The sequence below is a fragment of the Lysinibacillus sp. NPDC097279 genome (assembly GCF_044761745.1).
Classification (GTDB): Bacteria; Bacillota; Bacilli; order Bacillales_A; family Planococcaceae; genus Lysinibacillus.
Map to the genome: position 1 here is coordinate 970,724 of NZ_JBIWDA010000001.1, position 56,333 is coordinate 1,027,056.

Here is a 56,333-nt window from a genome sequence, read left to right on the forward strand (position 1 = left end):
TAATAAGAGGAATCGGAGGTGGGTCCATAAAATGTCGAAATGGAATCCATTTCATACTTAATAAAACCCCGAGTAAATATAAAATAATTAATACCGATATGGTAATCATGGAACCTTTTAATCCTAATCCTTCATCAGACAATGGATGAGCAATGATATTACCAAGAGTTATTGCCATTATAAAATCGAGTAACCCCAACTGAGCCATTGACCGTCGCCCCATAATTTTTGTCGCAAAAAGTAAAAAGAAAAAAGTAACAAACGCTCTTAGAACCCATTGTATAGCGGTAAGAGATTCTTGCCCATGAAAGAAATCCAAAATGAAACATCCCCTCGCATTAAATCTTGATTTATTATCTCCTTTTACACTATTATTATGTGTTTGTCACGGTAATGGGTGTTTGAAAAAAATGTGAGAAAAGTTAAATAAAAAAAGTTTAGTTTCCTAAAGCGAAGATCTAGCTTTTTACTCCAATACCTCTATTTTGACACACTACGTGTAGAAAATGATTTAGTTTTTAACTTATAAAAAACCTGTCGTCATTTTAACCGTGGGGATGGTATAATTTTACGTATATTTAATTAGGAAGGAAGTGAATTCATGAGTAATTTAGAACAAATTAAACTCGTGAAGCCACCATTTCCCAAGCTACGATGTTTTTCTTTCAAACCTATAATTATTTAGGAGAGGATTATTTTGAAGAAAAACATCGGAAACAAAACACCTAGCTTATTATTATTAATTGTATTAGTAGGCTTTCCACAAATTAGTGAAACTATTTTTAGCCCATCATTACCTTCTATCGCAGAAGTATTGAACACTTCTATGAGTGAAGCACAGCTTACTATGAGCGTATACTTTATCGCTTTTGCCTTCGGAGTATTTTTCTTTGGACGACTATCTGATAAAATCGGACGTCGTAAGGCAATGCTTTATGGGTTATTTTTATATTTTGTTGGTAATGTACTTTGTTTAGTAGCAAATGAAATGGCAGTTTTATTAGTCGCACGCTTTATTCAAGCGTTTGGTGCAAGTGTTGGCTCTGTCGTGACACAAACGATTTTACGTGAAAGCTTTACTGGTGTTGTGCGTCATAAATTGTTTGCTCAAATTTCAGCAGCCCTTGCATTTACACCTGCACTTGGTCCCTTAATCGGAGGTTTTACTGATTATTATTTTGGCTTTAAAGCTGTATTTTTAGTGTTAGTCACTATGAGCATTATTGTATTTTGCTATGCGTCTTTACGCTTACCTGAAACAGCGCTAGCAACATATGAGATGAAGCCAATATTACCAATAGTAAAACGCATGATTACAAATCCGCGACTATGGCGTTACGGCGTATTAATTGGTGGTATTAATGGTGTTTTATTTAGTTACTATACCGAAGCACCTTTTATTTTTACGCAATACTTTACACTAACAAGTGCGGTATATGGCTATTTAGGCATTATCGTTGCACTCGCTTCTATTGCAGGGGCGATGCTATCTAAACGACTCGTTAGTCACACAAAACCTGAGAAAATTATCGTCCGTGGTTTAGTCATAATGTTCATCGGCACATTTTTCGCTACAGCAGTCCATTTTTTACCGACTGTATTACAGATGCCTACGATGATTATGAGTGTGTTCATTATTCTATTTGGTACAGGTACCGCTTTACCAAACTGTTTAAGCTTAGCGCTCATCGATTTTCAAGACGTTATCGGTACTGCTAGTGCATTATTTAGCTTAGGCTATTATTTACTCGTCAGCGCTACAATCTTTGGCATGAGCCTTTTCCATAATGGAACAGTCCTTGCGATGCCTTTATATTTTTTAGCGTTAGCAATTGTAATGCTTTTAATAAGCTTACCGTTACTTCATAAACAAGATTCGTAAATTTGAAAAAAGTATCCTCTTTTGAGGATGCTTTTTCTTTTGCATGAGTATGGAAAAGGATTATATCCGATCATAGAGGCTTTATAAGTGCTGAAAGGTTGAGCATACAAAAGTATCGGACATTATGGAGAGTACCATCGTTATTGAAAGAAAGTGTGCAGTAACTAAAACAAATGAACACCAGTACAAAGCACTGGTATTCATTTTATGTTGTAAGTAGCAGGTGACAAATTATTATTTAAGTTAATTATTAGAAGAAGTGACTGTTTGTTTTGTAACAATTTTGCTAAATAAGGAGGCTAAAACTTGTTGAAACAACATTCCAAATACAACGGGCATTGCTACTTTACTTGGGAAATATGTTGTTGCAACAATGACACCAATTGCAATATTTCTCATTCCGCCTGTAAATACTAAGGTCGTCATTTGCGGATAGTCTTTAATAATATATCGACCAATGATTAAAGCAAACACATAGCCCGAGACAGCAATTAGCAAGACTAAAAGTAAAACGGAAATTAGATGTAAGTTGAAATTTTTTAAATATGGAGAAATGGCGCTACTATTAATCATTATCACTGCAAATAAACACAGTTTTGAAAAAGGAGCAAGTTTCTTCCCAAATTTCTTTGGTATTTCTCCTTTGGAAAGTTCGTTCACTAATATACCTAGAATAGTAGGCAACACAATCATCAATATTAAATTAAGTATAAGGGAAGCAATATCTAATTGAATTTTTTCACCTGAAACTATATAGAGCATGAACGGCATGATAAACGGAGAAAGTAGTGTATCAATTAAAATAATAGATAAGCCTAACGGCAAGTTGCCCTTACAGATATTTATCCAAATAACACTTGTTACGCCTGTAGGTACTGCAACCGATAATACAAAGCCGACAGTTAATAAATGATCATCGAAAATGATAGTCGATAAAAAATAAGCCCATAAAGGCATCAATAGGTGAAGAAAGATAATGGAGAATAAGATGAGAGCTGGATGCTTTGTAAAAATTTTTACATCTTTAAATTTCATGTTTAAACTTCCAATGAATGTCATAAAAGCAAATAGCCAAGATACGAGGAATAATAGACTGTGTCCAACGCTTTCTAATAAAACACCTACAACTAAACTTAATGGTGTTAAAATGGCAATGTATTTTTGGAGAAATACATTTAGTTTTTCTAACATAAACAAGACCTTCTTTTTGATATATTATTTAAATAACTTTAACATATGTTTTTAGTAAAAAGTAAAATATTAATCCGCTACAAGTTGATTTTATCTTTTCTAATTTAATGAAAATTACTATAATGTACTTTCAAGCTAAAATGGCTAGGTGAAATATAAAGTCAACCATCATGAGCTACGAGGTTTGGAGAAACTAAGATAGTGTAACATAAGTTTTGCTTAAGCTATTTTTGTGCAATACTTTAATATATGTTAAAATAAACCATATTGATATGTTAAAAGACACAGAAATCATTTAAGAGGAGGGTGAGCGTATGAGCGCAAAGAAGAAAAATGGAAAATTACAAATATTAACGATAATTTTAATAATATCACTATTTGTTGTGGCATTTGTTTCTTTTTTCTTAGGTCATTTCATGGTGGGTTCAGTTTTATTTGTAATCTTTATCGTTATTTTGAATGCTATTAGTAGTTGGACGAGAGTCAAAAATACAGAGTACATTCATTTTAAAAATCACAAAAACAATGAGAAGTGGTGATTTACCCCCATTTGCATATTGGCCATTCACTTGAGTGGCTTTTTATATTTGTTTTTCTTTTATAGGAAATTTGATAGAGAAGGGTAGAAAGCAAAAGGCATTATTCCTCTTGCTTCTTTTCTATAAATAAAGAGAAACTGAAAAAATAATTGAAGGAGTGGATTTATATATTAATGAAGCAATCAAAAACTTAAGTAAAATCTCTCTGAACGAATGGAGATTGCATGCACTGGACTTCCTAGACGGCAGTGCTATTTGAGGAACATCTTATGTTGCCAAATGAAAAGCGACAAAATAAAAAAAGTCCTATGTTTGTACAAAATCCATACAAACATAGAAACTCACTTATTATTTGGACGCTATTTGTTATAGTTATAGTAAGTGATTTAGCGACTTTTTGCTTAAATCACAGCATGTTAATTACCAAAGTAGAGACTTTTCAATTCTTCCTCACGCATTGTGATGCAGTAAAACTAGGATTTTACCATCTTCAGCGTCATTCGAATAGCGTTCAGCTTCATCATCTGGGACTCCAATTTCCATAAGTGCATGCTTTAAGCCACCAGCTCCAGAGCTTGCCCCTACGACTGCTCCTCCAATTGTTGTAATGATAGGGCCTGCAGCCAATACAGCACCAAATCCTGGTATTAATATACTGGACAATCCTGCTATCACGCCTGCTATGCCAATGGCAGCACCAGTCGCAGCTCCAGCAAGGGCACCATCCATAGTGGAGGGTTTTACTTCCTGTGTGTTTACTGATAATTCTTTTGCTTTTTTAGCAATAACTGAAATTTCCTCCGTTGTATAGCCGCTCTCTTTTAAATCTTTAACTACCTCAGCTGCTTTTTGTTCATTATCGTATACGCCAATAACTTGATTCTTCATTTCAAATTACCTCCTGTTTGTTTCTTCAACTATGTATTCTTTACCCGTGTTTTAGTATTTCTAGACACAAATCACCTTTGGATTGTTGATTAGATGTTTTTATAAGATTGATTGTATTTTAATTCTTGTAATCAAAAATCAACTAGTATATAATTTAGTTTACTTAACTAAATCAGGGGGTTTGAAATTGGAAAGAGAGATTGTTACAGATGAAGCTAAGAAAAAAAAACCATTTCTATTTAAACTTGGAATAGGGCTTCTAATCCTTTATCCTATCTTATGGGGAGCGGCTGCAATCGTACCATTTACGCCATTTCCGACTCATATAAAGGCAACTTTTATGACATTATTTATAGTTTTGGGAGAAATACTTTGTTTGTTAGGTATTGCGCTTGTTGGGAAAGAAGTGGTGACTAAATATAAAAATAAGTTAAATCCTAAAAATTGGAGAAGAGGAGGTGATTAACAAAATGATGAATAATGAAAACTTACCTGAGGAAATAAATAAAACTTTAGAAGAGCTTTGGCTGTTACTTGAAACAAAAGAACGAGCTTATACAAATTTCCAATTAAATAATCAACAATATTCGTTATTAACATTAATTATTCGCCATCCTTCATCCACTCCTACAGAGTTAGCAGAGAAAATGAATATTACCAAAAGCGCTATTAGCCAACAGTTAGTAAAACTTGAAGCGGAAGGTTATATTTATAGAAAGCAACACGTAGATGATAAGCGTGCATTTTCTGTTGAATTAGCCGAAAAAGGACTGCTATATAAAACAGAAATGAATAGATTTATGCAGCAGGTTTCCGAAAAATATTATGCGATTTTATCACCCCAAGAGTTAACAAGCTTTTTATCCGCACTTCAAAAACTAACTAAAGTAATAGAAGGGTTATAGCCTGAATTTAGTTTCTTATATTGTTTATGAGCATTCAAAAAACTATTCTACCATTTTAAATCTGGATATATTTCAGAGATCTTCATACCTTCTATTGTTCCATTTTCAAGGAGTTCTTCATATCCATTAAATTCTTGAGAAAATTGATCTTTAACTCTTGTTAAATAGGATTTCTCACGACTATGACTTATCCAATATTCCTCACCTTTATAATAAAAATTTAGTTCATCGTTCATCTCGAGATGGCTTTTGAACTCTAAATATTCTTTTTCTGTCATATAATATCCTCCTTTATACAGGGACAGGGCCTCTTTTGCTTAACTAATATAAGAGACGAATGTATGGAAATTACAACCATATTACTTTTTATATTGTATAATCAAAATACAATATTTAAAAGGTGATGGTAATTTTGCTAACAATATTACAAATTCTTTTTTCAATCATAGTAATATCACTCTCGACTTACTCAATTATCACAAGTGATTATCAGTTGAGTTTCCTAGTGATATTCTTCTTAGGATTATTGATATGTATTGTTGGAATAAAAGAATTTCAAAGAGAGAGAAAAGTTTCTGGTTGGTTCCATATAGGGGTATTTTTATTTTCAGTATATGTTTCAATTAAAATCTTTTTTTGATTCAAGATAAATGGCTTTCCGCTTTTTATAAAACTCATTAAATGTCACGGAAATCAACGAACATATTTCAAATGATGTAGCTCTGCCGCGATACTAGAAGTAAGGTAACCTACTTGTTAATTTATCACAATAGACTAATAGAAGTAATGCAAGGCCTTAATCCAGTGCAGGGATGGGGGCTTTTCTTATGCTTTAGAAACTATATCAAACATCCAAAATACTTTTGTGATAGGAGGGTTGAGTTTAGTGTAGTTTTGAGTGTGTGAATTATAGAAGAAGATTCCATTTTTTTGACTCATACATTATGATTAAGTATGTAGAGATTGTAAAATCCTTGCTATCATATTTAACAACGGAGGACTAAAATGACACCAGAACAAATTGTTAAGAAATTTTTTGAGGAAGTACGTTCAGGGGAAAATCCTGATTACGCAACTGAATTAATGGCAGACAAAGTGATGGCACACCAAGTTATTTCTGAAGAAGAAATAACGGTTATAAGAACGCCGAAAGATTATTCAGATCATGTAAAAGAAATGGTAGATGCGTATGGCACTTTTTCGTTAGAAATCCAAGAATTTATGGTACAAGATAATAAAGTATATGTACGCTGGAAACAAGTTGGTACGCATGTTGGAGAGGTTGATGGATATCAGCCTACAAGTCTTCCAGTTATTGAAATAGCAAGCGCAGTTTATCGAATAGAAGATGAAAAAATAGCAGAATATTGGATACAAATCGATAGAGCTGGTATTGAAATCCAACTAAATCGCAATAAAAGTAGTTAACATCCTTCGGGGTGTTTTTCTTTTGCTTTGAAACGGGAGTTTTGGGAATCCATAACTGAATTGTTGGAAGTGGTATTTATATAAATCTTATAAGGCGTCAATCAATTTAGTTTTGAAATGGGGGAAAATTAAGACTTTACAAAGAATTCTAACTCCTGTATATTTATTTTCTATTAACGACATATATCGACAATGTTGTTAAATGTTTAAATCTTTGAAAGGTGTGTTATTTAATGGAAAATGAACAGAGAGAAAAGAAGAGGAGTTGGCTCAAAGTACCTCATACATATACGATTATTTTTGCTATTATTTTTTTAGCAGGTATTTTAAGTTATATTATTCCAGCAGGTGAGTTTGATCGTGTAGAAGATGATGAAGGGCGTATGCTCGTTGTAGATGGAAGCTATCATCATATTGAGAGTGATCCAGTTTCATTTTTCGAAATGTTTACAGCGATTCCAATGGGGCTTGAAAAAGGAGCTCAAATTATATTTTACATTTTCTTAGTTAGTGGTGTATTTGGCATTATTCATAAAACAGGTGCGATTGAAGCTGGTGTTTATAAAGGGGTAAAAGCTTTAGAAGGCAGAGAAAAATTACTTATTCCTTTATCGATGATTTTATTCTCTGTTGGTGGTTTTACAATGGGGATGGCGGAAGAAACAATTATTTTCGTACCCATTGGTGTGGCCATTGCACGGGCGATGGGCTTTGATGCTGTAACAGGAACTGCCATGATCACACTTGGTGCTGCTAGTGGATTTTTCGGAGGCATGCTTAATCCCTTTACAGTAGGTGTTGCGCAATCCTTAGCAGATGTACCATTATTCTCAGGGATCGGTTTCCGTGCAGTAGTCTATGTTTTTGTATTAGGTTTTGCTATTTTCTATGTATCTCGCTATGCTTTTAAGGTGAAAAAGAACCCACAGGCAAGCGTTATTTATGATATTGAACAAAAAGCTAAATCCAATGTATCAGTGATTGACATTCCTACATTAACTGGAAAGCATAAATTTGTATTTATTGTCATGGCTTGTGGAATTGGCTTTAATATTTATGGTGTCTTTAATTGGGGTTGGTTCTTAACACAGCTAACTGCATCTTTCTTAATAATGGGATTAGTTGCAGGAATAATAGGCGGTTTAAAACCTGCCACTATCTTTGATTCCTTTATTGAAGGAGCGAAGGCTGTAACGTTTGGTGCTTTAATTGTAGGCTTTGCCCGTGCCATTACGGTTGTTTTAGAACAAGGGAAGATTATTGATACAATTGTGTATGCAGCATCTGAAACAATTGGACATTTACCACATGCTATTAGTGCAATCGGCATGTTAATTATTCAAGCACTTTTAAATTTATTTATTTCATCAGGCAGTGGACAGGCTGCAGCAACAATGCCGATTATGATTCCGATTACTGATTTATTAGGATTAGAACGACAAGTGGCTGTTTTAGCATTCCAATATGGGGATTCCCTCACAAACTCTATTATCCCAACTTCATCTGCATTAATGGCTTATTTAGCTGTTGCAGGTATCCCATATGAAAAGTGGATTAAATTTATTTGGAAGATGATACTTGGTTGGGTAGTCATTGCTTGTATAGCGCTAATTGCAGCAGTTGCCTTAGGTATCAGTTAAAACATGAAGTAATCAAGTTAGACATAATATAAGCAACTTCTAAGAGCTGAGTCCGATATTGTATTGGGCTCAGGTTTTTTAATTTAGCTTGTATATGTTGGTGATTATTGTAATGACATAACTTACACAATTGAATGAAAATACATCAAATGGAAGACAACTATTTTCAGTATTTAACGGTATCTCTTCGGAAGCTGTTGACGCTAATGGAAGTTGGACACAACTAGGTTATGAGGAGTCTTTAATTGAGGGTAAAACTGTATATAAAATCGCGGTTGGAGGAAACTACTCGCAAAGTGGTATTATTTCTTCACATATCATAGAGATGGAATTTCATTGTGATATATACGGAGGAATTAGTTAGAAACCCTAAGCTGCTACAATGGTAGACACATGAATTTGAGTCATACTAATATACAATTAATCCGTAAAAATATTATAAGTTAGATTGGAAAGGCACTCGTGAAAATAGCGAGTGCCTTTACTTAACATTTTTTATAAATTTTTTTCACTTTGCATATGATGAAAATTGCTTTTAATTTCTTTCCTAAGGTAATTAATGACCATGTAATTATAAGAAAATACACTGTTAGAAGAATTCTAATAGTAAATATACATTTATCTCTAAACTTATCTCTTTTTTCGTCATTAATAACTCTTTGCAATCTTTTTATAACATAAAGTATTTTTTCCAAACTTGCCATACTTTCAAAATTAGTAATATTAAAACAATAATGTAAACTTGGAGGTAGGTAAGGTACACGACATACAAGGCCTGCCTAGTTACTTAGAATGATTAGGTTCTTAATAAGTAACGTTAAAAATAAAAAATTGGAGTGATTTGATTTGACAAAATTTACACCCTTGCAAGAAGCTCAAGCCTTTGCAGAAGCGTTTCTATTACCTATTGAGCAGTTATCTATAAAACATCCTTATAAGAAGGATAAAGGTCGATATCCTCGAGTCAGAAAATTTATCCAAAACTATTTATTAAATGGTTCAAGTGAAACATTCAATTCTTCTCCAATTCAACAAGGTGTTGGACAACTAATGATGTTCTGTGCTCAGTTCGCCCAACAAAAGGCTCAAGCTGGAGAACATGATGCAGTTTACAAAGAAATTGTTAATACTGTTATTCCAAAACTTATCGATAAAGCTTTTAATTTTCCGACGAATCCAATTGATCAACTAGCAGGTTTAATTTATCTTGGGGCAGCAATGCTTAAGAAATTAGATGATTCTCAGAGCGATGTTTCATTTTCTAATGTAGATACATTGTTAGAGCAATACCGAGAGCATTTTGCTAATGAAGTATTAAGTTCCAGAGAATACAATATTTTAAAGTATTATCGTACTCCGTCAGCTTGGACATACGATGATTCAGAAAAATCATATCGTTTTGCTGCTGGGCCATATGAGGGACAAATCGGATATTGGATCACTACAGCGGATTTATCAACTGATCCTCAGAAAGATTACTTAGATAACCCAACTGTTCTTGATGATTCGGGAAAGGTTACGTTCGCAGGAATTCAACCAGGTACAAGCGGTAAAGATTATATTAATCATCATGCATATTTTAAAACTAAAAACGAACGATTTATTCTTAATTCTTCACTAAATGCTGTTGCTTGTTGGATGGCAGCGCATGTATATGATGTAAAGGTTAATGAGACTGGCGCTTCATTAGATCCTGCACATAACCTGAAAAATGCAATCCGAGATGTTCTTAGTTATACTCTATGGGGTTCCAATACTTCAGTGGCTAATGCTTCTAAAGGTTGTTTCCAGCAAGAGCCCTATAACAATTCATTATCTGCAAAAAGAGTTCTTCCTGTTCACGGGTTTTCTGATGTCAACCTGACAAATAATATGCTACGTGCTCGGTTCGATTCTCCTGCATATAATGCTTTTGCAATAACATTCTTGCAAATTTATGCAAGCTTAATAGAAAACCCAACAGCCTCATCATGGCACAGTCTTGTTCCGAATATAGATTCGGATTCTGGAGTTATGGTTACTCAGCTAATTAATACCTACAAGGAGATTTTTGATAACTATTCAACTATCAAAAATAACTTAGTTAGTAATTCGTTTAGCCAAGCGAAATATTGGGGAATGTACATTCCTGAAAATGCCATGTTAGGTTCATCCGAGTTGATTAAAAATCCGTGGCAAATGCCTAATAAAGGCGAGGGAATCAATCAAGCTATGGTTGGATTATTTAATGTTTATCCTGGAATTACAGGACAAGGAATAGCAAGTATGGAAAACAAAGTTTCAATAGCAATTAAACATCAACTTGATGTTGGTCAAGCATTACACGGTCAAAGTAAGTTTCCATCGCACGGTCGTTCAGGCCTTTGGGATTTGGCTCGCTTAGATATATTAGCCGATACTTCAAATACAAGTGGAACTGTTGATGCTGCTACAGACCTTACTACCACCGATAAAGAATCTCCGAACTGTGCTGGAGCTCGTCGAGCATTCTACGCTTTAGCTATGGCATTAGCAGTTGATGGTTCTAGTAGTTTTACATTAGATTAATAGGAACTTAGGGTTTCTTCTTCCAAACTACTACGACCTGAAGAGCGAGCTTTCAACATTTATTACAATAACTAATTAGACGAATGCAAACCCCTTGAGTGGATTCGAGGGGTTTTTATTTTGTTTTGAGAGTGCGTCCATCACCTATCATACTTAATAAAAACTAAGGGCGATAGAGGTAATCCCAACCCAATACCAAGTTTCCAAATTGAGCTAATGGAGTATAACACTTAAACTTGATTGACAGGTTAGTATAAAATATATTTAGGGAATATTTTACATATAATATATGCACAATGTTAAAATAAAAGAGAATAGTTTGTCTGGGGGGAGAAAGCCTTGTTTTGGGTCGCAATCACCATCTATATTCTTTTAATAGTTAGTTCTATAATTCTCGAAAAGTTGTTGAAACGGAAATTTAAACTGGAAAAGGATTTTAAATTTAGTAAAAGGTTCACTAAAAATCAAAATTTAATAGAAATTATAATGTTAATTATATTTGTTATTGGTGTATTTATGTCGAGTATTACTGTACTTGAAAACAATATTTATCGTCCATTAAATCCAATCCCTAGTTATATGTCGCTTTCACTATATTTTTTTGTATTATTTGGATTTAGAGGTTGTATGGCAAAAAGAATTGATAAAGAATCAAGAGTATTTTACATCCATTTCGCCTTCTCTGTGTGGTTCCCAATAGTAATCATAATAGCCTTTCATACTACGAAAATTTTTCTATAACCTTTTTCCTTTTTATTAATTAAACAGCAGGGACATTTGTTGAAGATATCGAAAGAATGCAGCAAATAGAAACTTCTTTAGTATTAAACATTCGGGAGCGATTCTGTAATAAGTAGCAATGTTAGGTTTCATTTAAGGGCCCTTAAAAAAACTAGGAAAGTATCTTTATCTTTACAGGAAATAGTGTTATTGAACGCTGAATTCATTAGGAGGTGTTATTGTTATGGAAATATTCTGGGTAAACGGACAATATCAAGAAGATGAACGGATTTTTGATTCTCAGTTTGAAGTTTATGAATGGACGGACTCATTATATCAAGATTTCTCAAATGGCTTTTTAAGAAAAGAAAATATCGGTTATGCAACTCCTGATGCAAAGGTAATTGATTGTTTAACGGAACTAATACCACAATGGGCGGGATACACAAATGTAAATGTTACATTGCATAAAGATATGATTGAGATAGACGGTAATGATTTGTATAGAATTTGGATTACTTATTGTAGATAAAGTTATTCCATAATCGGGTGGTATTGTGAAATAACAATTATGAAAGATAACCAAACAATGCTTTGGAAGGGTTTGTGTTAGGCTACTGAACAAACTTAATAAAATAGGTAATTGACACAAAAATAAGGGAGAAAATATGAACACTATTATCAAACAATTAACTGAAATGAAAGATGAATTAAGACAGCCATTTCCTACTGAAGATATAAATAAAATAAGTGAAGATTTTCGAACAGAATTTTTGAACTTATCGAATGAGGATGAGGTGGATTTCTATGAGGATTTTCGATTCTACTGTTCAAACATAGCGGGAACGTTAAGTTATGTTTTAGAAGGAAAGATTAATCAAATTCCTGAAGGACAAATTGACATGCTATATAAGTCTTTTTTTGAATACTATAATCAATATGAATTTCTTGAAGACAAGATAGCAAACTATAATCATTTCTTTCAAGAATTTAAAATCAATGAGCAAGCAAGAAAATGGTTATTACAGCTGTTGTCAAATAACCATTATCCATTAAAACAACAGAGTCTTTACACTAAAATAAATCTGAATTATGAGAAATGAACTTTACATGTATACAAAAAAAATTTAATTCGATAGAAAAAATGGTAAGAAAGCTAGTAAACAATAGAAGTGGAGAAAAGTTAAATGAGATTATCGAGCACTACGGTTAAAAGAGTTAGAAAAACATATTGAGTCAGATGAAGAAGTAGCCAATGAGCTACTTCTTTTTAACAACATTTGCTCAACAATCGAGTCAGAATGTGGAATAACTATTTTAAAATGTTACCTAACAACGCTTTTGCAAAAATAATATAGTTGTTTAGTTTGAATACATTTTTAAAAAATAGTTTTATTAAAAAAGACACCGTAGTGTCTGATGTTTTTTAAATTAAGCATACCGATAAATTGAAATTCAATTACTTATAATTATCCTTATCAAGGGAGCGAGATATTTTATCGGCGAGTGTATACAAACCATGTAATACTTGCTGTTAATAATGCAGACGAAATCAAAGCTGTAAAAACGCTATATGTTTGCCAAATAAGTATCGTTGACCAATCGAAAGCAAAGCACAGTATACCCAGGGCGAACGTAGCAATCAGGAAAATAACTGTTACGATTGTTCTCTTTTTTGTCATTCGATGTCGCTCATTCGTTTTCCTTCTGCTGCGTAATCCTAAGAGAAATAGCAAAACTGCCAATAGGGAAAGAATAATGGTGAAAGACGATAAAATAATATCCAAAAGCTGTGTGCCGCTTATTTCATATGACTGAGTTAAATTGCCATCTAATATATCTTTAACTTTTAGTACCAGGTTTATATTGGTATTCGCACCGTTACTCAGCAAGCAAATGGCTGTGCGTTCATTTGGCAAGATGACTACTTCGGTTCTGAAATTTGGGTTGCCCCCAGTGTGTTCTATAATCGTTTGGTCGGCGTTTACCAACCAGCCTGCCGCATAATACATATCGTTGACAGACGAAACTGACATATTACCCTTATGTGATTTTTCGATAACCTTTTGAAATATTTCGGGTACGTTCTGCACGATACCCATTTGTATGCCCATCCACCGCGCCATATCTTTTGTATTCGAAATGATATAGCCTGCAGGTTTATTCCCAGCATAATCTGGAGCTTTAAATGGAGTTGTCATAAAAAAGGAAGAACGGTAACCTTGTGCCAACTGTCCAGTGGCTTGAGCGTCTTCTTTATAAACATACGTCTGGTGAAGACCTAACGGCTGAAATACCTGTTTTTTCATAAAGTCTTCATAGCTTTGTCCCGACACCATCTCAATAACCAAACCCAATACGTCATAATTAACGGTTCCATAGTTATACTGTTCACCGGGAGGGAACTCCAATTCTGCATCAGCGAGCATTTCCACAGTCTTTTGCAACATATCCGGTGTATTACCTTGTGGAATAATTTGAGTATGTCTAATATTTGTTAGACCACTGGTATGATGAAGAAAGTTATTTAATGTAAGACTTTGCATATCAACAAGTCTCCCTTGATACTTTAACGTAAACCAAGGTAAATATTTTTGGACAGGGTCAGTCATTGAGAGCAACCCTTGCTCCTCCAACAGCAAAATACCCAAACCAGTAAAAGCTTTACTGACTGAAGCTAACTCATAGAGTGTATTTTCACTTGCAGACAACTCCTTTTCACGGTCTGCATACCCTGAAGAAAAGTAGAGCACTTCATTATCAACAAGAATTGAGATTGACATTCCTGGAACACCTGATATATGACGCGCATCATCTAGCAACGCTTGTATTGCCGCAGATTTCGAATCTGACAAGGCATAACTTTGTGTTGAGAATCCTGAGAATAATATAAATATCATTAATATAAAAATAAAAATCTTTTTCATAAACCCTGCTTTTCTGTCGAACCAAAAACTTCATCAACCTCTTTTGAAAAAACTCGGAAAATATAGTTTTTCTCTTGTTCTTCCGAAGCAATACCTGTCCCTAAACCTTCAGGTGTTTTCCCACCTTGAATAAACATTAAAATATTATGGTCATCGTCAACTGTTGAAAAATCACCTTTTTTCCAACGTTTTAATATATCTAGATATATTTCATAAGGTGCATATTTATCAGACATTTTATGACGTTCATATTTATCTTTGTTTTCTTCTACCATCTGTATTAAAGTGTCGATTCTTTCTGGTGTAATCATAATAGAACCTTCTTTCGATTCAGCGATAATCTTCTGGTGTGCCATCTCTTGAATCACTTCTTCTACTAGATTGCCAACAAAGGGTTCATCTCCACTTTTCCATTCATCAATTTTCTTGGAGAAAATAGGATTTTCCCACCCCATACCACTCACATCAACCGTCGATACAAATTTTTCTTTTTCCTCTTCTTTTGAATTGTTCTTTAATTCTTTCACATCTTGTTCTGACTCTTCTTTCTCATAGATCATTTCTGTGATTAAAAGAGTACCTCCTACACTCAATAACGCAGTTAAAACAACAATACCTAAAACATATGTCCACTTCATTATTCCACCACCATAAATAACATTTTAAACCAAATTATCATATATAATCCTTTATGTAAACAACGATCACATTTTCCCATCCCTCTAACAATTCACTTAAAAAATCATATTCAAATTCACACTTTTGAGTCTGTACTATTCCATTATTCACTAGTTATATAGAATCTTTCAGATACAAATTAGACCAAAATTGGTTCATTGGGCTATTGGTCTTTTTTTTACCAGGAGAAGCCCATTCATACAAAAACATTAAACCTCAGTAATATTAATATCGCAGCGATATTCAATGTATCACTTCAAGCAATTTTAAAAAGTCGTAACCATATCATTTCAAAGGTAAGAAAAGTTTATTAAGAGAGACATTACAGTGAAGACTAAAAATTTTTTAGAAAGAGATAGAAGAAAATATTAAAATCATTGAATCGATGATTACTAAAGTTACATTAAAAAAAGTCTATTTATGGACTAGGTGGATAGATATTTATTCTTAAAAAAATATATTTTATAATAAATTTAGACAATTATTTTTCCCAGTTAAGGAGAGATTAGTGTTGAAAACTAAAGGCGTTTTAAAAGGAATTACTATAGGCATAGTTGGCTCACTTATTATCCCTTACTTTTTTTATAGGATAGCTTACGGTTTAGCAGGAGGTTATGTAAGCTTAAGCTATTGGGGAGACAGTCAGTTATATATAGCCTTGTCTCTTTCTATGATCTTATCCATGGCCATAATGGGATACTATCTATCTAGTCAAAATAATGTCCAAAATAAAAAAATGTGGTGGATTAGCTTTTTTGTAACTTTTATTGTCAGTCTATTTACTGGCACGTTGGGTATTTTAATTAGGGAAATGATAAGTGGTAATTTAAATGCTTTTAATCTTGAGGAATCGATGATATGGGGTGTCATTTACAGTATTGTACTTCTACCGTTAACTGTACCTTTATGCAAGTTTATTCTAAGTTCATTGTATATGTGGATTCAAAAAATAAAGTAATTTTAAAGATTATATGTGTGTCACTTCTTTCCAATTTTCATATTTCTAGTCCTAGTTTATTATTTTCAAATTTCTTCAGGTTGCCGCTCCCCTTAGAAGGATGTTGTGAAAATAAATAACTAGGGCTATTTTGTTGTTTATTGGACAAGAGAACGTATAGATAAACATTGCTCAAAAGTTGCTGTTAAAAAAGGTTGAGCTAGTCCATGGAAAACTAACTATGACGCAATGGCCAAAAAGACTGTATAGAAAGAAGTGTTGAAAAACGCTCCGAAACTACCTAGCTTCAAAAGGTTATAGAAGCGGATAAAACAATTAAAACGAAATTTGCAGAAAATATGAGGGAAGTTATGCAGTTTTTGAAGAAGAACCGATGCAACACATGGATGTGTCAATGAACAGTAAAACTTGTCATTTCTTGCGCTTACCCGGGAAATTATTATTTATTTCCTAACTGAAATATCACATATCAAATAGCATTTTGCAGGAACAAGCCTTGATCAGATGGTGTTACACATAGGCCTCTAAAAAAAATATCAGTACAAAGAAAATGAGATAGTGTTTTATCAGAACCTTGAAACATTACGCGTGCTGAAAGGTTTGAGCACACAGGACGAAGCTTTAGATTATGCCATTACAATGAAAGAAAGAGTGAGGGCTTCATGAGACTGTGAAACGGTATGCAAATTGAAATTATTAGTGCGTGTAAGCTAAAAGTTAGAAAAAACGGCTTTCAGTTGTTATATCAGCAGACTTGAAGAATTTGAGAGTAACTAGTATCGATTATTAAGGGGGTTTTGAATAGTTAATTAAACATGTGTTTTTCTTTTTGTGATAAGGGAAGCTGAAAGTAGCACAATCCCAAAGATCAAATACCATACCTTTCCTTCATAAGAAATCATAAGTATAAGCTCCCACAAATTTGAAGGACCTGAATTAGGACTATCACTGAATGGATAATAAAATAAAAAAGGGGTAAAGCCAAAGAGAGTAACAATTAATCCAGAAATCAGAAATAACATCGCAAGTTTTTTCATAAAAATTCCCCAGTCTTTTAATTTCATTTTAACATGAAATATAGGGGTAATGAGTAACTGGATTTACTGAGAAATTTAAAGATGAAGCGAAAAAATGTGCAAATTGAAAATTTAGATGCAGTAACTCTGATACGTCGTTATAACAAAGCAGATTGTTTGATATACAGTGATCCACCGATCTATTGAGCACACGTTCAAAAAGAAACTTTGCTCATGAAATTATTGCATAATTGAAAGATATTGTGCAGTAAAAAAAGATGGGAGATCCCATCCGATTACATTACCTATCAAGCTTGTCAGATATATTTCTTAAGATTTCATTCTGCTCATGCTCCAAATAATAGAAACGGCAAGTGCAGATATTCCCGATATAACTAGAATATAAAAAAATAAAAAGAAAACAAATTCACCAAAATCCTCCAAGGTTTTTAAAGGATTTTGAGTTATATATGGCTCTGAAATTATACCAATTATGAAAATGGGAATAAATAAAATAAGGAACCCTTTCCAAAAGAACGATTTATTATTTTTGTTTAAGTTTGGGATCAATCTGACTATCTCCTTTTACAATAAGATAATACCAGAATAATATAAAATATTAATTTTCAGTAGTAAAAATATGTAATAATTTAAGGATTTAGCGTAGGTAGCTGATATAGAATCAGCGAAAGAAACAATCAGACCAGAAGATTACTACTGAACACTTTGAGGAATTTAAGAAGAAAAAGTGATTATAGTATCGCTCTAAAGAATTCGTAAAATCCTGTTTTCATAGGAACAGCCCAAATATAAAAACCTATAAGTACAACAAATCCTTAAAAAGAAATTATATATTTTGCGAGGAAGAACCTTTTTGAACAAAACAACATAGATTCCCATACAGGCGCTCATAGCAACCACTAATAGCATCATCGGTGGTATGAAAATCCACAAGCTAGTACCAATTGATAAATCAGGAAATATGTCCATGGCATTACCTCATTATGTATTTTGTGTAAATTGTAAAAAGCTGCATCGTCGTCACACGCTACAGCTCGACCTCTTAATCCTTATTCGTTTCAGCATTATAACACAAGGAGGGCGAAACTATGTGAAAAGAGAAAACACAACTAAATCGCTACCAACTTAACAAGGCTGAAGGAGTCGGTTGAATCATTAAAGGCGACTGCATCTACAGGGAAATATGGTATGGAGGCAATAATGCCAAAAACCAGTTGGTGGCATTGTTCAAATTAGAGCTTCGCCTGAGGAACGTTTAAACAAGATTAAAGACGTACTACTTATGGTTCAAAATTTAACAAGCAAGGTTGCTGGCGATATAGAGCAAGAAGTATTTTATTGGTTGCTAGAGGGCATGCCTTTCACGTTGGATTGGTGCAAAGCTTAATTTGAGCCATACAAGCTTACAACGAGTGTGAGAACGAGTTATTGATTTGATGTTGAAGTGAGCTTCGGGTTGCTTCATTTTTACGCAGATATAAGACTTACATTTTTAGAAGATTTATTTGGAATATTTATGTATCATTTAGAGAACTACAATATTTATGAGGTGTCAAATGGATATAAAAATTGTAAAAGTTGAAGTCTTATTACCAGAAGAATACATTGAACAACTAAGGAATGAGCTAAATGAATTAGGGGTTTTAACGGTCGGTAATTATGACCATGTTGTTTCCTATACTGTTACAAAAGGATATTGGAGACCACTTAACAAAGCTGTACCCTATGATGGAGAAATTGGTGAAATTTCATTTGGGACTGAATGTAAGTTGGAATTTAGATGCCTATATTCAAAAATAGAAGAAGTGAAAAAAACAATAAATGTAATCCATCCTTATGAGGAACCTATTATAAATGTAATTCCTTTATTAAACTAGACTGTTTTCGAAAATATGTAGCTATTCAATTAACGGAGCAGTTTAGTTAAATCACGATATGGGTTTTTGTGGTAAAATAGTAGACGGTAGGTGCATCTTAATCTTTACAGGAAAGTGGGATGGGCTATCGTTTAGTTAGGAGGTAGAGGTTTTGATTTATGGGATGTTTTGGGTTTCATGTCTTATTTTGATTTTGTTAGTTGCAGTAATTTTATTTTGGTCGGCTGGATTACCGAAGATTAAAAGTAAAAAATTATCATTTGTTATGTTTAGTCTGGGATTCAATGTAATCTTAATCCCAATGTCTTTTTGGGTTGGTGGAATGGCAACAGCTTCTCCGACCAGTACTATGAAAGATTTTTGGATAGGGTTTCTCATAGGGCAGGCAACACCACTTTTAGTACTAATAATTGCAATCTTAAAATGGTTTATAATTGACATAAGAAATATAAAGAAGCGTGTGAACAGTATAAATTAATTAATTAAAAATACAAGTTTGTGAAGAAATCTACTTAAACTTTAGGGTGCTTTAGTTGAAGAAGATAGCCAAACCAGAAGCAACAATCTTTGAGAAAACAGCCTTAAACTAAGAGGTCCGATGTAGTTAAATTTATGAAATGTTACAGATGTAAGGGAGGACTACTTAAGCCGATGCGATTTGTTGTCCTCGTTTTAAATTTATAAAATGATATTTTACTTTAGATAATTAGATAAAAAGGGAATAAAAAGAAGATATTAATAGAATGCTAAAAATTGCTGTAACTAAAATTTAATGAATAATAGAGTATATATTTGATGGAGTGAATTAGATTTGATTAATATTATTCGAACTTTATTGTTATTCATTTGTCTTTATTTACTAATTTTTTCAATTGTGTTAATCCTTATTCCTAATATAGATGTTTTAATAAAGTTTGCCCTTATAATAATTTTATTTGTGATATGGAAGGCAAACGAAAAACTAATGAATTTCATTTACTTTTTTAGTACAACGTGGAAAATATTAGCTTTGTCGATGCTCTCAGTAATTTTAGGGTTGGGCGAAATTTACTTGATACTTAAAATATTTGATTTTATTGCATTGAATTCTAAATATTTAGAGAATATAGAAATGACTAACGAAAATACTGCTACATTTTTGTTAGTAATATTAATACTGTGGTACTACTTATCTTATATTAGTTTCAAAATTTGTATATCAAGTCTAGAAAAAATAACAATAAAGCAAATTAAAATACTAGAATTGAATAGCACTCATTTTAAGCTATTAGAAGCTTGAGCAGTCCTCGCAGGATTTGTGTCTGTCCTAGCAAGTGTAATATTAACAACGGAAATAAATAGTATCATGAATAGTTTAATAGCTGGTGCGTATTTATTTTTTCTGATACCATATATGTATTTTCATTTTAATGAACAGAAATATTAAATAAGCTTTTACAGCTGAAGTGTTATATAAAACTTAATTTATGAAGAAGTTTTCTTTAAGATAGGATGTTTTCAGGAAACAAAGGTATGTAATCATAAAGAAGTTCTACCAGCTCTCTGGAGGACAACAAATGCTGCCATCATTTGTTGTCCTCTTTTTATTTTAACCAAAGGAGTGGATATAGTGGATATCTTAAAAAAACATCGATGGAAAAGCTACTCAAAAAGGTCTTACGACAATTAAACTAAATAAAAAAGAAGTGAGAACGCTTATTTTACAATCCGTTGCTCATTACCAAATCGAGCCACCAAGCGGATCTGCAAAGGGCGTTTTATTGTTTATTGAACGTGATAAGGAGCTCATGATAAAGGTGAAATAGTCCATGACGGTAATGGGTGAGCCAGAGCAATACACAGAGTTAACACCAGTAAATACAGCACCAATTACAGCCAAACAAGGTGTAGTGGAAGATACTTTCGAGCATAAAGAAATGGAAGCCAAACAACGAATTGCTTTAAAAATTACGCCAACACTTGGCATCTAATCAAAAAATACATCTTATAACAGGGGCGGTGGTCTAATGGCATTTCAATATAAGTACTTAACCCAGATGGCACAATGGGTAAAATGAAAAAGTTCGGTGACGAGGACACAGCAGAAGAAAAGGCTACACGTTTAGTACAAGCAAACCAACTACTCTTCAGGAGTATGGGGGAGATGTCAACATATATAGCAAAGCAAGAGCAACGATTGGCAGAGCAAGAAAAGGCGATTATGGAGCTTTCAACGTTGATAGCCGATGGTTTGAAAGGAGGAAATCAAAATGTTTAATGAGCATAGTGGAATATATCTACCTGGTATAACTATGTGCTAGCAAGACCCGAAAAGCGGAATCAAGTGCCAAGATTATTGAATCTGCGTCAAGTGGTGTATAGCAAACTAGAACAAGAAATTGATAGTGAAATTTATGAATTTCAGTCAAAAGAATGAAGAAAAATAACCAATATTATAAATATAATAGATTTAATTGTTATATTGTTTTCTATCTTAAGTAATCAAAAGATAGTTATTGGAGAGGAAGATTGGATGTGTAAAGACTTTATTATTTTTGGAGCAAGTCAAGGGCTTGGCGACGCCTTTGTAAAGGGTCTACCCAGAGAGGGTGATACAGTTTGGATGGTGTCAAGAACACGACCAGAAAGTTTGGATATTAATGATGGTGTAAATCGCAAATGGCTCTCAATAGATTTATCAAGTCAACAACAAATCTCTGCTTTAAAGGAAACCTTAAAAGACATTGCAATAGATGTATTAATATATAATGTTGGAGTATGGGAAAAGCGTGGTTTCGAAGATGACTATACATTTGATAATGATGGAATTGAAGATATTTCTAAATTAATCAATATAAATCTAACTTCTACTATTACCTATATTCAAGCGCTTCTACCAAACTTAAGAAAAGCTAAAAATGGAAAAGTCATTTTAATTGGTTCAACGGCAGGCTTAGAACATACAAATAATTCACAGGTTTCATTCGTTGCATCTAAATTCGGCTTACGAGGCATTACAAATGCTCTACGTGAACATTTGAGAGGAGACAAAATTCCTGTCACTTGTATTAATCCAGGGGAGCTAGCAGCAGAAGTACCTTATGAAGAAGGTGCAGAAAAGGCAATTGATTTATATGAAGGTACACGTATACCTGTACAAGATATTGTATCTATTGTGCAATGTGTGATTAATTTATCACCAATTTCATGTGTTAAGGAAATTACTATCCCTTCAATAACAGACTTAAATGCTTGATCGTTTCAAAATAAGTAAAATTACAATAGATTTTAAGCCTTCTACAATCATCAGTGGAGGGCTTTTACTATGCAAAAAGGAAGATGTCCAATGAAAACAGACACATGATATACATCACTCGTCGGCTCCATGGCAGGGATCGCTTATTTTGTTGGTGGCATTGACCATTTAATTAAAGCACTCACTATTTTTATGTCCATTGATTACATTTTAGGGATTATGGTTGCTTATGTTGTGAAAAACGTAGAAAGTAGAAAAGCCTTAATAGGACTATTTCAAAAAGTAGCCATGATTTTGATGGTCATTGCTGCAGTGCAACTGGATTTAATCTGAGTGTGGGCTTTTTTAGATTGGCTATTTTATTTAAGAGTGTTGCTATTCGAATAACGGAGCAGGTAATGGAAGATGGTAGCGGTTAAAAGAAACGATCCAGCATTTGTTTTGTATGATGGACGAATTTATTCCCTTCAAAAGAACATCCTATGATAAGGAGGTGGGGGATTAATGGCAATCAGGGTTTTATTATTAATACTATTGATTAGTTTTAATTTTTCAATAGGTGTTTCTGCTGAAGGCCCACTTATAGCTGCTTTCATACGAGACCACCAGCTTTGGATAAAAGAAGGTGATAAGGAACTACAGCTTACGACAGGTCAGTATGTATCCTCTCCAAAGTGGTCAAAAGACGGTCAATTTATTGCCTATTTAGCAGGTAAGGTGGAGGGTGGAAAAACGAATTTATATATTTATGATGTAAAGAAAAAGGAAAGTTATAAGCCGTATCCTATAATTGAAGCAAATGAAATCAAATGGTCGCCAACATCCAATCAACTAGCTTACAATTCGGGAGGTATCCTAAACGTTACAAAAACCGAAAATGGGCGACCACAAGGTTTTGAAAATGTATCTCTAGGTGTTAGTGATTTTGAATGGTTCCCCGATGGAAAAGCGTTTATCGTTTCATCACAATCTAATTTACTTCCTACGGGATGGGAACCTGTTCGTCTTTTTAAAGTGCCCGTAGATGCCAATCTTGATACGAATAAAATAAAGCCCTTTTACACCATTCAAACAAATACAACGGACTTATTCGCCATTGATGCTGACTATTTAACGTTTAGTCCTGATGGAAGCTGGATTAGTTTTCTATTAACACCCACAGCGTCTTGGTCCAATGATAGTAATACATTATCAGTACTTTCATCAGAAGGTGATCAATTTCAAGTGATAGGGAAAATGCTTGGGTATGAAAATTGGATAAAGTGGGCTCCATCAAAAAATCAACTAGCCTACATATCGGGTGAAGGAAGATTTTTTGTTGAAAACAAAGATACAACCGTTACCGAGATCCCTACAGCGAATAAACAAAAGGACTATACACCTAAAGGATATGTAGACCTAGATTTGGAATGGCTTTCTCTAGATGAAATAATTGTTGCTCGGGCAAAAGAAAACAAAGCATGGAAATTGGGACCAGTTCCAACTATGTATACAGCGCTATATGTAATTAATCTTGAATCAGGAGAACAAAGGCAGATTACATTTCCAAAGAACAATAAAATAGATAATACTCCTCAAGTAGTTGGTTCAAGGATTACTTGGTATCGAACAGCTAAAAAAGAAAACAAAGGAGATGTCTGGATTAAAGATAGAATAGATGGTCTAGAATATCGGTGGTTAAAAAATGTAGACACTGCCCCAACTTTTTTCTATAGCAAGTAACTGAAACATCCGCAGATTCTACACTATTCGGCCCAAAAGGCAGATTTAATCTACAAAACGTGTAGAAAAAATTCTGTCTTTTTGTTCTGATATTTCATGAAACGAAAATTGAATTAAAGTACTTCGTTAGCTTAATAAGAAACTTCCTTCTTTCTATTATTAAACAGAAATATACCCCACCAAACAAGTAAATATAAGTAAGCGATGATTACATAAATAGACCAGAAATAACCTTGTTGTAATTGAATTAATAAATGCTCAAACTCGTTCATTCCTTTTTCTCTCCCGATGCTGTTTACAAAACTAATTATCGGAACGTTTACTGTAAGAGCGAAGGTAATAACGGACAAACTTACCGATTGAATCATTTGCAGCCTTGAAGGGTGAATTAAATGCGTTAGAAAGAGCAAGAGTGTTCCTAGTACGTTGTTGGATGGCTCGCGGAGGAAAGACAAGTGATCGTACTGGATGGCGTCACAATGTTGATTCAACAACAATTAGTGCATTACCTGATTGGCGTAAGTTACCAGCTGTAGTTGTAGAAGCGGCTGAGCGATTACAAAATGTACAAATTGAAAATTTAGATGCTGCAACATTGATAGGCCGTTACAACAAAGAGGATTGTTTGATTTACAGCGATCCACCGTATTTATTGAGTACACGTACAAAACGACACTATGCTTTTGAAATGACGAATGAACAACATGAAACGTTATTGCGAGCTTTAAATAAACATCGGGGTTTTGCCATGATTAGTGGCTACAACAACGATATGTATAACGATATTTTACGTGGTTGGACAAGCATTTCGAATATGGCAACAACCGAAGCTGCAAAAGAAAAATGCGAACGCTTGTGGATCAATCCTCAAATAATTGAGCGTGGGTATATACAACAAACGCTTTTTGAAATGGTGTAGGAGGGCGCAAATATGATGTGTGAAAAAGTTTGTAGGACGTGCGGTCATTTTGCTTTTGGTTGCTTTGTAACAGGTGAATACAACAATACAGTTAAAGTAGACGACACATGCGATAAATGGTTACGAAATGGAAAAAAATGAAGAGTGGCTAAAAGATGATATGTCATGTCTAATCTTTAGTTAAAGCAGAATAAAAAATTGTTCATTAGTTATTTACTACTTCATTAAGTATAAATAAATTGCTATTAAATAAATGACTATGTATATCAATGCCCAAATTTTATAAATAAACATTAAGCAACCTTTTTCACTTTTAAAGATAAGTAATACTAGTAGAGCTATAATAACTTGCAAGATAAATAAAGGGCTGTAGGTTAATTGAGCTATTAAACTAGTCAAAGGTTGTCCTGCTAAATCAGTCATATTGCCTCCAAATAAAGATAATGAAATCAATTAATTTTATCTTTATTCTAAATAAGAACCCATGGAAAGTGTTGGAGATAAAATGAGGCTCTGTTAGTTAAAAAGAAAAGAGTCTAATAAACAATATGAGGAAAATAAGAAGAAAGAGCGACTATAATATCGCCCTAAAAAATTCATAAAACCCCATATTCATAGGGATTGCCCATATAAAGAAACCAAGTAGGGCAATTGGTCCAATAAAGAAATTATAAATCTTTGTCGGCAAGGCAAGATTTTTCCGAATAAAGTTTGGTAGATTGCTACACAAATTACCATTACAAGCGGTAGTAATATAATTGGCGGTATAAAAAATAAAAGATTTCCACCAAGTGATATTCCTGAAAATAGAGATGGGGTTGCTGCAGAAATCGTACTTAATAGTAGTGCGCTACTAACTACACTAGTTATTCCTTTTAAATATTTTTTGTTCATAATAATCGCTCCAATATTACATTTTTGTTATTAATTACTAACATTGTATATTATTTAATTATACAATTTTCTTCTCAAGTAACTTTTTTACTATCTGACAAAATGTTACTTTAGTATAATAATAGAGGGATTAAAAATTTCTATTTGTCGAGTAGTTTAAATATATTTTGATTGGTATGGCTATAAATTGATTGTTTATGGTTATGTTAAAATTTATTGCTAATAGAATATATATTTAGTTTGTTCAAACTAAATATAACAAAACAATAAACAATATGAGGATATGTTACAGATGTGAAAGATGTTACAAACGTTACATTCGTTATACATTAGATATTTAAAAATTTATCTTGTAAAATCGGTGGTAGGTTCGGTGCGGTAAAGGTTTCCTCCCTTGGTATTTATAAAAACCTAAATATTAGGGAAAGACAGACCGACGACCGACCTGCGCCTCATGAACTTGTTCGAGGCAAGATATACATGGCCGGCCTATATTTTTTAAGAGATTAGGTATCTTAATTAATATAATAGGCTAAAAATCGGAATAAGGAGTGGTTATCATGTGAACTTTGTTCACTTTCCATTTTATTCAGTCAAACTTACTAAACGTGCACCGAAATGCTCGAACACAATTCGATTACAATAATAACGTGTGTGTAGCTCTACCACGGTGCTAGAAGTGAGCTAACTCAACAGTCTTACCACAATAGAATGTAGACGAATGAAAGACCCTTTGAGCGGATTCGAGGGGTTTTTTATATCAAATTTTTGTTACATAGTTTTACGCATCTCGCTTATGATTGGTCAGAGGTGATTTGTGATAATGAAATTAATTAACTTTTTTAAGAAGTATCCTTTAGCAATTATAGTGGTTATTTTATTAATACCACTTTCTATTTCTGCCTTTATGTATGTCCCATGGTTTTCAAAGTCAAAAGGAAATGTAGACGGATGGCTAGGTTTCTGGGGGAGTTATCTTGGAGGAACGATTGGGACATTGGGTGTAATTGCTACAACATATTTTATAATAGAAGCGAACAAGGTTGCTACAAAAAATGCAGCTGAATTAAATGATCTAATTGAAAGAAATAGAATACACACAACCTTTTTACTGAAAAAGAATGAAGTAATAGTAAATATAATAATGGAATTATTTGAATTAAATAGTACACGTTTTAATCTACTTCGTAAATACGTTGCCTACTCAAAAAATATGAAAACTTTGAAAGATAATAATAAATTTTTAGAAAGAAAAAAACTCATCGATAACACTGATGTTAGTGAAAAAATCGATAAAATGAGTAATTCGTATCAACAATATTCAACAAATAGAAATATTGCACTGGACGAGGAAACAAAGATAAGAGGACAAATAATTACACTTTCAGCTCAATTAAAAACAGAAAGTATGTATTTTCCTAATTTAGAACTGGATATCGATGCTTTTAGAAAGGAAATTACAAAATCTTTAGATACTCTCTTTAAGGCAATTGAAGAAACTACTGACAATTTAATTGAGTTGGACAGAATAAACAATCTAATAGAACAAGATAGTGAACATGGGAAAAACAGTTCAAACATATTAATTAGGAAATGTAGAAGTAACATTGACACATTGTTTAATGAATTTTTATTAAGAAAATAGTTAAAAAACCCTGTCTTTACAGGGTTTTTTCTTTTGACAAAAATAAGCAACTAGCATAATGGGGTGATTACAAAACAAACAAATGACGATGGAGGTGGTGGATATGAGTAATGGCTAGACTGAGAAATCCGAAACGTTCTGAAGCGTTTCAAATGTGGCTCGATAGCAAAGGGCAAATGATATTGAAGGATATTGCTAAACAACTACCATTATCCGATTCTCAAATTCGAAAGTGGAAGAACCAAGATAAATGGAATGACCATTTGAAAGGTAACGTAACTAAATCCAATGGTAACGTTACTAAATGAAGTCGAGGGGCTCCTGCTGGTAATTCCAACGCTAAAGGCCATGGTGCACCAAAGCAAAATCAGAATGCAACAACGCACGGTTTCTTTGCGAAGTACCTACCTGAAGAAACACTCGAATTCAATGATCGATCGTTCTCCAGCCGATTTAATCTGGGATCAAATACAGATTCAGTATGCCGCTATCATTCGAGCTCAACGGATTATGCATGTCGAATCAAAAGACGAAATCATAAAAGAGCTAAAACGAGAGAAGGTGCAAGAGGGTAAAAATCCTTCGTACGAAACTGAATACAACTTCCAATTCGCATGGGGACGACAGGCGCAACTACTCACTGCTCAATCGAGAGCAATCGGGGAGTTGCGTTCTTCAATTCGTCAGTTTGTGGAGATGGCAGATCAGCATGATGAACGTCGATTAAAGTTAGAGCAGATGCAATTGAATATTGATAAGACGAAGTTGGAGATTGAAAAGCTTGGTTCTGATCAACAAAATGAACCTATAGAAATTCAAATTGTCAACAAAAAAAAGCAACCTTAATTGGCTGCTTTTTTGTCGTTTTGTTCAATACCAAGAGCTTCTTTAAGGGAAGCCTGAAGAATATGAGAGAAGTTTAAACCGGCATCTTCAGCTGCATCTCGTAACCAGCGAGGTAGCGTACAGTTTTTTGTTACTGCTTTATTTACAGACTCATTACGAAATGGGGGCATGTAAACGTCAATAAAGATAATTCGATCTGATTCTGCATGCAAAACGATATCTGCAGGATTTGATGGATTGGGCAGAGATGTTGCATTTTCTTCTAATTCAAGGATACGAAAAGCTAACATATCTTTCGCTTCTTGGATACCTTCTTTAATATCGTCAGCTAAAATAGCTGTTCCAGCAAAGTCAGGGAAATACATTCCTAAACCACCATCAGCTGCTGTTTCAACAACGACTGGGTAAATAAAATGATTGGCGTAACTCAATGTTATTACCTCCTTTCTATTCAATTTTATTATGTTACTTTTGGACATTGAGGTAAGGCAATATAAAGAAAGGCAAGTTAAGGCAAGGCAATAGATGTAAGCAGAGAGGGGTTAGAATTTAACCCCTGAAGTCTTCTCAATACTTTTAAGTGTGCCTACCGGAATCAATCGACCATCAGCTTTTACGCTTATATCAGCAAATCTTGTTGGGTCATCTTTATGTATGTATCTTTGATGACTGCCAGGACCCTTATGAGTAGGAGATTTGATGAATCCTTCTTTTTTGAGTGTTTTTAGTGCTTCTCTTATGGTCACTTGCTTTCCCATTACCTTACCTCCTTTCTTATATCATTTTAACACGCATAAATAACGCGTGTCTATTTCGGGTGTGATAATACGCGTGTTTTTTATGCGTGTAATTTTAAAGGAGTTGAGTACAATGACACTATTAATTGAAAATGAAGTAAAACCACAACGAATTGAATGCTGAAGGTGAAAAGGAGAAATCGAGCAGCTGGTATTTTACGATGCAACAACTGAAAAGGTCTACACTCGTGTAGATAAAGATTCACCATTTGTAATGAAAGATGAGCGCAAACTTTTATTCGACTACTGTCCTTTATTTGGGATTTCAAATAATGAGGAGCTGCAGGGCGATGCGGACAAAGTGTATAACTTGATTGATGCGTACGACCGCACTCTATCTGATGCATCTAATGAGATTGAACAGTGTCGTTTAGCGTATTTGGTGCTGAAGGGTATGGGGTGGATAAAGAAGAAAGCCATCCTTGTTGCACGTACAGAAGGTGGACGCGTAAGATTGCAAGCAGATTTAGCTGTAGAAGAACAGACGAGTAAAACCGTTCGTCTTACAAAGGTATGGATGTCGTCACTTGATACGAGAGTTCGCAAATCACATAGAAAGCTAGACGGGCAGAAAGCTGATAAAGACGGCTATTATCACTATGGAAAGTGGAAATCAAAAGCGCCAAGGCTATGTGGCGTTGCATCCATGGATATAAAGTGCCGGTGTCATTCGAATTACTTGGTAAACGGTAAATTTCCTGAATATAGACGTGGTAAAGATTAAATGGATGATGGGTATCAAAAGAGATCAGCTCGTATAGACGCTTACATGGAGGATTTAGGACTGACGTATAGAAAAGCGTTTAACAAAGCATACAAGGAAGTTAAGCCACCTAGTGTGACGATACCTTATGTCAGTTATAACGAGTGGAGAAAGAAGTTTAGTGGAGAAGGATAGTCTTTTGCACACGTAGTGCTAGAAGCAGATGCAATATAAAAATCAAAAAATTAAAGGAGCAGAAAAATGAATATAAATCAATAAATGAAATGTCAGTAGAAGATATACTCCGCCAACAACTAGTATTGTTAGCGGAGCGATCTCAATCAGCGCTTGAAGAGGAACTAGCGCGATTGACAAATTCAAAAATAGAAATAGCAAATTACTTAGAATGAGAATTTTTTCCCTTTTTTAATTTAGTATACGAGATTTATGTAATATATTTGTTTGTATGTGCATAACTAATTTAGTTCTCAAATTAAGTTTGATAAATCACCTCGTTAGTTTTGCATAGAGGTGATTTTATTGTTGGTTGTATATGTTAAAATTGAATTGGTTTGGAAGTCTTGTTTAAGTTTTATTCCTCATTCGGACCAGATTGAGGAATATCGGAGTTGATGAGTTATACTAAAAATCAGAAATAGATTGTTAAGAATTTTACTATATTTAAAAAGACAGAATAATCTAAGTCAAGGAAATAAGTTAAATTTAAATGTAAACTAAAGTTTATTTATTACGATTTAATAAAAATAAACTTATCTTATTGAGGTGGATTTATATGCCTAAAATGGACAATGTGTTAGCAATTCTATGGATGCTTCGTTCAGGTGAAAAAATTACTGCACAACAAATTTCAGAAAAGTTAGAGATGAATATAAGGACTGTGTATCGTTATATTGATACACTTTCAACAAGTGGCGTACCTATAATTTCAGAACCAGGACATAACGGTGGATACACTTTATTGAACAATTTTATTAAGGCTCCTCTATTTTTTGATTTTGAGGAGCAAACTTCACTTTATCATGCTGCTGTTTTTGCAGAAGAAGCTGGATATTATGGTGGCGAAGCACTAAATAGTGCTATTTCAAAGCTAAGCAAATATTCAAATCAAGAGCAGAAAATAAAGATAAACCAACATTTTACAAGTCTTGAAGTAATAAGTCGATTAAGTTCTCAGCCTATGGATTCTTTCTTGAAGGAGTTGGAGCAGGCCGTAGCTGACGGAAACTCTTTAAAAATTCTTTACCATAAAAGTGGCGAAGATCAATCAAAGTATAGATTTATTGATCCTTACAGAATTATTTATTGGAATAATAAGTGGTATGTGATTGGGTTTTGTCATCTTAGGAATGAAATCCGTAGTTTTAGAGTAGATCGAATTGAAAGTCTAACGCTAACCGAAAATAAGTTTAACCGGCCAGAAAATTTTTCAGCACGTGACTTTTTTATGAAAAACCTCCTTCCAACTATAGAAGATACGGAAGTAATTATTTCTTTGGTTATTAATGGAGATTCACTAACGTTGGATGATATTTGCCAACATTGGTTTTTAGGAAATTATTTACAAACAAGGACTTCAAATCAAGCAGTATTTCTTCTTGAAAAAGATATAATACATACATATGTACCTTATTTACTTTTACCGTACAATAAATCTATTAAAGTTATTGAGCCAATAAGTCTTAAGAAAAGAATTATTGAAGTTCTGACGGAATTAATAAAATTTCATCAAGTATGATAACTTCCCTGACGTTAACTGTCAGGGAAGTTATTTTATAATAGCTATATAAATTGTGATTGGAGTGTTATTGGATGCAAACAAAAAAAGTTTTTCTATATGTCTTTAATACAATGTCGGACTGGGAATATGGATATCTAATTGCTGAACTAAACTCAGGAAGATATTTCAAAAAAGACTTACCACCTTTAAAAGTAATTACAGTAGGAGCTAATAAAGAAATGATTACTACTATGGGAGGACTGAGCATAAAACCAGATATTTCACTTGATGAATGTATTCTTGAGAGTAAAGATCTTTTAATTTTATCAGGAGGGACTACTTGGAGTGAAGAAATTCATCAACCTATCTTGGAGAGAGTTGGCCAAGCTTTAAAGTTTGGCACTATTGTTGCTGCAATTTGTGGTGCAACTGAGGCCCTTGCGAATATGGGATACTTAGATTCTAGAAAACACACAAGCAGTGACTTAGAGTATATTAAAATGGTCTGTCCTAATTATAAAGGAGAAAAATATTATGAGATGAGACCTGCGGTATCTGGTGAGAATTTGATTACTGCATCAGGAGTAGCACCTCTAGAATTTACGATGGAAGTACTAAAAAAATTAGACGTCTTTGCACCCGACACATTACATTCATGGTATAACCTAAATAAGACTCATAAACCGGAGTACTTCTTCCAGTTAATGAATTCAATAAATAGCTGAGCTAAAAAAATTACCTTAGCAGTTTCATATTAGTTCAAATAAAAATCATGCTTTAGACAATGTCAAAGTATGGTTTTTGTATATAATTTAAATATGTTTATGGAAGTAAAAAACTTAAAAAGCACTCCTGAAGTCGATATAAATAGAATTGGTAACTAAATCTCTTCTTAATCTATTAAACAACAGTGTGCTTTTTTCTTTGGCAATAATGTCGGAACGATCTTCAATAATAGGGCGCGATTCTGTAATAAGGATCAGCGCTCGGTTTCTTTATGTGATCAGATTGTGGACTAACGGTTCTAGTCAGATTTATGCGGATTTTAACATGGTAAGAAAAGAATAGAAAAGAAAAGCCCAACCGACACTTCGGGAAGGTTATACTTCAACTAAAGACAAGGTTTAGATGAATAAAGAAACAAGATGAAATGGGTCACCATATATTTACATACGTTATATAAAGGAGGCTGTTTATGCGATTACTATCTACTGTTCTTATAATATTCTTAATACCTTTTATATTAATCGGCTGTTCAGGAAGTCCTAGTCAGAATGAATGGGGAGTGTTAAGTAAGGAATAAGTATTAAAACTAAATCCAGATGCAGACATCTTTGAATTTGATGGGAGAGTTTATAAAACGGGTATAGATTGGATTGAAGAGGAAGAATTAATAAAAGATGAACAAATAGGGGAAATATCTGAAGGGATGGCAAATAAATTACCAGCTGGTGCAAAGATATTTTCTTCAAAAGAAAGTAGAGATATTTTGATTGTTGAGTATGATGGGAAAGAAAAGAGGTACTTGCTTCAAGTTGGCGAATAGGTTTATTTTTCTTCAACTAAAGTATGCTTCGTTCAATAATGATTTATATCGTATACATAAATAAACTTAATAACGTTGCTAAATGAAAGTTTGGACGTACACCAAAAAGTCACGAATGTTGTTAAATCAACGTTTGTGACTTTTTTATGACCATTATTTATTCAGCTGTTTATACAGAGAGCAGTTTGACTGACTTAGAAAAAATGGTTTATAATTGATTTAATGGTAATTAAAGGGGTTGTTTGTTTTGAAGGAATCTAAGAAAAAGGAATTATTAGACTGGGTTAAGTCTACAGTAATAACGTGTGTTATTGTTATCGCTACGATGACATTTATTGTTTCCCCAACTAGAGTAGGTGGTGCTTCAATGATGCCAACATATGAAGATGGAGACTTCGTTCTAGTAAATAAAATTGGTAAGAAAATTTCTGGTATTGAAAGGTTTGACGTTATCTTATTCATAACCCCTAATGATGAGCTTTATATTAAACGTGTCATAGGATTACCCGGAGACCATATTGCTTATGAGGATGACACCCTTTATGTAAACAATGAAGCCTTGGTAGAACCATATTTAGATTTGCATAAAAAACAACTACTAGACACTGGTACACTAACAAAAAATTTCACTTTACAGTCTTTAACAGATCATTCAACGATACCAGAAGGTTACTTATTTGTTTTAGGTGATAACAGGAGAAACAGTATTGATAGTAGATATTCTAATGTTGGATTAGTACCATTGGATAAAGTATTAGGGACAGCCAACGTTAGATTTTATCCATTTGACAGTGTAGGTATTGTTAAATAATTCGTTCATCAGAGAAGTTCTTTGTAAAACTAACTGTAGTTCTGGATTGTAAGCAAAGAGAGCCTTTTAGACGAATAAAAAAAAGCGACATATTCAAGTGCTTCTAGCAGTTGTGTTCACATTTTTGATGACAATAATAGGAGCATGGATCGTACAAGATGTTGGAGCTGTCAATGACATCTTTTTCCCAGATGAATGGGGATTTGCAACTGTAACAGATGATACGGCGGAAATGTGGGAGGGTGTAAAGTTTAACGATCAAAACTATATAATATTTGATAGTATTTTTTGGAGAAAAGAAATCGTTAATCATGCAAATAATGAAAAGAACGTTTTATTAAGAGTAAAAGATGATAATGACAATATAGTCATTGATGAAGTTCAAGTACCTGCTGGAACAAGTGTGAAATTAGAGGGCTTGAAAAGAAATGAAAAAGATTATATTGAAATCAAAGCACCACAAGGTAGATTTACTATCAAGCGATATGAGAAACTTATGTGTTCAATAATGTTCATCTAGTTTTAAAAAACTTTTATAAAGCTAAACCAGCCATTCATTCTGAGTGGCTTTTTGTTTTGTCTTTTTTCTCGTAGACGCTATAAAGAACGGGAAAACAAATTAATGGATCACTTAGAACGATCTAATAAATCGCAAGAAAGAACGGCCATTGCACTCGATGGAATAAATCGATCGTTGAATGTTTTGGAAGGTCGTGTGGATCGTATTGAAAAACACACGCTCAAAAATAAAAACACAGAAAGGGAAGATGAATAATGGATTTAACGAACATTTTTACACTTGCAGCGATAATGGTTGCAATCGTTTTAGCCATTTCAGAGGTACTAAAAAAGACATTCAAAATAAATACGAAATACATGCCAATCACTTCCGTTGTGATTGGCATTTTTATTGGTCTTATTTTTTGGCCGTTATCAGAGTATCCAGTGTACGTCATGTTAATTGCTGGTTTTGTTGCAGGGCTAACAGCTTCTGGGACATTTGATTTATTGAAAGCATCCAAAAAGGTTGGTGGATAGTATGACTAGTGTCACAACAACATGCCGAGATTTAGCTGAACTATTACCAGTGGCGCAAACGGCTTGCAGATTGCTCTTTCAACAGTGTTACAAAGCAGATATTCAAAATATCTACGTTACAGAAACCTACCGTTCGCAGGCTAGGCAAAATTATCTATATGCACAAGGCAGAACAAGACCAGGGAAAGTTGTGACGTTGACACTGAAGAGTAATCATACTTCACGTTTAGCGTGGGATATTGCCGTGGCTCCCCCGAAACCCTTATAAGATGTAGATACTTTAACAAAAGTCGGGGCAATAGCTCGTAAGTTAGGTATTACGTGGGGTGGTGATTGGGTACGCAGAATTGACAGCCCACATTTTGAAGTGAAACGAAATTGGAAGATGCCTAAAGGGTACAAATTAGAAAGGCAAGTAATTGTGCCAAGCAACAGTAAAATGAAAGTCCAATTAATTGTGGAAGACAAGAAGGAGGAAATCAAAGTGAGTAATACTATTTGGGATCCTGGTTCACCAGCTATAAGAAAAGAGACCGAAAACTTTATTGCACAAGCAGTTAAGGATGGAATTATACAGGCTCTACACTTGAAGGATTTACAGAATGGAGTCATGACGACGGATCGTTTGATTGAATTGTATATTACGATTGAGCAACGTAGAAATAATAAAAATAGTTAGACATAGTACAAATACTTGTCTTGTTGACTTCAATTATAGAAATTGCAAAACCTAGGTGTTCATATGTAAAAGGCTGCCAAATGAATTTCATTTGGCGCCTTACTGTTTTGAGCATTCAAAGAACCTATTTTACCATTTTAATTCTGGATATATTTCTGCGATTTTCATACCTTCAATTGTTCCTTTTTCAAGTAGTTCTTCATAGCCATTAAATTCTTGAGAATACGGATCTTTAACTCTTGATAGATAAGATTTACCACGACTATGACTTATCCAATATTCCTCACCTTTATAATAAAAATTCAGTTCATCATTCATTTCGAGGAGGCTTTTGAACTCTAAGTATTCCTTTTCTATCATGTAATTTACTCCCTTTTAATACGGATAGCTTCTATCGGTACAGTTCCAGTCATGTCTATGAGTTACTTTAGGATGTGTTTTGGGATTTCCATGATTTGTATAGTCACTTTCTAAATCTGCATTTCCTTTTTTGTCATAATATCTTCTTGTTATAACTTTACCATTCCGAGAACCATCCTATTAACCTGATTATCATTATTCACAGGCTCATTTTTAGTATATATTGCTTGTTCTATTTGTAGTTAAAATGAATTTTTCGGATACAACAATGACCAAGGAAGCTTAATTACTTTCTTGGTCATTTTTTTCTTGTTTTTTACCAGTAGAAGCCCATTCATACAAAAATAGAAAGAAAAAAGTCATGAAGGTCTTTAAAAAGTTCATACCCCAATCAAATTTATTATATTTAAAATAATCATAAGAAGTGAAAGACAATAAAATTAAAAAGAAAAAAACGATTGTTAAAATAACTTTCCGAATATTAATTTTCATAACTCATTGCCTCCTTTCTATAAAAAATCTTATATCAATAAATTAAGTATAACATTTAATTATTTTAAAAATATCCTTTATTTTACTTTTGTTAATGATATACTTAAAAAGTAATTTATTTTACATAAAAGGGAGGATTTTCTAAATTGAAAAAGATTAAGTATTTAGTATCTATTATTGTTGCTGTCATGATGTGTGCATTTTTAGTAAGCCCTATCGGAAATGTTGCAAATGCGAAGGTAATTTCAAACATTTCTGAAGAACAACGAATTGATGAAGTCGCAGAACAATTAAAATTTATATGGGAAGAAGCATCCGTTAAAGATGAAGAAGGGAAAATCATCGGTATTGATATCGAAAAAATTGAAAATAAATATGGGGCTGCTAGTTCGATTGAAGATCAGCAAGCATTAGAAGATATAATTAATTTTAATTTAACTAAAGGTGGCAGTATAAGTGAAGGAATTGTTGACCTTGATCAATCAGGTCAAATTATGCCTCTTAATGCTGCTGTTGATGCATGTGTAAATAGTAAGGTAGCAGAATATTTTGGTACATTTCTTTCACCAGCAGCTTTTACTGTGCTTTTCCAAATGTTAAATAGAGGAGAATATACTGATGCTGCAAAACATTTAATTAAATTTGGTGTAAAAGGTAATGTTTTTGTAATTGCAGGGTCACTAACATCAATTTTATGGCACTGTCTTAATAATCAAGATGATTGGTCTTAAATCTTACTTAAATTATAAGTTTAATCATTAATTTCTTGTTATTTTGTTTATTAAAATAGGATAAAAATGAAAATAATGGATACTCATTTCATTTTGAGTCTGGTCTTTTTTACTTTATAAAATTTAGCATTTACTAAAAAGCATAATAAGTAACTAAGTATAAATAAAAATTATTTTAGATTTCTTTTTACCTCTTAAAGAGCAACCAAAGCAATAAAAAAGCAACCAAAAATCTGAATGTAGGTGAATATCTGTGAAATCGAAACATTATACAAGTGTGAAAAACCTTGCTATAATGGGCTTTGTGATTACATATGAAAGAGGGTAAAAGCATGAACGCTTACGACGAATATATGGGGTCAGGTTTCGGGAGAACCTTGAAATATCAACGTTTATAGAGGATAAATGAAGCTGATTTTGCAAAAAAGCAACCAAACAGCAACATTTATCCTTTTATTATTGTCAAACGCAATTTTGGAGGTCTAATCATTTAATAGGGCAGTGAATTTAGCATGCATTTTTTTAGAAGCGTTTTCGCGCATACCACCTGTTACATGAAGGTAAATTTTTGTCGTCGTATCGGAGTTTTTATGGCCTACACGATTCATAATGTAATTCAAGTCCACTTCAGCTTCTGCCAGCAGACTAATGTGCGTATGACGTAAAATATACGTGCGTAATGGCTTGTCAATATTCGTTCTTGAAGCAATTCGTTTAACCGCTCTATTAAGCATTTTAACGGTAGTAGGGAAACCATCTTGCTCACCAAATACATACCCATGATCTTGCCATTTGCTCAGTTTACGGAAAGCGATAAGTTCTTGAATTTTCTCGACTACAATATCATCAATGTCAATAATTCGAACACTTCCAATTGTTTTAGGGGGCGTTAATTCAAAGTCCTTTTTTCGATCACCTTTCGCATAATTAGTCTTGTTAATGCGGATTGTTTTATTGTTCAGGTCCACATCCTCAAGTTTGAGAGCAAGGGCTTCACCAGGACGCATGCCCGTAAATGCGATTGTGTAAATGATTGTACGATAAGCGATATTAGGATATTGATCTGTTTCTCTTAAAAACTCCTTTAATTCTTCAGCTTCTAAAAACAACTGGCTTACATCTTGACCACTCACTTGTTCCAACGTCATTTTCTTTTTTGGTATGAAGGCTCCATCTACTGGATTAATTTCAATAAGACCAACTTCTTTCGCATAATTGAACATCATCTTAGCGGCGTTCTGAATGCCTCTTAGAGTAAAATAAGCACAGCCCTTTTCAAATAAGTCATTAATGACATTTTGATAGCGAACAGTCGTAATATTAATTAACTTGTAATCCGCTAAATAGCGATTAAGGACAGATAAACAGTACTCTCTATATTTAACAGTGGTTTCTTTATTTCCTTTCAGACGATAGAGAGTAAGCCATTGGTTATAGAATTTGGCAAAACGTATTTCCGGATCAATCGTAAACTGATGCTTTAATGCAGCAACGCCTTGCTTTACTTTTTCCTCAGCCTCCTTTTTGGTTTTACCACGTCTAGTAACTTGCCTACGTTTGCCTGTAATAGGGTGACGAGGACCTTCTCCAATACATCGCCAAGTATGTTTGTCGATTCTCTCACAAAACATAAAATCACCTCTAAATGAAAATACGGATACTTTTATCTTCCCATAGTAAGCAGTAATTTCAACATTTCCTGCTGTTCCAATATGGAACATAGAAGCGCTTGTTTAAGTATTGTGTTAAACGCTTCATAGCAAATTCATATTCAACATTAAATAACTCTTGAAGTTTTACCACGGTTTGAGGCATATAATCATATAGCTGTAATTCATCCAACATGAAGGTAGGCATACAGGCATGATACATAAAATTATTCGCTTTATATTCTTGATATTCACGGAAGAGGGGATACATATAGAACTGATCCCCGGTATGTAGTAACACATGTGCTAACTCATGGCAAAAATCCTGCCATTGTTGTTGCTGGGTCAGAGATTCATCTAAGAATATGTAGGGTATGTCGTTGGCATATAACGCTTGACTAGTTTCTGACCAATAGAAAACTTTAATACCTAAATTTACTGCAATATCTCTGAAATCCAAAAGGGGAGGAGTGGCGATATTCATTTTAAAGTAGAATTCTTTAATGAAATCTTCTAAATGACTATAGTTCATGTAACCACCTCGGAAATAAGGAACGTATGTTCTTTTGGTTTTTCAATAAAACCCCACTTTTTTGAAGTAGGGTTAAAGTTAGATTGAAATCAAATCATCCTGAATATAACAAAAAGATTGGGGTGCTTTTAAATTTTTATGTACTTGAGATAATGATAGTGGTTTAGTATATTTTTTTACATTATCAATTTTAATAGCATATCCTTTATCTTTATCATGGAAGTAAGATTTATAAAATGAATAATTTAAACCTGATTGTGATTTTGTTGCAGTCCAAAGATCTTCAATATTTAGGTTTAATATAGATTGAATTTTAAATTCACCAACAATTTTACCAACTGGCATAGTTGAATAGACAATGACAGTATCTACATCTGGATTCTTAAAAATAATGCGACGGTATTCAAATTGCTTTTCGCCACTAAAAATTTTTTCAACAAATTCCGGTTTAATTGACAATAATACTTTCATTAACCTCACCTAATTCTAAAATTTTATCAAACTGACGTTCGGTTAAGTGTATTATACCCCAATAATTACCTCTGTCAATACCAGCTAAATTGATTAAATCTTTACGAATAGGTCGTTTAGGTAGTGCATAGCAATACAGCATTTTGATAACAAAAACCTTTTTGTTCTCTTTGTAGAATTTTCTTATTTCACCTTCTTCAAAAATGCTCGTTTTTTTACAGTATTCTATCAATTCGTCAACATCTTTAAAATCATGCTTACTTTTAATTTCAATTGCCGTACAAATACTGGTAGCAACAGCAGAGTATTCAGCAACCTTACCATTTTCAGCAGTACGGTAAATTACTATATTATCTCCTTGTTTTATATTGGAGACTCCTTCCATTCTGCAAATATAAACTTTTTCAATACTGTTTGCGTAAGAAACATCTTTAATCACTTGTTCAGAATTCTCTGTTTTTAATATAGAATCTGGAAATAGACGCGTATGAAATGATGGATAAATACTTAATAAATGTGACCTTGCATTTTTATTGATTAAAGGATAATTATGTCTGATAGGGACACTATTATCGAAAGATGTAGGATTAATTGACTTAGCCATAACATTTTCAATTCCGTTAGCTGTAGTTTTGGTAGCTACTTTAACGAATCCATAACCTTCTAATATCTCGACTAATTTTTGATGTTTAGGAAATACAGTTACATAAAGTTCGTCAGTGTTATTAAAAATGGCGAAATCAATAGCCTTCTTTATAAAACGGTCACCAAATTTAGTCCCACGTGAATTGATTTTTAAAGTACCGATTTTTATACGCTTTTTGAATGGTAAGGATGGAGAAACGCTAGAAATTTCTTCTTCTTCAATTTTCAAATACAAAAATGCTTGTACACCTTCGTCATCTTCAAATAAAAAAGCTCGTTCATCGCCTTTACGTTTGAACCAATCTTCAAATTCTGCGTAATCTTGTTTTAATGTATCAAAGAAAGGATCATCTAGGTTAATATCTTTGAAGAGTTTGGAAGAGAAAAAATCGGATCTATTCATACTAACATCTCCTTATCTAAATAATTTTCAACATCTATTGAGCTGTTTAAGGTAACGAGTTGAATGTTATAAAGGTCACAAACTTCTTTGGCATGCTTCTGTTCGTATTGTTGCATCTTATCTATTTCATCGAGTGTAAGAAATTTATTATTATCACGTTTTTTAATCCGTTGATTAATAATAATTGGTTGCTCAAGTAACAGAATGGTTTTTGAAATACCAAGTTTTTTAAATGTATCATTAGGAATTTTTTCAATCGTATTATCATTTTTTATTAATGTAAAATGTCCATCTAAAATATAAAAGTCTTCAGGTACATTTTGAATAATAGAATTAATTAAGACATCTTGGTTGTTTTCAATATCAGTAACTCGTTTATCAGCGAAAAACAATTCCGGATTGAAGTCTCTGATTAATTGACTAGCAGAGTAGTGAGCAATATTTAATTTTGATTTCAATTTATTAGAGAATGTAGTTTTACCTACACCATGAATACCTGCAACAAAAATACATTTCTTCATTACAATCACTCCCAACAAAATATACCAATCTGTCTATTAATTCTAATGATTTGTAATTAATAGATATTTATTATCGTTCACAAGCCCAACCGTCTTTATCGCGATCATGCTTAGATGCATAGGCAGGGTGGTCGGAAGGTACGCCACTTGGATAGACCTTTCTTAGCTCTGTGCAATTCTGGTAGTACTCTCTTTGAGGAGCACTTGGGGTAGTAACTGTATTTACTGTTTCTTGTTGAGTGTTACTACTAGAATCAGTTTCTGATATTCCTGTATTAGAATTTGACTCTGTTGAGTTATTTGATTCTTGGTCTGGCGTATTATTTACTACAGGTTCTTCTTTTACTTCCTCCTGCTCAACTTGTGGGGCAGGTTCTGGTTCTGGCTCCGGCTCTTTTTCTGGTGTTGAAGTAGGGGAGTCAGCTGTATCGTTAATAGGTGTTGCGTCTGCTTCTGTTTGTTCTTCATTCACAATGGCCTCTGAATCACTTTTTGACGTTTCAGCATTGTCTTTTTCTGTGTCCTTTGAAAGTGTTAATGCACAACCAGAAATAGAGAAAATAAACCCAAGAGTAATAATTGTTGGTATTAATTTTGATTTGGCTTTAAGTTGTTTGTTAATTTTATATTCATGAATTCCCCACCAAATTAAAACCACACCTAATATAAATAAAGGGTAAGTGATTAAAATGGATAGTACGATAATTACAACAATTAAAGATAAACATCCTTTCATTTCAATTCCTCCACCAGTCTAAATCCTTTAGTTTTAAGGTATTTCATATTATGTTCAAATGTTTCAATGGTATCTGAGCAATCTATGTTTTCAAAATCTAAGAGTTCTAGATTTTCTCTATTTATTCGTGTTGAAAGTATGCAGCCTTTCATTGGGGGTAAGTCTGCTTGACCATAATCGTAAACATGAATAAGTACTTTTTCGATTGGGAGGATAGCAAATACCTCTCTAGCAATCCGAATAACACAACTGCAAACGTAGTCTTGATATAGAGCTAAATAAATTGTCTTACCCATTTTTTTACGAGAAAGTTTATTTGTTGAGGTTAATGATAACGTATCAGTTGGAACAACCTCTTCATTTCCAACAGTTAAGCTTACTACCAGTTCATTGTTAATGACTTTGAAGTTTAATTGACTTCCAAAACTTTCGATATCGTCAAAAGGTGCATATTCTGTTAAAGCCATTATCCAAGCATTACTATCACCACTTAAAATTAGGGGAGCAGCATCTTTTAGTCTTTGCTTTTTTTGATAGATTTCATGATCTAGTTGTTTGGCTTCAGGTAATTTTTCTTCAATAATCATTTTTTTAGCAGTAGTTCGATTGAAAAGTTTGTCACGAAATGTTGGTTTATAGTTTGCGATTTCTTCCAAAACAGAAGATACATTTGGACCTTCTTTCAACAAATAAGTAATATCTTCTTCAGCAACCCGATGCCAATTCACGTCATTTTCAGTTTCCAAATGGACAGAAATTAACATGTTTATGTACGCATTATAATTTTCGACTTCCTGTATGTTATGCTCCAAGTCGGGTTGTACTGTCGTATTCATCGTTTCATACGCGATCCGTTGCGGTCGTTTATTTCTATTGCTAATCTGTTTAGAGTAGGAAATACCAGTGCCAGGGATTGAACTTGAAAATGTTGTTCTTTTATTTCCAAAGGTTGACCTAGCATATTTATTACCGACAGTAACACTAGTACCTCTCTTGCCAATGTTTAATTTAACTCCTGGGGCAATCTTTACGCTTTTCCTATAACGAAATCCCATTTTATGTATACCTCCTTGAATATAAGTACATTTGACTTGCGTAAATATAACTAATATTTTGGTAAAAAATTTTAATTAATGCGTATTGAGGTTATTTTAAAGGACATGCAACTGAGCATGTCCTTATTTGATTTCACCGCTATCCTTCAAAATCTCCCACATTTTACGTAATCTTTGTAAATCTTCCTCGCGATTCATAGGTAAATCCTTATACCATTTTTGTAGGGAAGGGTCGTTGGCGAAAGCTTGGAATTCAGCTTCGTCCTCTGTTTGGTTAAGTGGTATATCATAATCAGTGTTTCCGAGTAAATAATCAGTTGTAGTATTTAAGGCTTTTGCTAAAAGTACAAGCATTTCATTAGAAGGAGTGCTATAGCCATTTTCATAATTACTAATTGTACCTTTAGTGGTTTGAACTTGTATCGCAAGTTGTTCTTGTGTAAGTTTTTTTGCCTTTCTGGCTATCTTCAAGCGGTGGTCTAACATTCGATCACTCCTTTGACATATGTAAATAAACTATAGAAGTAAAAAATAAAAAAACATACCTTCTAAAAATATTTTACATACAGAAGTGTCATAACGGATATACAATTGGTGTTACTTTATTTTATCTCACCATTATCCTTCAAAATCTCCCACATTTTACGTAATCTCTGTAAATCCTCTTCACGATTCTTCGGTAAATCCTTGTACCATTTTTGTAATGAAGGATCGTTAGCGAATGCTTGGAATTCAGCTTCGTCATTTATGGATTGAGTATGAGGGTTTTTAACGTCACTTTCACATAAAATATATGCGACACTAACGCCATATTTTTCAGCTAATTTTTGTAGGCTACTTATTGAAATTTCATTGCGACCTTGTTCGTAATAACCATAGGCACTCTCAGAAATATTCAAGAATTTAGCAATATCAGCTTGTGTTAATTTGAATTCTTTTCTTAATTCCTTAAGTCTTTGTGGGACATTAGGCATGGTTACACCTCTTTCGCATATGTAAGTACATTATACAACTAATAGTTGGGTAATTAGGTAAATAAAAAACAAATACAACAAAAAATCCGATTCATTGTTGACTCACAACATTTTGTTGTGTAAAATAAAAACAACAAAATGTTGGGAGGTGATGATTTGAGCCATTCTACTTGTCGACATAGGTTAGTAGGTCTTCGTAAAGAAAAAGGTTGGTTACAAAAAGATGTTGTTGCGAATTTGCTAAAAGAATACAACATATCAATCACTGAAAGTTACTACGGAATGATCGAGCGAGGAGTTAGAACACCCTCGTTAAAAGTTGCTTTAGCGATTGCAGCATTATTTAATGTTGAACCAATTGATATTTTTTTAAATGTAAAAACAACATTTTGTTGTGTTTAGGTGAGTGAGAAAACAACTTAACGTGGAACTTATCAAGATTGGTAAGTGATTTCATTGAATGGAATTTATCATATTCAATCTACTACTAGCTTGCAGATTGGAAGACTTCAAAAATAGGAGGTTATTTATGAATCCATTACAAGTAATCGTACATGACAATCAGCGTGTATTAACAACAGCTCAAATTGCAGACAGTTATGGCGCAGAAGAAAAATTAGTACAACAAAACTTTAGTAACAATAAAGAGCGGTACAAGGTAGGGAAGCACTTCTTTTATCTACAAGGTGAAGAGTTAAAAGCATTCAAGGACCACTTCGAAATTTTAGGGTTAGTTAAGAAAAATACAGCTTCTTTGTATCTTTGGACAGAAAAGGGAGCATGGTTACACGCAAAATCTCTTAACACCGATAGAGCGTGGGATGCCTATGAAAAACTAGTAGACGAGTACTACAACATGAAAGAAAAAATTGTGCCGTTATCAAAAGACCAAGCACTTGTCACAGTTCTTCGTACTACTGCAGATTTGGTTGAAGATACGCAGGAGATTAAAAAAGAACAACACGAAATTCGTAGAGAACTGTCACTTATCAATGAAAAGGTTGAGGAGCAAATCACCCTAACTTCTGGTGAACAACGTGCTGTACAAAAGGCTGTAGCGACAAAGGTCTATGAATTTGATCTAGATCCTTCAGTTCGTCCAAAACTTTTCCGCGAATTATATCGTGAAATTAAAGATCGCTTTGCAGTAGCTAGTTACAAAGATATTCGTCGTCAAGATTTACAACTAGTACTGGGTTATATCAATTCTTGGATTCCTCGAAAAGTTACTTTGGAAGAGGCTGCTAGTCAAAGCAGCCTATAGATTGGAGGGCTGGTAATGTTTAGCGAGGATTTTAAGAAGAATATGATGCTTGAGTTTCGCACGATGATTCGCGAGGAGATGGAAGCAACTTTACAGGGGACATATGTACAAATTCAACAGTTGCCACCGTTTTTAACGAAAGAAGAGTTAAAAAAATTGCTTCGAATTGCGGATACAAAGGCTTCATCGTTACTTGCAAGAGCCGATTTTCCGGTATTGCGAGAAGCGGGTGTTTTAGTACCCTCTCACTTATTTATGCAATGGGTTGAAGCCAACACACAGTGGATTGATTTAAATACAGGGTTAGCCCCTCATTCACTAAAAGCATTAAGACCAATTAAGCCCTACGTACTTACTTAAGTGATTGGGCATACAACTTCTTGACACTATTTTACCTCAACTATCAACAACAATTGGTTCTGCTTATGCTATCCCTTGTTCCGGCTTGGAACATTGAGAGGAGGTGAGACCAATGTCATACGGAGCAATTTTAAAAGCGCTACGAGTAAAAGCCAATCTCACACAACAAGAATTAGCGGACAAACTACATCGCAGCCGTTCGTGTATTTCTAAATTTGAAAAAGAAACTAAAACCATCGATATGCCTACATTCATGCAGTGGATACAAATTACGGATGGACAAGTTGCAGCGGCTGCCATGATGTTTGGAATGGATGCATTATCAATCGTAAATCAGATATTACCGTTTATTGGAGGAGGTTTTATATGGTGGATGTATTAGCAGTAATCAAGCATCGTAAGGCAATTTACGGGGCTTTGGGTGCGGTTGAAACAAATATGGTGTTGGAAGATTACGACTTAGCTATTGAAAGAGCTTATGACATTATCAGAAGTTTAAAAGCTTTACAAGCCAATCAAAAAATAGATTTAGCAGAAATAGATAGAGTGATAGATCACATCAGGCAGTGGGAGGTTGAAGATGTTCAAGTTTAAAGGATGGAGCAAGTTAATGTGAGTGGGAACTAAAAAACCTTATGGATGAGCTTGAGGAATTCAACAAACAAAATTACAAAGCGGCTGCTATCGATATTGCTTTGGAAACTGGTAATCGCAAGGCTTTTAATAAATTGGTGGTGTGTGATACAAATGACTAAAAATTTCACATGGTATGCACCAAATGGAGAACTGCTGAAATGCCCTGTGCCTGGCTGTCATCACATTGGAACCATCATCACGAAAAAGCATTGCTGGCTAGCGCATGGCATGTCGAGAGATGAGGTTGGTAAAAAGTATGGGAAGCCTAAGCGTATTTTGATATATAGCAAGAATCAAATTAAAGCGAGGGACGAGGAATGGGTGAACAATACTTAATTGATCAGCTGGTGTTACACATAGGCCTCTACAAAAAATATCAGTACAAAGAAAACGAGATAGGGTTTTATCAGAACCTTGAAGCTTTACGCGTGCTGAAAGGGCTTAGCACACAGGACGAGACTTTGGATTATGCAATTGCAGTTACTGAAGAGGTGAAGGCTTCATGAGACTGGGTAATGTTACGAATAGATCATGTCTGAGAGAATATGAAAACTTACCGGTTAGATTCTGTCCTTTCGCTTCTTACCAGTTTCAACACCTATTTCAAAAATAAAGAGGACCATAAGAAAGAAAAATACAATTTTTATATTAGGGTTAGCCGTCCAAAAGCCTAAATAATACAGGAACACAAGGATGATTGACAATAGAGTTTTAACAATTTTTAGAGTCATTCTGAAACCACCTAACATTTGGAATTACTGATTATAAAATAATAGCATAGTTAGGATATTTATAGAACATTGTATTGATTCATTTACTGCACAATTTGAGGATTATGCGAAAAAATGTGCAATAACGGGAGGTGATTGTGTTTGAAGCGAGTTTTAAATTATGTCGGTTCTAAATGGAATCTGGCTAGATGGATAGTAAACCAAATGCCCGAGCATGAGGTGTATCTTGAGCCATTCTTCGGTAGTGGTGCTGTCTTATTCAATAAGCCACCTGCACGTATCGAAACAATAAATGATTTAGATGGCAATATCGTCAATCTATTCAAAGTCATACGCGACCAGCCTGAACAACTGGCTCAACAAATTCAACTAACACCCTATTCAAGGCAAGAATACAACGAATCATTTACAGCATTGAAGGATGAATTAAATGCGTTAGAAAGAGCAAGGGTATTCTTAGTTCGTTGTTGGATGTCTAGGGGAGGAAAAACAAGTGTTCGTACAGGGTGGCGTCACAATGTAGACTCGAAAACATTTAGTGCCTTACCTGATTGGCGTAAGCTACCAGCTATCGTTTTAGAAGCAACGGAGCGATTACAGCATGTCCAAATTGAAAATTTAGATGCTGCAACTCTGATACGCAGATATAACAAAGAGGATTGTTTGATATACAGTGATCCACCGTATTTATTAACCACACGTACAAAACGACACTATGCTTATGAAATGACGAATGAACAACATGAAACATTATTACTGGCTCTGAATCAACATAGGGGATTTGCCATGATTAGTGGCTACAACAACGATATGTACAATGATATTTTACAAGGTTGGACAAGGATTTCAAAGATGGCCACAACCGAAGCCACGAAAGAAAAATGTGAAAGTTTGTGGATCAATCCTCGAATAATTGAGCGTGGGTATATACAACTATCGTTTTTTTGAGAAGGTGTAGGAGGGCAGATATGAATGATCTGAAGAATGTTAAGATTATTGAATAATTTATAAAAAATGTGAGTAAATAAAAGTTTCGGCAGTTTGTAACTGTTTAATGGATTTTAAGTCTAATCTATTAAACAAATATTGAGAGGTCTGGGATCTAATGAAAAAAATGTTTATAATATTCGTTTTGTTGTTTCTTGTCGGTTGTAATAATGAAGAGATGAAAACTTTTGAGTTTGCAGATGAAATTCAAAAAATAATTGTGATTGGACAAGGAACAAATGCTAAGTTAGATAAACAAGAAGTTGAAAATGCCACTCAAATAAAACTTTTTGAAGATGCAATGCAAGATGCCACTATATCATCCCAACCTCATACAGATGAAGGTCCTTTATATAAGCTTGAAGTGATGTACGGTGATAACTCGAAAGAAATCATTGATATATGGTATTACGCGACTGCAAATACAGGAAGCTTTTATATGAATGATAGGTATTCTTTGAATGAAGAAGCCGTTCCAGCATTAATTGAACTTTTGGAGTCTTATAAAGAGGAAAAATGATTTACTGAACAAAATGAGGAAATTAAGAAGAAAGAGCGATTATAATATCGCTCTAAAAAACTTAAAACCCCATATTCATAGGGATTGCCCATATAAAGAAACCAAGTAGGGCAATTGGTCCAATAAAGAAATTATATATCTTTGTCGGCAAGATTTTTCCGAATAACGTTTTGTAGATTGCTACGCATACTACCATTACAACCGGCAGTAAAATCATAGGCGGTATAAAAAATAAAAGACTTCCACCAAGTGATATATCTGAAAATATGTCCATTGAATTACCTCGTTATGTATTTTGTGTAAATTGTACCATAAAAAGCCGAAACGTTTGCAGACGCTACAGCTTGTACGAAACTATTTGAACTTTTGAGGTTTAGTAACTTTAATTGAAGCTACTTCTCCGCAATTACACACAGTAAAAATAAGTGGAGATCCTATAGAGAGACTATTGTTAACGGGTCTTATTTTAGCAGGTCCATCAAGTTTACCTTCGCCGAATGAATTATAGCCGCAGGACTTGCAGGTTAATTTATTATTTTCCATAACTAACATCACCTCAATATGTAATTTATGTAAATTATAACATAGGAAAAGCTGCAGCGTGGTCATACGCTACAGCATAGAATTGGTTTATGCCACTTGAGCCTTCTAGTTAGCATTATACCACAGCTTAAGGGGGGCTAACCTGATGGGCAAACAAGGGCAAATTAAAGTAACGAAAGAGAATTTACTGCAGTGGATAAAGAATTATAGATGGATGGTTGAAACCATTGAGGAAGCAAGACAACCGGTTGCGAAAATGGATAATAACAGCTATATTGGAGCTAAAATAGCTATGTATGGTATTGAGGCAACATTACCGAAGGCTAGTGGAGGTATAAGTGATCCGGTGTTTACAGAAGTACAACGCAGAGTTTATGCACTTAATTATCGCATTAAGGAATATGAGCAGAAGATTGCGGAGATACAAAAACGTATTCCGTCAGTAGAAGGCGATAGAGAAGTGGAAGTCCTTCATAGATTGCTGGATGGTGATAGTATGCGAGCTATTGGTAAACATATGGGACTTTCAAGTACGACAATTTTTAGAGTAAGAAATAATATTTTGAGTCAGATGATGAGATGAAGTAGCCGAAAGGCTGCTTCTTTTAGTTATTTCTATAAGTATTGTTTCTTCATCTAACGGAGTAGTTTAATAGAGAGAGAAGGAATTTTCTTAATTTATATAGAAATGGTTAGAGTTGAGTAATGCTTTTGAAAGGGGACAGTAATGTGAAAAAAAATATAGGGATAATTAGTTATTTGTTGATACTAGGTCTTTTTTTATTATCTATGGGGTTATCCAATTCGATAGCTGCTAAGGATGAAACCGAAGACAATAATATAGCTTGGCAATTAAATAATATTGTATCTTCTGCAAGTACAGAAGAATTTGTAGTAACTGAATATATTGATGAGCTGAAATTGGATAAAATTAAACAAAGCACAACTTCAGAATCAAAACGATTAGAAGCGAAAATTGAATATCGTCTTTTAAAATTGGATAGTAAAGGTACGTATATAGATACGGGAATATATAACGTTTTGGAAGGTTCAAAGGGGAAGAACAAATCTGACGGCAATATATATGGTTCAATTAATCCAGGTACTTATAAAATTAAAATCACCAATTTAAATGGTGAAGATTTACAAGTTCATACGGAAAGAATTTTGTAAATGTAACGTTTGGAACAAATGTAACAAACGAAACAAATGTAAAACATGTAAGATAATTTGTGTTTGAAAATATGTATTGTAAACTCGGAGGTAGGTTCGGTGCGGTAAAGGTTGCCTCCCTTGGTATTTATAAAAAACTAAATATTAGGGAAAGACAGACCGACGACCGACCAGTGCTTGGCAGATTAATCCGGAATGCGACAAACATGGACGGCCAATATTTTTTTAAGAAATTACTTTCCAATAAAGTGCACGGAAATGCACAATAGAGCTAGAAAACAATACCGCAATTAACGTGGTGTAGCTCTACCACGGTTGCTAGAAGTGAGCTAACTCGACAGTTTTACCACAATAATAGAGGAATGCGAAGCTTTATCGTTAGCACGGTAAGGCTTTTTTAGATCAAAATATTATTACAAAATTTTACCTCCCTGGATTATGATGGGGTGGGAGGTGAGAAAATGACAAACTACGAAATATTCAAAGAAATTTTATTAATTCTTTATTATATTGCAAGTATTGGTTTAGTGGTTGGGGTTTTTATAGGTATTAAACAATTAAAAGTTATGAAACGTGATGTAGAAACGAAAAATAAAAGGGCTGCAGTAGATAAGAGTATAGAGTTTTTAAACTGGTTTGCCACCGAATTTATTCCGGAAAATAGTGAGAAAGAAAAAAAGTTAGATAAAGATAAAATTATAATTATGAAAAATAAAGAATTTCAAGATTTTAATATAAATGAATTAGCTTTTTTAAGTCGCTTTAAACCCGAAAAAATTACAAGTAGTGTAAAAGAAAAATATCGATGTGAAATTGTAACTTTGACAAATCAATTGGAGTTTTTTAGTGCAGCCATGAATACTGGATTAGCCGATGAACAAATGGCCTTTAATCCCTTAGCGTCTACTTTTTGCAAATTCGTAGAAGATAATTATGATCTATATTGTTACATGAGAAACGGAAACGAAGAGACATTATTCAATAATACAATAGACTTATATCTCATGTGGAAGTCTAGACTAAATACTATAGAACTAGTAAGGAAAAAGGTTGAAATTGAGGAACAACTTTCAAAAGTAACTGTAAAAAGTATCCCGATTTTAGGGAAAGAATAATAATAGGAGTTGAAAGAATGATTATTAAATCTAAAAATAAATCTACTTCTAAATTATTGAAAGAAGCTTTTGATGCGCTAGAAAAAAATCTTAAATCTAAAGATAATTGATACATACTAGTCATGTTCATTCGAGCGTGGCTTTTTATTTTGAATTTCGGAGGTGGTGTTATGAGAAGTGGCTAACTGGCATGAAATTAAACATGAGTGGCAAACCACAAAGATTACACTAGCTGGTCTTGCTGAAAAGCATGGAATAAAGCTTGGTACATTAAAGAGTCGAAAGAGCCGTGAAAATTGGTCGAGGGATGCAACTGAAAAAGATGCAACCAAAACAGCCAAGGCTGCAAGTATTTCGAGTAAGGTTGCAACCGACAACGAGATAGAGACAGAAAGTAGAAACCGCGGTGCACCAATAGGAAACAACAATGCAAAAGGGAATAAAGGTAATACAAACGCTTCGCCTCCGAAACGAAACACAAATGCACTAAAGCATGGCTTCTTTCAAAAGTTCCTACCCGAAGAAACACTCGAAATCATGGAGGCAATGAATGAACGTTCTCCAGCAGATCTAATCTGGGATCAAATACAGATACAGTATGCTGCTATTATTCGAGCTCAACGTATTATGCAAGTCGAATCAAAAGACGAAATCATAAAAGAGCTTAAACGAGAGAAGGTGCAAGGTGGTAAAAATCCTTCACATGAAACTGAATACAACTTCCAATTTGCATGGGAACGACAGGCGCAACTACTCACTGCTCAATCGAGAGCAATCGGGGAGTTGCGTTCTTCAATTCGTCATTTTGTAGAGATGGCTGATGCTGATGATGAGCGTAGACTTAAACTAGAGCACTTCCAGTTGAATATTGATAAGACTAAATTGGAGATTGAAAAGCTTGGTTCTGGTAAACAAAATGATCCTATAGAAATTCAAATTGTCAGCAAAAAAAAGCAACCTTAATTGGCTGCTTTTTTGTCGTTTTGTTCAATATCTAGAGCCTCTTTAAGGGAAGCCTGAAGTATCTGTGAGAAGTTTAAACCTGCATCTTCAGCGTGTAGTATTAAAGGAGTTGAGTAAAATGACACTTTTAATTGAAAAAGAAGTAAACCCACATTTCGAAACTTTCCTATTCGACTGGCGTTGTAAGACACAACTCCTCGTTGGTGGTTATGGTTCATCGAAATCCTATCATGCTGCATTAAAGATAATCTTTAAATTACTTAAGGAAAAACGTACAGCTCTAGTCGTTCGTGAAGTTTACGATACGCACAGGGAAAGTACGTTTTCTTTATTTAGTGAAATCATTGAAGATTTAGGACTAGGAGGCATTGTGAAGACAAGTTCTTCGCCTATGCGGGTTAAATTCCCTATCGGTTCAAAAATCATTTTCCGAGGCATGGATAAGCCCGAAAAGCTAAAATCAATCAACAACATTTCACTCATTTGGTTAGAGGAATGCAGCGAGATTAAGTACGCAGGTTTTAAAGAGTTACTTGGGCGCTTACGGCACCCAACACTTGAGCTGTATATCATTCTGTCAACCAATCCTGTGTCTAAGGGAAATTGGGTATATAAGCATTTCTTCAAAAATGAGATGGAAGAATACTTTGTTCTCGAAGATGAAGAGTTGTATCGGCAACGAACGATGATAGTAAACAATACGTACTATCATCACTCAACTGCTGACGATAATCTTTTCTTACCTGAAAGTTATATCGAGCAGCTAGATGAGTTGGCTCTATACGATCCCGACTTATACAGGGTTGCACGTAATGGACGCTTTGGTGTAAATGGTCAGTTAGTGCTTCCTCAATTTGAGACGAAGCCCCATGAACAGGTAATGGATGAAATAGCGCTTATACGAAAACCAATTCGAAAAAACGGGATGGACTTTGGTTTTGTTGATTCCTACAATGCTGTTTTGCGCATGGTAGTGGACCATGAAAAGAAGTGGCTATATATCTATCAGGAGTATTACAAGCGAGGTATGACGGATGATAAAACAGGAGATGAGCTTGAGGAACTTGGGCTTAAGAAGTCAATTATTAAAGCAGATAACGCTGAACCTAAAACAATTGCCTATTTCAAACAAAGAGGCTTTAGAATGTATCCATGTAAGAAGCTAACTCGTGTAGAGAACACAAAAAAGATGAAACGTTTCAAACGAATCATTTGTTCGGATGCTTGTGTCAATACAATTCGTGAATTGAAGGAACTTACCTTTAAGAAAGATCCTAAAACAGATGAAATCATTGAAGATGAATTTAATATTGACCCTCACACTTTTTCAGCCATGTGGTATGGCTTAGATGACTATGAAGTAGCAAGTGTGAAAGGTGTAAATTCAAAATAAGGAGGTAGTAGAGTGAACGAATATATTCAATACATCGATGAAAAAGGCGTTACTCCTCTATTACTTGAGAAATTAATTTCGGAAACTAAAACCGAACGAAATAAACGATTACTCAACTATAACCGCTATAAAGCTGAAGCAGTGCCCATTTTAACACGTAAACCTGCAGACTACGCCCAGGGTAATGCACATGTGCAACGTGTGGATGATAAGGTGAACAATACGCTCAATAATCCACTTGATGCTGAAATTGTGGACACGAAAGTTGGTTATATGTTTGGTAATCCAATTTCATATGTGGTAGATAAACAAGCTCAAAGCCTTAAATCATTAACAGAGGCTATTGAGCTTTTTAATTTGCGTAATTCGATTGATGACTTGGATAGTGAATCAGGGAAGAAAACAGCTATTTGTGGGTATTCTGCTCGGTTACTGTACATTGACACTGAAGGAAATGAACGTGCCATGGTAATTGATCCATGGGAGACTATCATCCTTTCAGAAACTGGAGAGGTAAGTGAACCTAAATATGGATTCCGTTATTTTAAAAGCGCGGAACTGGATGCTGAAGGTGAAAAGGTAGAAATCGAGCAGCTAGTATTTTATGATGCTACAACTGAAAAACTCTACACTCGTGCAGATAAAGATTCACCATTCGTATTGAAAGATGAACGCAAGCATTTATTCGACTACTGTCCTTTATTTGGGATTTCAAATAATGAGGAGCTGCAGGGCGATGCGGACAAAGTGTATAACTTGATTGATGCATACGATCGCACTTTATCAGATGCATCTAACGAGATTGAACAGTGGCGTTTAGCGTATTTGGTGCTGAAAGGTATGGGAATGGATGAAGAGGATGCACAGAAGGTTACACGCACTGGTATTTTTGAGCTGATGGGTGAAGATGAGGACATCAAATACCTTACCAAAGAAGTCAATGACCAAATGATTGAGAATCATCTAAATCGCTTGGAAGAGAACATTATGCGATTAGCTAAAAGTGTGAACTTTAGCGATGAAGCATTTGCCGGTAACACAAGTGGCGTGGCTATGAAATTTAAACTCATGGCACTTGAGAACAAATGCAAAACGATGGAGCGTAAGTTCACGACTGCTCTACGCTATCAATTCAAAGTATTGTGCAGTGCATGGGCAAAGAAGGGAATCTGTTCGAAAGATGATTACTTGAAACTTTGGTTCGAGTACAAGCGAAACGTTCCAATGGATTTATTATCTGAGGCACAGGCATCACAAGCATTAAAAGGGCTAGTGTCAGAGCGAACACGTCTTTCTAAGATGTCGATTGTGGATGATGTAGACTATGAGTTGAAAGAGATAGAGAAGGACACTAAGGTGTATGGCAAAGACCTAGAGGACTTGGATGACGATCCTGAAGAAGTGGATAAACAATGAATCAACAAGAGATTAATAAAATCCTAGATGAACTAGAAAAGAAGGCTGAAAAAGACATTGAAGTGGTCTTTAACAAGCGTTTAAAATCCATACTCGACCAAATGCTACAGATGCATCGTAAGTTTGGTAAGAACGGTGAAGCGACTTGGACGGACGTTAATAAATACAATCGTTTTAATCAGGAAATGAAACTAATCGCTCAAGAGCTTAATGCGGATTACAAAGCGATTATTAAGCTAATAAGAGCATCAGAGGAACGCCTATACATTGAGATGTACTTAATGATGGCTTACCTTTTGGAGCAATCTACAGGTGAAGAAATGGGCTTTGTATTGCCATCAGTTGAAACGGCACTAACTAATCCAGTTGAGTTTTTAACACTTCCGAAGATATTTGAAGCCCACAGGAACGACATTATTAGACGGTTAAACATCGAAATAGCCCAAAGCCTACAAGCAGGTGAAAGCTACACGGAAATGGCTTATCGTATAGAACAAGCGATGGGGTGGACAAAGAAGAAAGCCATCCTTGTGGCTCGAACTGAAGGTGGTAGAGTACGGTCACAAGCCGATTTAGCTGTAGAAGAACAGGCGAGTAAAACCGTTCGGCTAACGAAGGTTTGGATGTCGTCACTTGATACGAGAGTTCGCAAATCACATAGAAAGCTAGACGGTCAAAAGGCTGATAAAGACGGCTATTATCACTACGGTAAGTGGAAATCAAAAGCCCCAAGGCTATGGGGTGTTGCATCCATGGATATTCAGTGTCGATGCCATACGATTTACTTGGTAAATGGTAAATTCCCTGAATACAGACGTGGTAAAGATTATATGGATGATGGGTATCAAAAGAAATTAGCAGCTCGTATAGATG

Annotated in this window: 70 protein-coding genes and 3 pseudogenes (2 of these 73 running past the window's edge); 50 read left to right on the forward strand and 23 right to left on the reverse strand. The window is 34.2% G+C overall.

Features of this window, described 5'->3' with window-relative positions; all coding sequences use genetic code 11:
• Positions 1-319, reverse strand: partial view of a DUF421 domain-containing protein gene (locus tag ACIQ1H_RS04790; protein ID WP_402886912.1) — the start only. The gene continues 386 nt to the left of window position 1, outside the view; 319 of the gene's 705 nt are visible here — the first part of the coding sequence; it begins with the start codon at positions 317-319; its stop codon lies beyond the left edge, outside the window.
• A gap of 378 nt (positions 320-697) precedes the next feature.
• Between ACIQ1H_RS04790 and ACIQ1H_RS04795 the strand changes: the two genes are divergently transcribed.
• Positions 698-1,882, forward strand: coding sequence for a multidrug effflux MFS transporter (locus tag ACIQ1H_RS04795; protein WP_402886914.1), 1,185 nt, complete (start codon positions 698-700; stop codon positions 1,880-1,882).
• A 243-nt stretch (positions 1,883-2,125) separates the two neighbouring features.
• Here ACIQ1H_RS04795 and ACIQ1H_RS04800 read toward each other — a convergent pair whose 3' ends face one another.
• Positions 2,126-3,073, reverse strand: a complete 948-nt coding sequence (locus tag ACIQ1H_RS04800) for a bile acid:sodium symporter family protein (RefSeq protein ID WP_402886916.1) — start codon at positions 3,071-3,073, stop codon at positions 2,126-2,128.
• A gap of 314 nt (positions 3,074-3,387) precedes the next feature.
• Between ACIQ1H_RS04800 and ACIQ1H_RS04805 the strand changes: the two genes are divergently transcribed.
• On the forward strand, positions 3,388-3,612 hold the full coding sequence (locus tag ACIQ1H_RS04805; protein WP_402886917.1) for a hypothetical protein: 225 nt from the start codon (positions 3,388-3,390) through the stop codon (positions 3,610-3,612).
• A 450-nt stretch (positions 3,613-4,062) separates the two neighbouring features.
• Here the strand turns inward: ACIQ1H_RS04805 and ACIQ1H_RS04810 are convergent, their stop codons facing one another.
• Positions 4,063-4,500 (reverse strand): general stress protein, encoded by a 438-nt coding sequence (locus ACIQ1H_RS04810; protein WP_402886919.1) that lies wholly within the window; start codon positions 4,498-4,500, stop codon positions 4,063-4,065.
• Between the two features lie 187 nt (positions 4,501-4,687).
• Between ACIQ1H_RS04810 and ACIQ1H_RS04815 the strand changes: the two genes are divergently transcribed.
• A complete protein-coding gene (locus tag ACIQ1H_RS04815) occupies positions 4,688-4,966 on the forward strand; it encodes a transporter suffix domain-containing protein (protein WP_402886921.1) in 279 nt (92 codons plus the stop codon).
• A gap of 7 nt (positions 4,967-4,973) precedes the next feature.
• The gene (locus ACIQ1H_RS04820; RefSeq protein ID WP_402888549.1) at positions 4,974-5,405 is read left to right on the forward strand and encodes a MarR family winged helix-turn-helix transcriptional regulator; all 432 of its coding nucleotides are present in this window, start codon (positions 4,974-4,976) and stop codon (positions 5,403-5,405) included.
• A gap of 47 nt (positions 5,406-5,452) precedes the next feature.
• On the opposite strand, the gene ACIQ1H_RS04825 is transcribed toward ACIQ1H_RS04820, so the two are convergent.
• The gene (locus tag ACIQ1H_RS04825; RefSeq protein ID WP_402886923.1) at positions 5,453-5,683 is read right to left on the reverse strand and encodes a hypothetical protein; all 231 of its coding nucleotides are present in this window, start codon (positions 5,681-5,683) and stop codon (positions 5,453-5,455) included.
• A 125-nt stretch (positions 5,684-5,808) separates the two neighbouring features.
• Here ACIQ1H_RS04825 and ACIQ1H_RS04830 point away from each other — a divergent pair, with 125 nt between their 5' ends.
• The 7 genes from ACIQ1H_RS04830 to ACIQ1H_RS04865 all read left to right on the forward strand — a co-directional run bounded on the left by ACIQ1H_RS04830 (position 5,809) and on the right by ACIQ1H_RS04865 (position 12,843).
• On the forward strand, positions 5,809-6,045 hold the full coding sequence (locus ACIQ1H_RS04830; protein WP_172771961.1) for a DUF3953 domain-containing protein: 237 nt from the start codon (positions 5,809-5,811) through the stop codon (positions 6,043-6,045).
• A gap of 365 nt (positions 6,046-6,410) precedes the next feature.
• A complete protein-coding gene (locus ACIQ1H_RS04835; protein ID WP_402886925.1) occupies positions 6,411-6,833 on the forward strand; it encodes an ester cyclase in 423 nt (140 codons plus the stop codon).
• A 233-nt stretch (positions 6,834-7,066) separates the two neighbouring features.
• Positions 7,067-8,473 carry a YfcC family protein gene (locus ACIQ1H_RS04840; RefSeq protein WP_402886926.1) on the forward strand — a complete coding sequence of 469 codons (1,407 nt, stop codon included), beginning with the start codon at positions 7,067-7,069 and terminating at the stop codon, positions 8,471-8,473.
• An 846-nt stretch (positions 8,474-9,319) separates the two neighbouring features.
• Positions 9,320-11,020, forward strand: a complete 1,701-nt coding sequence (locus ACIQ1H_RS04850) for a hypothetical protein (protein ID WP_402886930.1) — start codon at positions 9,320-9,322, stop codon at positions 11,018-11,020.
• A gap of 339 nt (positions 11,021-11,359) precedes the next feature.
• Positions 11,360-11,761, forward strand: coding sequence for a DUF4181 domain-containing protein (locus ACIQ1H_RS04855; protein ID WP_402886932.1), 402 nt, complete (start codon positions 11,360-11,362; stop codon positions 11,759-11,761).
• Between the two features lie 223 nt (positions 11,762-11,984).
• On the forward strand, positions 11,985-12,272 hold the full coding sequence (locus tag ACIQ1H_RS04860; RefSeq protein WP_402886934.1) for a hypothetical protein: 288 nt from the start codon (positions 11,985-11,987) through the stop codon (positions 12,270-12,272).
• A 136-nt stretch (positions 12,273-12,408) separates the two neighbouring features.
• Entirely contained in the window at positions 12,409-12,843 is a 435-nt protein-coding gene (locus tag ACIQ1H_RS04865; RefSeq protein ID WP_402886936.1) for a YxiJ family protein, read from the forward strand.
• A gap of 393 nt (positions 12,844-13,236) precedes the next feature.
• Here ACIQ1H_RS04865 and ACIQ1H_RS04870 read toward each other — a convergent pair whose 3' ends face one another.
• Together ACIQ1H_RS04870 and ACIQ1H_RS04875 are read right to left on the reverse strand one after the other, a co-directional pair.
• Positions 13,237-14,667, reverse strand: a complete 1,431-nt coding sequence (locus ACIQ1H_RS04870; RefSeq protein ID WP_402886937.1) for a serine hydrolase domain-containing protein — start codon at positions 14,665-14,667, stop codon at positions 13,237-13,239.
• Positions 14,664-15,305 (reverse strand): DUF6241 domain-containing protein, encoded by a 642-nt coding sequence (locus ACIQ1H_RS04875; protein ID WP_402886939.1) that lies wholly within the window; start codon positions 15,303-15,305, stop codon positions 14,664-14,666. The genes ACIQ1H_RS04870 and ACIQ1H_RS04875 overlap by 4 nt, the downstream gene beginning before the upstream one ends.
• 551 nt (positions 15,306-15,856) lie before the next feature.
• On the opposite strand from ACIQ1H_RS04875, the gene ACIQ1H_RS04880 reads away from it, so the two are divergent.
• Positions 15,857-16,303, forward strand: a complete 447-nt coding sequence (locus tag ACIQ1H_RS04880; protein ID WP_402886940.1) for a hypothetical protein — start codon at positions 15,857-15,859, stop codon at positions 16,301-16,303.
• An 809-nt stretch (positions 16,304-17,112) separates the two neighbouring features.
• Here ACIQ1H_RS04880 and ACIQ1H_RS04885 read toward each other — a convergent pair.
• Complete coding sequence (locus ACIQ1H_RS04885; RefSeq protein ID WP_402886942.1) at positions 17,113-17,340, reverse strand: hypothetical protein; 228 nt, start codon at positions 17,338-17,340, stop codon at positions 17,113-17,115.
• 1,556 nt (positions 17,341-18,896) lie between these two features.
• Here ACIQ1H_RS04885 and ACIQ1H_RS04890 point away from each other — a divergent pair.
• From ACIQ1H_RS04890 to ACIQ1H_RS04920, 7 genes are all read left to right on the forward strand, one after another.
• On the forward strand, positions 18,897-19,217 hold the full coding sequence (locus ACIQ1H_RS04890; RefSeq protein WP_402886944.1) for a YqfO family protein: 321 nt from the start codon (positions 18,897-18,899) through the stop codon (positions 19,215-19,217).
• Positions 19,218-19,368: 151 nt separating this feature from the next.
• A complete protein-coding gene (locus ACIQ1H_RS04895; RefSeq protein ID WP_402886946.1) occupies positions 19,369-19,695 on the forward strand; it encodes a hypothetical protein in 327 nt (108 codons plus the stop codon).
• Between the two features lie 1,330 nt (positions 19,696-21,025).
• Positions 21,026-21,187: a hypothetical protein gene (locus tag ACIQ1H_RS04900; protein ID WP_402886948.1), complete on the forward strand. Its 162-nt coding sequence runs from the start codon at positions 21,026-21,028 to the stop codon at positions 21,185-21,187.
• A 74-nt stretch (positions 21,188-21,261) separates the two neighbouring features.
• Positions 21,262-21,474 (forward strand): hypothetical protein, encoded by a 213-nt coding sequence (locus ACIQ1H_RS04905; RefSeq protein WP_402886949.1) that lies wholly within the window; start codon positions 21,262-21,264, stop codon positions 21,472-21,474.
• Between the two features lie 255 nt (positions 21,475-21,729).
• Positions 21,730-22,452, forward strand: a complete 723-nt coding sequence (locus ACIQ1H_RS04910; RefSeq protein ID WP_402886951.1) for an SDR family oxidoreductase — start codon at positions 21,730-21,732, stop codon at positions 22,450-22,452.
• 129 nt (positions 22,453-22,581) lie between these two features.
• Positions 22,582-22,785 carry a phage holin family protein gene (locus tag ACIQ1H_RS04915; protein WP_402886952.1) on the forward strand — a complete coding sequence of 68 codons (204 nt, stop codon included), beginning with the start codon at positions 22,582-22,584 and terminating at the stop codon, positions 22,783-22,785.
• 171 nt (positions 22,786-22,956) lie between these two features.
• Positions 22,957-24,174 carry a TolB-like translocation protein gene (locus ACIQ1H_RS04920; protein ID WP_402886953.1) on the forward strand — a complete coding sequence of 406 codons (1,218 nt, stop codon included), beginning with the start codon at positions 22,957-22,959 and terminating at the stop codon, positions 24,172-24,174.
• A 131-nt stretch (positions 24,175-24,305) separates the two neighbouring features.
• Here ACIQ1H_RS04920 and ACIQ1H_RS04925 read toward each other — a convergent pair whose 3' ends face one another.
• The gene (locus ACIQ1H_RS04925; protein ID WP_402886954.1) at positions 24,306-24,446 is read right to left on the reverse strand and encodes a hypothetical protein; all 141 of its coding nucleotides are present in this window, start codon (positions 24,444-24,446) and stop codon (positions 24,306-24,308) included.
• 161 nt (positions 24,447-24,607) lie between these two features.
• On the opposite strand from ACIQ1H_RS04925, the gene ACIQ1H_RS04930 reads away from it, so the two are divergent.
• Both ACIQ1H_RS04930 and ACIQ1H_RS04935 read left to right on the forward strand, forming a co-directional pair.
• On the forward strand, positions 24,608-25,093 hold the full coding sequence (locus ACIQ1H_RS04930) for a DNA adenine methylase (protein WP_402886955.1): 486 nt from the start codon (positions 24,608-24,610) through the stop codon (positions 25,091-25,093).
• A 12-nt stretch (positions 25,094-25,105) separates the two neighbouring features.
• The gene (locus tag ACIQ1H_RS04935) at positions 25,106-25,234 is read left to right on the forward strand and encodes a hypothetical protein (protein WP_402886957.1); all 129 of its coding nucleotides are present in this window, start codon (positions 25,106-25,108) and stop codon (positions 25,232-25,234) included.
• A 471-nt stretch (positions 25,235-25,705) separates the two neighbouring features.
• Here the strand turns inward: ACIQ1H_RS04935 and ACIQ1H_RS04940 are convergent, their stop codons facing one another.
• Positions 25,706-25,987: a hypothetical protein gene (locus tag ACIQ1H_RS04940; RefSeq protein ID WP_402886959.1), complete on the reverse strand. Its 282-nt coding sequence runs from the start codon at positions 25,985-25,987 to the stop codon at positions 25,706-25,708.
• Positions 25,988-26,810: 823 nt separating this feature from the next.
• Here ACIQ1H_RS04940 and ACIQ1H_RS04945 point away from each other — a divergent pair.
• Positions 26,811-27,632: a hypothetical protein gene (locus ACIQ1H_RS04945; protein WP_402886961.1), complete on the forward strand. Its 822-nt coding sequence runs from the start codon at positions 26,811-26,813 to the stop codon at positions 27,630-27,632.
• Positions 27,633-27,742: 110 nt separating this feature from the next.
• Positions 27,743-28,478, forward strand: a pseudogene (terS, locus tag ACIQ1H_RS04950) (phage terminase small subunit).
• Here terS (ACIQ1H_RS04950) and ACIQ1H_RS04955 read toward each other — a convergent pair.
• Positions 28,475-28,909 (reverse strand): type II toxin-antitoxin system HicB family antitoxin, encoded by a 435-nt coding sequence (locus ACIQ1H_RS04955; RefSeq protein ID WP_402886962.1) that lies wholly within the window; start codon positions 28,907-28,909, stop codon positions 28,475-28,477. The pseudogene terS (ACIQ1H_RS04950) and the gene ACIQ1H_RS04955 sit on opposite strands and share 4 nt — an antisense overlap.
• A gap of 111 nt (positions 28,910-29,020) precedes the next feature.
• Positions 29,021-29,236 (reverse strand): type II toxin-antitoxin system HicA family toxin, encoded by a 216-nt coding sequence (locus tag ACIQ1H_RS04960; RefSeq protein WP_402886964.1) that lies wholly within the window; start codon positions 29,234-29,236, stop codon positions 29,021-29,023.
• Between the two features lie 178 nt (positions 29,237-29,414).
• On the opposite strand from ACIQ1H_RS04960, the pseudogene ACIQ1H_RS23015 reads away from it, so the two are divergent.
• The 10 genes and pseudogenes from ACIQ1H_RS23015 to ACIQ1H_RS05005 all read left to right on the forward strand — a co-directional run.
• Positions 29,415-29,675: pseudogene (locus tag ACIQ1H_RS23015) on the forward strand (phage portal protein); the annotation flags it as partial.
• Positions 29,676-29,678: 3 nt separating this feature from the next.
• Entirely contained in the window at positions 29,679-29,999 is a 321-nt protein-coding gene (locus ACIQ1H_RS23020; protein ID WP_483869768.1) for a phage minor head protein, read from the forward strand.
• A 772-nt stretch (positions 30,000-30,771) separates the two neighbouring features.
• Positions 30,772-31,734, forward strand: coding sequence for a helix-turn-helix transcriptional regulator (locus ACIQ1H_RS04970; protein ID WP_402886966.1), 963 nt, complete (start codon positions 30,772-30,774; stop codon positions 31,732-31,734).
• Positions 31,735-31,808: 74 nt separating this feature from the next.
• Complete coding sequence (locus tag ACIQ1H_RS04975; protein WP_402886968.1) at positions 31,809-32,441, forward strand: type 1 glutamine amidotransferase family protein; 633 nt, start codon at positions 31,809-31,811, stop codon at positions 32,439-32,441.
• A gap of 1,068 nt (positions 32,442-33,509) precedes the next feature.
• Positions 33,510-34,073: a signal peptidase I gene (gene lepB / locus ACIQ1H_RS04980; RefSeq protein ID WP_402886970.1), complete on the forward strand. Its 564-nt coding sequence runs from the start codon at positions 33,510-33,512 to the stop codon at positions 34,071-34,073.
• A gap of 124 nt (positions 34,074-34,197) precedes the next feature.
• Complete coding sequence (locus ACIQ1H_RS04985) at positions 34,198-34,593, forward strand: hypothetical protein (RefSeq protein WP_402886972.1); 396 nt, start codon at positions 34,198-34,200, stop codon at positions 34,591-34,593.
• A 102-nt stretch (positions 34,594-34,695) separates the two neighbouring features.
• Positions 34,696-34,848 carry a hypothetical protein gene (locus tag ACIQ1H_RS04990; protein WP_402886974.1) on the forward strand — a complete coding sequence of 51 codons (153 nt, stop codon included), beginning with the start codon at positions 34,696-34,698 and terminating at the stop codon, positions 34,846-34,848.
• Positions 34,848-35,111, forward strand: a complete 264-nt coding sequence (locus tag ACIQ1H_RS04995) for a hypothetical protein (protein WP_402886976.1) — start codon at positions 34,848-34,850, stop codon at positions 35,109-35,111. Before ACIQ1H_RS04990 ends, ACIQ1H_RS04995 begins: the two co-directional genes overlap by 1 nt.
• Before the next feature lie 295 nt (positions 35,112-35,406).
• Positions 35,407-35,469, forward strand: a pseudogene (locus ACIQ1H_RS05000) (hypothetical protein); the annotation flags it as partial.
• A 126-nt stretch (positions 35,470-35,595) separates the two neighbouring features.
• Positions 35,596-35,790 carry a hypothetical protein gene (locus tag ACIQ1H_RS05005; RefSeq protein WP_402886978.1) on the forward strand — a complete coding sequence of 65 codons (195 nt, stop codon included), beginning with the start codon at positions 35,596-35,598 and terminating at the stop codon, positions 35,788-35,790.
• A 129-nt stretch (positions 35,791-35,919) separates the two neighbouring features.
• Here ACIQ1H_RS05005 and ACIQ1H_RS05010 read toward each other — a convergent pair whose 3' ends face one another.
• Positions 35,920-36,150 carry a hypothetical protein gene (locus ACIQ1H_RS05010; RefSeq protein ID WP_402886979.1) on the reverse strand — a complete coding sequence of 77 codons (231 nt, stop codon included), beginning with the start codon at positions 36,148-36,150 and terminating at the stop codon, positions 35,920-35,922.
• 282 nt (positions 36,151-36,432) lie between these two features.
• Positions 36,433-36,642: a hypothetical protein gene (locus ACIQ1H_RS05015; protein WP_402886981.1), complete on the reverse strand. Its 210-nt coding sequence runs from the start codon at positions 36,640-36,642 to the stop codon at positions 36,433-36,435.
• Between the two features lie 146 nt (positions 36,643-36,788).
• Here ACIQ1H_RS05015 and ACIQ1H_RS05020 point away from each other — a divergent pair, with 146 nt between their 5' ends.
• The gene (locus tag ACIQ1H_RS05020; RefSeq protein WP_402886982.1) at positions 36,789-37,373 is read left to right on the forward strand and encodes a hypothetical protein; all 585 of its coding nucleotides are present in this window, start codon (positions 36,789-36,791) and stop codon (positions 37,371-37,373) included.
• 482 nt (positions 37,374-37,855) lie between these two features.
• On the opposite strand, the gene ACIQ1H_RS05025 is transcribed toward ACIQ1H_RS05020, so the two are convergent.
• The 9 genes from ACIQ1H_RS05025 to ACIQ1H_RS05065 all read right to left on the reverse strand — a co-directional run bounded on the left by ACIQ1H_RS05025 (position 37,856) and on the right by ACIQ1H_RS05065 (position 44,359).
• Positions 37,856-39,004 (reverse strand): site-specific integrase, encoded by a 1,149-nt coding sequence (locus ACIQ1H_RS05025; protein WP_181020896.1) that lies wholly within the window; start codon positions 39,002-39,004, stop codon positions 37,856-37,858.
• Positions 39,005-39,062: 58 nt separating this feature from the next.
• Complete coding sequence (locus ACIQ1H_RS05030; RefSeq protein WP_402886984.1) at positions 39,063-39,554, reverse strand: ImmA/IrrE family metallo-endopeptidase; 492 nt, start codon at positions 39,552-39,554, stop codon at positions 39,063-39,065.
• 78 nt (positions 39,555-39,632) lie between these two features.
• Positions 39,633-40,025, reverse strand: a complete 393-nt coding sequence (locus ACIQ1H_RS05035; RefSeq protein ID WP_402886986.1) for an ASCH domain-containing protein — start codon at positions 40,023-40,025, stop codon at positions 39,633-39,635.
• A complete protein-coding gene (locus ACIQ1H_RS05040) occupies positions 40,003-41,073 on the reverse strand; it encodes an N-acetyltransferase (RefSeq protein ID WP_402886988.1) in 1,071 nt (356 codons plus the stop codon). The genes ACIQ1H_RS05035 and ACIQ1H_RS05040 overlap by 23 nt, the downstream gene beginning before the upstream one ends.
• Entirely contained in the window at positions 41,070-41,594 is a 525-nt protein-coding gene (locus tag ACIQ1H_RS05045; protein WP_402886989.1) for an ATP-binding protein, read from the reverse strand. The genes ACIQ1H_RS05040 and ACIQ1H_RS05045 overlap by 4 nt, the downstream gene beginning before the upstream one ends.
• A 70-nt stretch (positions 41,595-41,664) precedes the next feature.
• Positions 41,665-42,330, reverse strand: a complete 666-nt coding sequence (locus ACIQ1H_RS05050) for an excalibur calcium-binding domain-containing protein (protein WP_402886991.1) — start codon at positions 42,328-42,330, stop codon at positions 41,665-41,667.
• The gene (locus ACIQ1H_RS05055) at positions 42,327-43,385 is read right to left on the reverse strand and encodes a DUF4236 domain-containing protein (RefSeq protein ID WP_402886993.1); all 1,059 of its coding nucleotides are present in this window, start codon (positions 43,383-43,385) and stop codon (positions 42,327-42,329) included. The genes ACIQ1H_RS05050 and ACIQ1H_RS05055 overlap by 4 nt, the downstream gene beginning before the upstream one ends.
• Positions 43,386-43,508: 123 nt before the next feature.
• On the reverse strand, positions 43,509-43,871 hold the full coding sequence (locus ACIQ1H_RS05060) for a helix-turn-helix domain-containing protein (protein WP_402886995.1): 363 nt from the start codon (positions 43,869-43,871) through the stop codon (positions 43,509-43,511).
• Between the two features lie 116 nt (positions 43,872-43,987).
• Positions 43,988-44,359, reverse strand: coding sequence for a helix-turn-helix domain-containing protein (locus tag ACIQ1H_RS05065; RefSeq protein ID WP_108030164.1), 372 nt, complete (start codon positions 44,357-44,359; stop codon positions 43,988-43,990).
• Positions 44,360-44,515: 156 nt separating this feature from the next.
• On the opposite strand from ACIQ1H_RS05065, the gene ACIQ1H_RS05070 reads away from it, so the two are divergent.
• The 9 genes from ACIQ1H_RS05070 (at position 44,516) to ACIQ1H_RS05110 (ending at position 48,857) form a co-directional block, all read left to right on the forward strand.
• Positions 44,516-44,761: a helix-turn-helix transcriptional regulator gene (locus ACIQ1H_RS05070; protein ID WP_402886998.1), complete on the forward strand. Its 246-nt coding sequence runs from the start codon at positions 44,516-44,518 to the stop codon at positions 44,759-44,761.
• A gap of 127 nt (positions 44,762-44,888) precedes the next feature.
• On the forward strand, positions 44,889-45,623 hold the full coding sequence (locus ACIQ1H_RS05075; RefSeq protein WP_402887000.1) for an ORF6N domain-containing protein: 735 nt from the start codon (positions 44,889-44,891) through the stop codon (positions 45,621-45,623).
• 15 nt (positions 45,624-45,638) lie between these two features.
• Positions 45,639-45,983, forward strand: coding sequence for a DNA-binding protein (locus tag ACIQ1H_RS05080; RefSeq protein ID WP_402887002.1), 345 nt, complete (start codon positions 45,639-45,641; stop codon positions 45,981-45,983).
• A gap of 112 nt (positions 45,984-46,095) precedes the next feature.
• Positions 46,096-46,365, forward strand: coding sequence for a helix-turn-helix domain-containing protein (locus ACIQ1H_RS05085; protein WP_402887004.1), 270 nt, complete (start codon positions 46,096-46,098; stop codon positions 46,363-46,365).
• A complete protein-coding gene (locus ACIQ1H_RS05090) occupies positions 46,350-46,577 on the forward strand; it encodes a hypothetical protein (protein ID WP_402887006.1) in 228 nt (75 codons plus the stop codon). Before ACIQ1H_RS05085 ends, ACIQ1H_RS05090 begins: the two co-directional genes overlap by 16 nt.
• A gap of 153 nt (positions 46,578-46,730) precedes the next feature.
• Positions 46,731-46,955, forward strand: coding sequence for a hypothetical protein (locus ACIQ1H_RS05095; RefSeq protein ID WP_402887008.1), 225 nt, complete (start codon positions 46,731-46,733; stop codon positions 46,953-46,955).
• The gene (locus ACIQ1H_RS05100; protein ID WP_402887010.1) at positions 46,937-47,125 is read left to right on the forward strand and encodes a hypothetical protein; all 189 of its coding nucleotides are present in this window, start codon (positions 46,937-46,939) and stop codon (positions 47,123-47,125) included. Before ACIQ1H_RS05095 ends, ACIQ1H_RS05100 begins: the two co-directional genes overlap by 19 nt.
• A gap of 366 nt (positions 47,126-47,491) precedes the next feature.
• On the forward strand, positions 47,492-48,298 hold the full coding sequence (locus ACIQ1H_RS05105) for a DNA adenine methylase (RefSeq protein ID WP_402887012.1): 807 nt from the start codon (positions 47,492-47,494) through the stop codon (positions 48,296-48,298).
• Between the two features lie 157 nt (positions 48,299-48,455).
• A complete protein-coding gene (locus tag ACIQ1H_RS05110; protein WP_402887013.1) occupies positions 48,456-48,857 on the forward strand; it encodes a YhfM domain-containing protein in 402 nt (133 codons plus the stop codon).
• Positions 48,858-48,918: 61 nt separating this feature from the next.
• Here the strand turns inward: ACIQ1H_RS05110 and ACIQ1H_RS05115 are convergent, their stop codons facing one another.
• Positions 48,919-49,131 carry a hypothetical protein gene (locus tag ACIQ1H_RS05115; protein WP_402887014.1) on the reverse strand — a complete coding sequence of 71 codons (213 nt, stop codon included), beginning with the start codon at positions 49,129-49,131 and terminating at the stop codon, positions 48,919-48,921.
• 414 nt (positions 49,132-49,545) lie between these two features.
• On the opposite strand from ACIQ1H_RS05115, the gene ACIQ1H_RS05120 reads away from it, so the two are divergent.
• The 7 genes from ACIQ1H_RS05120 to ACIQ1H_RS05150 form a co-directional block, all read left to right on the forward strand.
• Positions 49,546-49,983, forward strand: a complete 438-nt coding sequence (locus tag ACIQ1H_RS05120) for a hypothetical protein (RefSeq protein WP_402887016.1) — start codon at positions 49,546-49,548, stop codon at positions 49,981-49,983.
• Positions 49,984-50,129: 146 nt separating this feature from the next.
• Positions 50,130-50,573 (forward strand): hypothetical protein, encoded by a 444-nt coding sequence (locus ACIQ1H_RS05125; protein ID WP_402887018.1) that lies wholly within the window; start codon positions 50,130-50,132, stop codon positions 50,571-50,573.
• Positions 50,574-51,034: 461 nt separating this feature from the next.
• Positions 51,035-51,688: a DUF4760 domain-containing protein gene (locus ACIQ1H_RS05130; RefSeq protein WP_402887019.1), complete on the forward strand. Its 654-nt coding sequence runs from the start codon at positions 51,035-51,037 to the stop codon at positions 51,686-51,688.
• 177 nt (positions 51,689-51,865) lie between these two features.
• Positions 51,866-52,651, forward strand: a complete 786-nt coding sequence (terS, locus tag ACIQ1H_RS05135) for a phage terminase small subunit (RefSeq protein WP_402887021.1) — start codon at positions 51,866-51,868, stop codon at positions 52,649-52,651.
• A 130-nt stretch (positions 52,652-52,781) separates the two neighbouring features.
• Entirely contained in the window at positions 52,782-54,044 is a 1,263-nt protein-coding gene (locus ACIQ1H_RS05140; protein ID WP_402888551.1) for a PBSX family phage terminase large subunit, read from the forward strand.
• 12 nt (positions 54,045-54,056) lie between these two features.
• Positions 54,057-55,460 carry a phage portal protein gene (locus tag ACIQ1H_RS05145; protein WP_402887023.1) on the forward strand — a complete coding sequence of 468 codons (1,404 nt, stop codon included), beginning with the start codon at positions 54,057-54,059 and terminating at the stop codon, positions 55,458-55,460.
• Positions 55,457-56,333: the 5' portion of a phage head morphogenesis protein gene (locus ACIQ1H_RS05150; RefSeq protein ID WP_402887025.1), read on the forward strand. The gene runs 134 nt beyond the window's last position; 877 of the gene's 1,011 nt are visible here — the first part of the coding sequence; the start codon lies at positions 55,457-55,459; the stop codon falls past the right edge of the window. Before ACIQ1H_RS05145 ends, ACIQ1H_RS05150 begins: the two co-directional genes overlap by 4 nt.

Coding starts and splice junctions, on each gene's coding strand:
- ACIQ1H_RS04800 (WP_402886916.1), bottom strand. CDS start 3,073: ATGTTAGAAAAACTAAATGTATTTCTCCAAAAATACATTGCCATTTTA.
- ACIQ1H_RS04805 (WP_402886917.1), top strand. CDS start 3,388: ATGAGCGCAAAGAAGAAAAATGGAAAATTACAAATATTAACGATAATT.
- ACIQ1H_RS04810 (WP_402886919.1), bottom strand. CDS start 4,500: ATGAAGAATCAAGTTATTGGCGTATACGATAATGAACAAAAAGCAGCT.
- ACIQ1H_RS04820 (WP_402888549.1), top strand. CDS start 4,974: ATGAATAATGAAAACTTACCTGAGGAAATAAATAAAACTTTAGAAGAG.
- ACIQ1H_RS04825 (WP_402886923.1), bottom strand. CDS start 5,683: ATGACAGAAAAAGAATATTTAGAGTTCAAAAGCCATCTCGAGATGAAC.
- ACIQ1H_RS04830 (WP_172771961.1), top strand. CDS start 5,809: ATGGTAATTTTGCTAACAATATTACAAATTCTTTTTTCAATCATAGTA.
- ACIQ1H_RS04835 (WP_402886925.1), top strand. CDS start 6,411: ATGACACCAGAACAAATTGTTAAGAAATTTTTTGAGGAAGTACGTTCA.
- ACIQ1H_RS04840 (WP_402886926.1), top strand. CDS start 7,067: ATGGAAAATGAACAGAGAGAAAAGAAGAGGAGTTGGCTCAAAGTACCT.
- ACIQ1H_RS04860 (WP_402886934.1), top strand. CDS start 11,985: ATGGAAATATTCTGGGTAAACGGACAATATCAAGAAGATGAACGGATT.
- ACIQ1H_RS04865 (WP_402886936.1), top strand. CDS start 12,409: ATGAACACTATTATCAAACAATTAACTGAAATGAAAGATGAATTAAGA.
- ACIQ1H_RS04870 (WP_402886937.1), bottom strand. CDS start 14,667: ATGAAAAAGATTTTTATTTTTATATTAATGATATTTATATTATTCTCA.
- ACIQ1H_RS04875 (WP_402886939.1), bottom strand. CDS start 15,305: ATGAAGTGGACATATGTTTTAGGTATTGTTGTTTTAACTGCGTTATTG.
- ACIQ1H_RS04885 (WP_402886942.1), bottom strand. CDS start 17,340: ATGAAAAAACTTGCGATGTTATTTCTGATTTCTGGATTAATTGTTACT.
- ACIQ1H_RS04890 (WP_402886944.1), top strand. CDS start 18,897: ATGGATATAAAAATTGTAAAAGTTGAAGTCTTATTACCAGAAGAATAC.
- ACIQ1H_RS04900 (WP_402886948.1), top strand. CDS start 21,026: ATGACGGTAATGGGTGAGCCAGAGCAATACACAGAGTTAACACCAGTA.
- ACIQ1H_RS04905 (WP_402886949.1), top strand. CDS start 21,262: ATGGGTAAAATGAAAAAGTTCGGTGACGAGGACACAGCAGAAGAAAAG.
- ACIQ1H_RS04910 (WP_402886951.1), top strand. CDS start 21,730: ATGTGTAAAGACTTTATTATTTTTGGAGCAAGTCAAGGGCTTGGCGAC.
- ACIQ1H_RS04915 (WP_402886952.1), top strand. CDS start 22,582: ATGGCAGGGATCGCTTATTTTGTTGGTGGCATTGACCATTTAATTAAA.
- ACIQ1H_RS04920 (WP_402886953.1), top strand. CDS start 22,957: ATGGCAATCAGGGTTTTATTATTAATACTATTGATTAGTTTTAATTTT.
- ACIQ1H_RS04925 (WP_402886954.1), bottom strand. CDS start 24,446: ATGAACGAGTTTGAGCATTTATTAATTCAATTACAACAAGGTTATTTC.
- ACIQ1H_RS04930 (WP_402886955.1), top strand. CDS start 24,608: ATGGCTCGCGGAGGAAAGACAAGTGATCGTACTGGATGGCGTCACAAT.
- ACIQ1H_RS04935 (WP_402886957.1), top strand. CDS start 25,106: ATGATGTGTGAAAAAGTTTGTAGGACGTGCGGTCATTTTGCTTTTGGT.
- ACIQ1H_RS04940 (WP_402886959.1), bottom strand. CDS start 25,987: ATGAACAAAAAATATTTAAAAGGAATAACTAGTGTAGTTAGTAGCGCA.
- ACIQ1H_RS04945 (WP_402886961.1), top strand. CDS start 26,811: ATGAAATTAATTAACTTTTTTAAGAAGTATCCTTTAGCAATTATAGTG.
- ACIQ1H_RS04960 (WP_402886964.1), bottom strand. CDS start 29,236: ATGGGAAAGCAAGTGACCATAAGAGAAGCACTAAAAACACTCAAAAAA.
- ACIQ1H_RS04970 (WP_402886966.1), top strand. CDS start 30,772: ATGCCTAAAATGGACAATGTGTTAGCAATTCTATGGATGCTTCGTTCA.
- ACIQ1H_RS04975 (WP_402886968.1), top strand. CDS start 31,809: ATGCAAACAAAAAAAGTTTTTCTATATGTCTTTAATACAATGTCGGAC.
- ACIQ1H_RS04990 (WP_402886974.1), top strand. CDS start 34,696: ATGGATCACTTAGAACGATCTAATAAATCGCAAGAAAGAACGGCCATT.
- ACIQ1H_RS04995 (WP_402886976.1), top strand. CDS start 34,848: ATGGATTTAACGAACATTTTTACACTTGCAGCGATAATGGTTGCAATC.
- ACIQ1H_RS05010 (WP_402886979.1), bottom strand. CDS start 36,150: ATGATAGAAAAGGAATACTTAGAGTTCAAAAGCCTCCTCGAAATGAAT.
- ACIQ1H_RS05015 (WP_402886981.1), bottom strand. CDS start 36,642: ATGAAAATTAATATTCGGAAAGTTATTTTAACAATCGTTTTTTTCTTT.
- ACIQ1H_RS05025 (WP_181020896.1), bottom strand. CDS start 39,004: ATGTTTTGTGAGAGAATCGACAAACATACTTGGCGATGTATTGGAGAA.
- ACIQ1H_RS05030 (WP_402886984.1), bottom strand. CDS start 39,554: ATGAACTATAGTCATTTAGAAGATTTCATTAAAGAATTCTACTTTAAA.
- ACIQ1H_RS05035 (WP_402886986.1), bottom strand. CDS start 40,025: ATGAAAGTATTATTGTCAATTAAACCGGAATTTGTTGAAAAAATTTTT.
- ACIQ1H_RS05040 (WP_402886988.1), bottom strand. CDS start 41,073: ATGAATAGATCCGATTTTTTCTCTTCCAAACTCTTCAAAGATATTAAC.
- ACIQ1H_RS05045 (WP_402886989.1), bottom strand. CDS start 41,594: ATGAAGAAATGTATTTTTGTTGCAGGTATTCATGGTGTAGGTAAAACT.
- ACIQ1H_RS05050 (WP_402886991.1), bottom strand. CDS start 42,330: ATGAAAGGATGTTTATCTTTAATTGTTGTAATTATCGTACTATCCATT.
- ACIQ1H_RS05055 (WP_402886993.1), bottom strand. CDS start 43,385: ATGGGATTTCGTTATAGGAAAAGCGTAAAGATTGCCCCAGGAGTTAAA.
- ACIQ1H_RS05060 (WP_402886995.1), bottom strand. CDS start 43,871: ATGTTAGACCACCGCTTGAAGATAGCCAGAAAGGCAAAAAAACTTACA.
- ACIQ1H_RS05065 (WP_108030164.1), bottom strand. CDS start 44,359: ATGCCTAATGTCCCACAAAGACTTAAGGAATTAAGAAAAGAATTCAAA.
- ACIQ1H_RS05075 (WP_402887000.1), top strand. CDS start 44,889: ATGAATCCATTACAAGTAATCGTACATGACAATCAGCGTGTATTAACA.
- ACIQ1H_RS05080 (WP_402887002.1), top strand. CDS start 45,639: ATGTTTAGCGAGGATTTTAAGAAGAATATGATGCTTGAGTTTCGCACG.
- ACIQ1H_RS05085 (WP_402887004.1), top strand. CDS start 46,096: ATGTCATACGGAGCAATTTTAAAAGCGCTACGAGTAAAAGCCAATCTC.
- ACIQ1H_RS05090 (WP_402887006.1), top strand. CDS start 46,350: ATGGTGGATGTATTAGCAGTAATCAAGCATCGTAAGGCAATTTACGGG.
- ACIQ1H_RS05095 (WP_402887008.1), top strand. CDS start 46,731: ATGACTAAAAATTTCACATGGTATGCACCAAATGGAGAACTGCTGAAA.
- ACIQ1H_RS05100 (WP_402887010.1), top strand. CDS start 46,937: ATGGGTGAACAATACTTAATTGATCAGCTGGTGTTACACATAGGCCTC.
- ACIQ1H_RS05110 (WP_402887013.1), top strand. CDS start 48,456: ATGAAAAAAATGTTTATAATATTCGTTTTGTTGTTTCTTGTCGGTTGT.
- ACIQ1H_RS05115 (WP_402887014.1), bottom strand. CDS start 49,131: ATGGACATATTTTCAGATATATCACTTGGTGGAAGTCTTTTATTTTTT.
- ACIQ1H_RS05120 (WP_402887016.1), top strand. CDS start 49,546: ATGGGCAAACAAGGGCAAATTAAAGTAACGAAAGAGAATTTACTGCAG.
- ACIQ1H_RS05130 (WP_402887019.1), top strand. CDS start 51,035: ATGACAAACTACGAAATATTCAAAGAAATTTTATTAATTCTTTATTAT.